Source organism: Methanobrevibacter sp. (assembly GCF_045611865.1).
In the GTDB taxonomy this organism is placed as follows: Archaea; Methanobacteriota; Methanobacteria; order Methanobacteriales; family Methanobacteriaceae; genus Methanocatella.
Genome location: NZ_JAZKXX010000070.1, coordinates 1 through 55,855, shown reverse-complemented (window position 1 = coordinate 55,855; position 55,855 = coordinate 1). Strand labels below are relative to the sequence as shown.

61 protein-coding genes, 1 tRNA gene and 1 pseudogene are annotated in these 55,855 nt (G+C 32.1%); 20 read left to right on the top strand and 43 right to left on the bottom strand.

Annotated features, from left to right (window positions below; genetic code table 11):
* A pseudogene (locus ACKI32_RS08350) lies at nt 1-435 on the bottom strand (FprA family A-type flavoprotein); the annotation flags it as partial.
* An 89-nt stretch (nt 436-524) separates the two neighbouring features.
* Here ACKI32_RS08350 and ACKI32_RS08345 point away from each other — a divergent pair.
* Entirely contained in the window at nt 525-1,190 is a 666-nt protein-coding gene (locus ACKI32_RS08345) for a histidinol phosphate phosphatase domain-containing protein (protein ID WP_407415372.1), read from the top strand.
* A complete protein-coding gene (locus ACKI32_RS08340; protein WP_407415370.1) occupies nt 1,187-1,651 on the top strand; it encodes a DUF2115 family protein in 465 nt (154 codons plus the stop codon). Before ACKI32_RS08345 ends, ACKI32_RS08340 begins: the two co-directional genes overlap by 4 nt.
* Here the strand turns inward: ACKI32_RS08340 and ACKI32_RS08335 are convergent.
* The 5 genes from ACKI32_RS08335 to metG are packed head-to-tail and all read right to left on the bottom strand — an operon-like array spanning nt 1,643 to nt 7,419.
* Nucleotides 1,643-2,311 carry a 2,5-diamino-6-(ribosylamino)-4(3H)-pyrimidinone 5'-phosphate reductase gene (locus ACKI32_RS08335; RefSeq protein WP_407415368.1) on the bottom strand — a complete coding sequence of 223 codons (669 nt, stop codon included), beginning with the start codon at nt 2,309-2,311 and terminating at the stop codon, nt 1,643-1,645. The genes ACKI32_RS08340 and ACKI32_RS08335 overlap by 9 nt on opposite strands.
* A 13-nt stretch (nt 2,312-2,324) precedes the next feature.
* Nucleotides 2,325-3,338, bottom strand: coding sequence for an MraY family glycosyltransferase (locus ACKI32_RS08330; RefSeq protein WP_407415366.1), 1,014 nt, complete (start codon nt 3,336-3,338; stop codon nt 2,325-2,327).
* A 36-nt stretch (nt 3,339-3,374) separates the two neighbouring features.
* Nucleotides 3,375-3,839, bottom strand: coding sequence for a hypothetical protein (locus ACKI32_RS08325; RefSeq protein ID WP_407415364.1), 465 nt, complete (start codon nt 3,837-3,839; stop codon nt 3,375-3,377).
* Nucleotides 3,840-3,846: 7 nt separating this feature from the next.
* The gene (locus ACKI32_RS08320; protein WP_407415362.1) at nt 3,847-5,424 is read right to left on the bottom strand and encodes a DUF530 domain-containing protein; all 1,578 of its coding nucleotides are present in this window, start codon (nt 5,422-5,424) and stop codon (nt 3,847-3,849) included.
* 6 nt (nt 5,425-5,430) lie between these two features.
* A complete protein-coding gene (gene metG, locus ACKI32_RS08315; RefSeq protein ID WP_407415360.1) occupies nt 5,431-7,419 on the bottom strand; it encodes a methionine--tRNA ligase in 1,989 nt (662 codons plus the stop codon).
* Nucleotides 7,420-7,600: 181 nt separating this feature from the next.
* Between metG and priL the strand changes: the two genes are divergently transcribed.
* Nucleotides 7,601-8,929, top strand: a complete 1,329-nt coding sequence (priL, locus tag ACKI32_RS08310; protein ID WP_407415358.1) for a DNA primase large subunit PriL — start codon at nt 7,601-7,603, stop codon at nt 8,927-8,929.
* Here the strand turns inward: priL and ACKI32_RS08305 are convergent.
* Entirely contained in the window at nt 8,919-9,434 is a 516-nt protein-coding gene (locus tag ACKI32_RS08305; RefSeq protein ID WP_407415356.1) for a hypothetical protein, read from the bottom strand. The two genes, priL and ACKI32_RS08305, sit on opposite strands and share 11 nt — an antisense overlap.
* 14 nt (nt 9,435-9,448) lie before the next feature.
* Nucleotides 9,449-9,553, bottom strand: a complete 105-nt coding sequence (locus ACKI32_RS08300) for a zinc-ribbon domain-containing protein (RefSeq protein WP_407415354.1) — start codon at nt 9,551-9,553, stop codon at nt 9,449-9,451.
* Between the two features lie 105 nt (nt 9,554-9,658).
* Between ACKI32_RS08300 and priS the strand changes: the two genes are divergently transcribed.
* Nucleotides 9,659-10,636, top strand: a complete 978-nt coding sequence (gene priS / locus ACKI32_RS08295; RefSeq protein WP_407415352.1) for a DNA primase catalytic subunit PriS — start codon at nt 9,659-9,661, stop codon at nt 10,634-10,636.
* A complete protein-coding gene (locus ACKI32_RS08290; RefSeq protein WP_407415350.1) occupies nt 10,637-10,894 on the top strand; it encodes a hypothetical protein in 258 nt (85 codons plus the stop codon).
* Here the strand turns inward: ACKI32_RS08290 and ACKI32_RS08285 are convergent.
* On the bottom strand, nt 10,889-11,473 hold the full coding sequence (locus tag ACKI32_RS08285; protein ID WP_407415348.1) for a thymidylate kinase: 585 nt from the start codon (nt 11,471-11,473) through the stop codon (nt 10,889-10,891). The genes ACKI32_RS08290 and ACKI32_RS08285 overlap by 6 nt on opposite strands.
* A 4-nt stretch (nt 11,474-11,477) precedes the next feature.
* A complete protein-coding gene (gene cofH, locus ACKI32_RS08280) occupies nt 11,478-12,596 on the bottom strand; it encodes a 5-amino-6-(D-ribitylamino)uracil--L-tyrosine 4-hydroxyphenyl transferase CofH (RefSeq protein WP_407415346.1) in 1,119 nt (372 codons plus the stop codon).
* A gap of 173 nt (nt 12,597-12,769) precedes the next feature.
* Here cofH and comD point away from each other — a divergent pair, with 173 nt between their 5' ends.
* Nucleotides 12,770-13,261, top strand: coding sequence for a sulfopyruvate decarboxylase subunit alpha (gene comD / locus ACKI32_RS08275; RefSeq protein ID WP_407415344.1), 492 nt, complete (start codon nt 12,770-12,772; stop codon nt 13,259-13,261).
* A 4-nt stretch (nt 13,262-13,265) separates the two neighbouring features.
* Nucleotides 13,266-13,805, top strand: a complete 540-nt coding sequence (comE, locus tag ACKI32_RS08270; protein ID WP_407415342.1) for a sulfopyruvate decarboxylase subunit beta — start codon at nt 13,266-13,268, stop codon at nt 13,803-13,805.
* Nucleotides 13,806-13,871: 66 nt separating this feature from the next.
* On the opposite strand, the gene hdrA is transcribed toward comE, so the two are convergent.
* From hdrA to ACKI32_RS08235, 7 genes are all read right to left on the bottom strand, one after another.
* The gene (gene hdrA, locus ACKI32_RS08265; RefSeq protein WP_407415340.1) at nt 13,872-16,181 is read right to left on the bottom strand and encodes a ferredoxin:CoB-CoM heterodisulfide reductase subunit HdrA; all 2,310 of its coding nucleotides are present in this window, start codon (nt 16,179-16,181) and stop codon (nt 13,872-13,874) included.
* Nucleotides 16,178-17,119, bottom strand: coding sequence for a ferredoxin:CoB-CoM heterodisulfide reductase subunit HdrB (gene hdrB, locus ACKI32_RS08260; protein WP_407415338.1), 942 nt, complete (start codon nt 17,117-17,119; stop codon nt 16,178-16,180). Before hdrB ends, hdrA begins: the two co-directional genes overlap by 4 nt.
* Complete coding sequence (gene hdrC / locus ACKI32_RS08255; RefSeq protein WP_407415336.1) at nt 17,116-17,709, bottom strand: ferredoxin:CoB-CoM heterodisulfide reductase subunit HdrC; 594 nt, start codon at nt 17,707-17,709, stop codon at nt 17,116-17,118. The genes hdrB and hdrC overlap by 4 nt, the downstream gene beginning before the upstream one ends.
* Nucleotides 17,710-17,717: 8 nt before the next feature.
* Nucleotides 17,718-18,971 carry a methanogenesis marker 16 metalloprotein gene (locus ACKI32_RS08250; protein WP_407415334.1) on the bottom strand — a complete coding sequence of 418 codons (1,254 nt, stop codon included), beginning with the start codon at nt 18,969-18,971 and terminating at the stop codon, nt 17,718-17,720.
* Between the two features lie 12 nt (nt 18,972-18,983).
* Nucleotides 18,984-19,757, bottom strand: coding sequence for a phosphosulfolactate synthase (gene comA, locus ACKI32_RS08245; RefSeq protein WP_407415332.1), 774 nt, complete (start codon nt 19,755-19,757; stop codon nt 18,984-18,986).
* Nucleotides 19,758-19,916: 159 nt separating this feature from the next.
* Nucleotides 19,917-20,204, bottom strand: coding sequence for a UPF0058 family protein (locus tag ACKI32_RS08240; RefSeq protein ID WP_067042547.1), 288 nt, complete (start codon nt 20,202-20,204; stop codon nt 19,917-19,919).
* Between the two features lie 309 nt (nt 20,205-20,513).
* A complete protein-coding gene (locus ACKI32_RS08235) occupies nt 20,514-21,245 on the bottom strand; it encodes a UPF0280 family protein (RefSeq protein WP_407415330.1) in 732 nt (243 codons plus the stop codon).
* 46 nt (nt 21,246-21,291) lie between these two features.
* Between ACKI32_RS08235 and ACKI32_RS08230 the strand changes: the two genes are divergently transcribed.
* The 4 genes from ACKI32_RS08230 to ACKI32_RS08215 all read left to right on the top strand — a co-directional run bounded on the left by ACKI32_RS08230 (nt 21,292) and on the right by ACKI32_RS08215 (nt 25,006).
* A complete protein-coding gene (locus ACKI32_RS08230) occupies nt 21,292-22,671 on the top strand; it encodes a 2,3-diphosphoglycerate synthetase (RefSeq protein WP_407415328.1) in 1,380 nt (459 codons plus the stop codon).
* A 78-nt stretch (nt 22,672-22,749) separates the two neighbouring features.
* Nucleotides 22,750-23,466, top strand: a complete 717-nt coding sequence (gene mtxX / locus ACKI32_RS08225) for a methanogenesis marker protein Mmp4/MtxX (protein ID WP_407415326.1) — start codon at nt 22,750-22,752, stop codon at nt 23,464-23,466.
* A gap of 10 nt (nt 23,467-23,476) precedes the next feature.
* On the top strand, nt 23,477-24,241 hold the full coding sequence (uppS, locus tag ACKI32_RS08220) for a polyprenyl diphosphate synthase (RefSeq protein ID WP_407415324.1): 765 nt from the start codon (nt 23,477-23,479) through the stop codon (nt 24,239-24,241).
* 3 nt (nt 24,242-24,244) lie between these two features.
* On the top strand, nt 24,245-25,006 hold the full coding sequence (locus tag ACKI32_RS08215) for a TatD family hydrolase (protein ID WP_407415322.1): 762 nt from the start codon (nt 24,245-24,247) through the stop codon (nt 25,004-25,006).
* On the opposite strand, the gene ACKI32_RS08210 is transcribed toward ACKI32_RS08215, so the two are convergent.
* From ACKI32_RS08210 to ACKI32_RS08190, 5 genes are read right to left on the bottom strand one after another with little or no spacing between them, the layout of a single operon-like run.
* The gene (locus tag ACKI32_RS08210) at nt 25,003-25,371 is read right to left on the bottom strand and encodes a hypothetical protein (RefSeq protein WP_407415320.1); all 369 of its coding nucleotides are present in this window, start codon (nt 25,369-25,371) and stop codon (nt 25,003-25,005) included. The genes ACKI32_RS08215 and ACKI32_RS08210 overlap by 4 nt on opposite strands.
* Nucleotides 25,372-25,701: a hypothetical protein gene (locus tag ACKI32_RS08205; protein WP_407415318.1), complete on the bottom strand. Its 330-nt coding sequence runs from the start codon at nt 25,699-25,701 to the stop codon at nt 25,372-25,374.
* Nucleotides 25,688-26,068 carry a carboxymuconolactone decarboxylase family protein gene (locus tag ACKI32_RS08200; protein ID WP_407415316.1) on the bottom strand — a complete coding sequence of 127 codons (381 nt, stop codon included), beginning with the start codon at nt 26,066-26,068 and terminating at the stop codon, nt 25,688-25,690. Before ACKI32_RS08200 ends, ACKI32_RS08205 begins: the two co-directional genes overlap by 14 nt.
* 15 nt (nt 26,069-26,083) lie before the next feature.
* Nucleotides 26,084-26,563 carry a hypothetical protein gene (locus ACKI32_RS08195; RefSeq protein ID WP_407415314.1) on the bottom strand — a complete coding sequence of 160 codons (480 nt, stop codon included), beginning with the start codon at nt 26,561-26,563 and terminating at the stop codon, nt 26,084-26,086.
* Nucleotides 26,564-26,580: 17 nt separating this feature from the next.
* Nucleotides 26,581-26,973, bottom strand: coding sequence for a hypothetical protein (locus tag ACKI32_RS08190; RefSeq protein WP_407415312.1), 393 nt, complete (start codon nt 26,971-26,973; stop codon nt 26,581-26,583).
* Between the two features lie 97 nt (nt 26,974-27,070).
* On the opposite strand from ACKI32_RS08190, the gene cobM reads away from it, so the two are divergent.
* Entirely contained in the window at nt 27,071-27,823 is a 753-nt protein-coding gene (gene cobM, locus ACKI32_RS08185; RefSeq protein ID WP_407415310.1) for a precorrin-4 C(11)-methyltransferase, read from the top strand.
* Between the two features lie 68 nt (nt 27,824-27,891).
* Here the strand turns inward: cobM and ACKI32_RS08180 are convergent, their stop codons facing one another.
* From ACKI32_RS08180 to hypA, 8 genes are all read right to left on the bottom strand, one after another.
* Nucleotides 27,892-28,836, bottom strand: a complete 945-nt coding sequence (locus ACKI32_RS08180) for a methionine synthase (protein ID WP_407415308.1) — start codon at nt 28,834-28,836, stop codon at nt 27,892-27,894.
* A complete protein-coding gene (locus ACKI32_RS08175; protein WP_407415306.1) occupies nt 28,833-29,147 on the bottom strand; it encodes a DUF1894 domain-containing protein in 315 nt (104 codons plus the stop codon). The genes ACKI32_RS08180 and ACKI32_RS08175 overlap by 4 nt, the downstream gene beginning before the upstream one ends.
* Nucleotides 29,148-29,606: a DUF1890 family protein gene (locus ACKI32_RS08170; RefSeq protein WP_407415304.1), complete on the bottom strand. Its 459-nt coding sequence runs from the start codon at nt 29,604-29,606 to the stop codon at nt 29,148-29,150. It abuts the gene before it with no gap.
* Nucleotides 29,607-29,615: 9 nt separating this feature from the next.
* Entirely contained in the window at nt 29,616-30,698 is a 1,083-nt protein-coding gene (locus ACKI32_RS08165) for a hypothetical protein (RefSeq protein ID WP_407415302.1), read from the bottom strand.
* A 40-nt stretch (nt 30,699-30,738) separates the two neighbouring features.
* Nucleotides 30,739-30,811 (bottom strand) — tRNA-Ala (locus tag ACKI32_RS08160).
* 42 nt (nt 30,812-30,853) lie between these two features.
* Entirely contained in the window at nt 30,854-31,885 is a 1,032-nt protein-coding gene (locus ACKI32_RS08155) for a DUF354 domain-containing protein (protein WP_407415300.1), read from the bottom strand.
* A gap of 17 nt (nt 31,886-31,902) precedes the next feature.
* Nucleotides 31,903-32,553 (bottom strand): hydrogenase nickel incorporation protein HypB, encoded by a 651-nt coding sequence (hypB, locus tag ACKI32_RS08150; protein ID WP_407415298.1) that lies wholly within the window; start codon nt 32,551-32,553, stop codon nt 31,903-31,905.
* Between the two features lie 14 nt (nt 32,554-32,567).
* A complete protein-coding gene (hypA, locus tag ACKI32_RS08145; RefSeq protein WP_407415296.1) occupies nt 32,568-32,948 on the bottom strand; it encodes a hydrogenase maturation nickel metallochaperone HypA in 381 nt (126 codons plus the stop codon).
* A 173-nt stretch (nt 32,949-33,121) separates the two neighbouring features.
* Between hypA and ACKI32_RS08140 the strand changes: the two genes are divergently transcribed.
* On the top strand, nt 33,122-34,261 hold the full coding sequence (locus ACKI32_RS08140) for an aldo/keto reductase (protein ID WP_407415294.1): 1,140 nt from the start codon (nt 33,122-33,124) through the stop codon (nt 34,259-34,261).
* 3 nt (nt 34,262-34,264) lie between these two features.
* Here the strand turns inward: ACKI32_RS08140 and ACKI32_RS08135 are convergent, their stop codons facing one another.
* Nucleotides 34,265-37,123, bottom strand: coding sequence for a DEAD/DEAH box helicase (locus ACKI32_RS08135; RefSeq protein WP_407415292.1), 2,859 nt, complete (start codon nt 37,121-37,123; stop codon nt 34,265-34,267).
* Nucleotides 37,124-37,411: 288 nt separating this feature from the next.
* Here ACKI32_RS08135 and ACKI32_RS08130 point away from each other — a divergent pair, with 288 nt between their 5' ends.
* The 3 genes from ACKI32_RS08130 to ACKI32_RS08120 are packed head-to-tail and all read left to right on the top strand — an operon-like array spanning nt 37,412 to nt 41,797.
* Nucleotides 37,412-39,856, top strand: coding sequence for a UvrD-helicase domain-containing protein (locus ACKI32_RS08130; protein WP_407415289.1), 2,445 nt, complete (start codon nt 37,412-37,414; stop codon nt 39,854-39,856).
* Between the two features lie 10 nt (nt 39,857-39,866).
* Nucleotides 39,867-41,096, top strand: coding sequence for a hypothetical protein (locus ACKI32_RS08125; protein ID WP_407415287.1), 1,230 nt, complete (start codon nt 39,867-39,869; stop codon nt 41,094-41,096).
* Nucleotides 41,097-41,122: 26 nt separating this feature from the next.
* Nucleotides 41,123-41,797 carry a DUF169 domain-containing protein gene (locus ACKI32_RS08120; protein ID WP_407415285.1) on the top strand — a complete coding sequence of 225 codons (675 nt, stop codon included), beginning with the start codon at nt 41,123-41,125 and terminating at the stop codon, nt 41,795-41,797.
* Here the strand turns inward: ACKI32_RS08120 and ACKI32_RS08115 are convergent.
* The 3 genes from ACKI32_RS08115 to ACKI32_RS08105 all read right to left on the bottom strand — a co-directional run bounded on the left by ACKI32_RS08115 (nt 41,789) and on the right by ACKI32_RS08105 (nt 45,002).
* On the bottom strand, nt 41,789-42,442 hold the full coding sequence (locus tag ACKI32_RS08115) for an NTP transferase domain-containing protein (protein ID WP_407415283.1): 654 nt from the start codon (nt 42,440-42,442) through the stop codon (nt 41,789-41,791). The two genes, ACKI32_RS08120 and ACKI32_RS08115, sit on opposite strands and share 9 nt — an antisense overlap.
* A gap of 21 nt (nt 42,443-42,463) precedes the next feature.
* A complete protein-coding gene (locus ACKI32_RS08110; protein ID WP_407415281.1) occupies nt 42,464-43,654 on the bottom strand; it encodes a hypothetical protein in 1,191 nt (396 codons plus the stop codon).
* A gap of 67 nt (nt 43,655-43,721) precedes the next feature.
* A complete protein-coding gene (locus tag ACKI32_RS08105; protein WP_407415279.1) occupies nt 43,722-45,002 on the bottom strand; it encodes a Mur ligase family protein in 1,281 nt (426 codons plus the stop codon).
* A gap of 111 nt (nt 45,003-45,113) precedes the next feature.
* Here ACKI32_RS08105 and ACKI32_RS08100 point away from each other — a divergent pair, with 111 nt between their 5' ends.
* The gene (locus ACKI32_RS08100; RefSeq protein WP_407415277.1) at nt 45,114-45,509 is read left to right on the top strand and encodes a nuclease; all 396 of its coding nucleotides are present in this window, start codon (nt 45,114-45,116) and stop codon (nt 45,507-45,509) included.
* A gap of 17 nt (nt 45,510-45,526) precedes the next feature.
* On the opposite strand, the gene ACKI32_RS08095 is transcribed toward ACKI32_RS08100, so the two are convergent.
* From ACKI32_RS08095 to ACKI32_RS08065, 7 genes are all read right to left on the bottom strand, one after another.
* On the bottom strand, nt 45,527-48,274 hold the full coding sequence (locus tag ACKI32_RS08095) for an AAA family ATPase (protein WP_407415275.1): 2,748 nt from the start codon (nt 48,272-48,274) through the stop codon (nt 45,527-45,529).
* Nucleotides 48,271-49,515 carry an exonuclease SbcCD subunit D gene (locus ACKI32_RS08090; protein WP_407415273.1) on the bottom strand — a complete coding sequence of 415 codons (1,245 nt, stop codon included), beginning with the start codon at nt 49,513-49,515 and terminating at the stop codon, nt 48,271-48,273. Before ACKI32_RS08090 ends, ACKI32_RS08095 begins: the two co-directional genes overlap by 4 nt.
* 217 nt (nt 49,516-49,732) lie before the next feature.
* Nucleotides 49,733-50,485 (bottom strand): geranylgeranylglyceryl/heptaprenylglyceryl phosphate synthase, encoded by a 753-nt coding sequence (locus tag ACKI32_RS08085; RefSeq protein WP_407415271.1) that lies wholly within the window; start codon nt 50,483-50,485, stop codon nt 49,733-49,735.
* Between the two features lie 104 nt (nt 50,486-50,589).
* Nucleotides 50,590-50,736, bottom strand: coding sequence for a 50S ribosomal protein L40e (locus ACKI32_RS08080; RefSeq protein WP_407415268.1), 147 nt, complete (start codon nt 50,734-50,736; stop codon nt 50,590-50,592).
* Between the two features lie 309 nt (nt 50,737-51,045).
* Complete coding sequence (locus ACKI32_RS08075) at nt 51,046-52,035, bottom strand: glycosyltransferase family 2 protein (protein ID WP_407415266.1); 990 nt, start codon at nt 52,033-52,035, stop codon at nt 51,046-51,048.
* 114 nt (nt 52,036-52,149) lie between these two features.
* Complete coding sequence (locus tag ACKI32_RS08070; protein ID WP_407415264.1) at nt 52,150-52,665, bottom strand: DUF367 family protein; 516 nt, start codon at nt 52,663-52,665, stop codon at nt 52,150-52,152.
* A gap of 3 nt (nt 52,666-52,668) precedes the next feature.
* On the bottom strand, nt 52,669-53,322 hold the full coding sequence (locus ACKI32_RS08065) for a hypothetical protein (RefSeq protein WP_407415262.1): 654 nt from the start codon (nt 53,320-53,322) through the stop codon (nt 52,669-52,671).
* A gap of 187 nt (nt 53,323-53,509) precedes the next feature.
* On the opposite strand from ACKI32_RS08065, the gene ACKI32_RS08060 reads away from it, so the two are divergent.
* From ACKI32_RS08060 to ACKI32_RS08050, 3 genes are read left to right on the top strand one after another with little or no spacing between them, the layout of a single operon-like run.
* Nucleotides 53,510-54,130, top strand: coding sequence for a hypothetical protein (locus ACKI32_RS08060; protein WP_407415260.1), 621 nt, complete (start codon nt 53,510-53,512; stop codon nt 54,128-54,130).
* 8 nt (nt 54,131-54,138) lie between these two features.
* Entirely contained in the window at nt 54,139-54,672 is a 534-nt protein-coding gene (locus ACKI32_RS08055) for a nicotinamide-nucleotide adenylyltransferase (RefSeq protein WP_407415258.1), read from the top strand.
* A 51-nt stretch (nt 54,673-54,723) separates the two neighbouring features.
* Entirely contained in the window at nt 54,724-55,161 is a 438-nt protein-coding gene (locus tag ACKI32_RS08050; protein WP_407415256.1) for a molybdenum cofactor biosynthesis protein MoaE, read from the top strand.
* Nucleotides 55,162-55,316: 155 nt separating this feature from the next.
* Here ACKI32_RS08050 and ACKI32_RS08045 read toward each other — a convergent pair whose 3' ends face one another.
* Both ACKI32_RS08045 and ACKI32_RS08040 read right to left on the bottom strand, forming a co-directional pair.
* Nucleotides 55,317-55,523, bottom strand: a complete 207-nt coding sequence (locus tag ACKI32_RS08045) for a molybdopterin-binding protein (RefSeq protein WP_407415254.1) — start codon at nt 55,521-55,523, stop codon at nt 55,317-55,319.
* A gap of 23 nt (nt 55,524-55,546) precedes the next feature.
* Nucleotides 55,547-55,753, bottom strand: coding sequence for a molybdopterin-binding protein (locus ACKI32_RS08040; RefSeq protein WP_407415252.1), 207 nt, complete (start codon nt 55,751-55,753; stop codon nt 55,547-55,549).
* Nucleotides 55,754-55,855 lie beyond the last annotated feature (102 nt).

Here is a 55,855-nt window from a genome sequence, read left to right as displayed (position 1 = left end):
TTTTAAAGTTCTCCCACCAATGTCTATTTCATCGCCAGTTGCGACAGCATTAATTTCTAAGTCTGAGAAGTTATGATATTGTGCTTCCAAAAAGTTAATACAGTTTTGTGAAGCATATATCTCGGCATCAGGATTATACTTGTCAATGGTATCTCTCAAGTAAGTTGAATGGTCCATTTCTGAATGGTTTTGCACAAATACATCAATTTTAATCTCTTTTCCTTCTTGTTCAAATGCATCTTCAATTCTTGCATCAAGTTGATCTTGTAATCCAGTGTAAGCATTATCAATCAATACTGTTTTTTCATCCCCAAATACTAAATATGCATTGTAAGTAGTGCCGGGAATGCCATATCCATGGAAAGTTCTGCTATTCCAATGGATAACACCTACCCAATAAACACCATCAGCTATTTTTACTGCTTTTGCTTTCATTTTAATACCTCAAAAAATATTAATCGTTATATAAGTTTATATTAAATGGCATATATAAAATATTATATTTAAGTTTAAGAGGTTATATTTTGAATAGAAGAATCGATTTACATATGCACAGTTTATTTAGTGATGGCGAATTATTGCCTTCTGAACTTGCAAGAAGGGCTTTAAAATTAAATCATGAAGCAATTGCAATCACAGACCATATTGATTGGTCAAATGTAGATACAATTACTTCAATCCAAGATGCTATTGATGACATCAATTCAAAATGGGACATTACAGTCATTTTAGGCGCTGAAGTAACTCATGCACCTTGTGAATCCATTGATGGAATTGCAGCTCGTGCAAAGGAATTAGGTGCTAAAATTGTCGTTGTTCATGGTGAAACATTGAATGAACCAGTTACCCCTGGAACAAATAGTGCTGCAGTTGAATCAGAACATGTTGATATCTTAGGACACCCGGGTTTAATAACCGTAGAAGAAGCAGAAAAGGCAAAAGAAAATGATATTTACCTTGAAATTTCTGCACGTAGCGGACACTGTCTTGGAAACGGACATATTGCAAATATTGCACGTGAAGTTGGAAATAAACTATTAGTTAATACTGATACACACTCCCCGGACAACATTATTACTTTTGAAAAATCCTATCAGATAGCACTAGGAGCAGGTTTAACTCATGATGAAGCCATGAAGGCTATTGTGGATAATCCAAGAGAACTTTTAAAAAGTAAAGGAATATTATGAAAGCATCAAAACTTTTAAAAATAATTAGAAAAAATTTAAAAGATTATCCTATTGATTATTTGAGAAACAAAGCTACTGATGATAGATATCGTGACCCTCTTGTAAAGCAGCTAGCAAAATATAACTCTGAAGTATATGATGAAATATACAGCATTGAACTTGAAGAAGATTTTCAAATAGATGATGATGTGATTAAAAACATTCAAGGTGATATCGGATATTATTTTGATAGATATTCTCCTGGAGATGCGGAAACTCGTGAATTTACAAAAAACATATCCCTATTTTTGGCGTTAATAGTCAAAAAGCCACTCCATCCATTTAGCGAAAATCAAAAAGATGACGTTTACTATTTCAACGGCACCTACTACTGTAAAGGCCGTGTGAAATACATTCTTGACAAAAAGTCTTTATGCAGATATTGTGTATGTAAAAATGTAGGATTCAGCGGATTATTTTAATACTTTATATGTTAAAATTAAATCCATTCCTAAATTAAAGGAATCAACAAGCTCAAGACGAATAGCTTCATCCATTGTGTCAAAACCTTCACCGTCAAAGAAAGTCTTTGCATTCACTCCACCAACAACCATTGGAGCAACACAAATTCTTATCTCATCAATCAAACCCGCCTTTATCATTGAAAAGTTTAGGGTAGCTCCTCCTTCAAGCATTAACTTTTCAATTCCCTCTTCATGGAGATAGCTCATCAATGAAACAAGATCAACACGTTTATCTCCTGAAAAGAAGAATTTGACTCCTCTTTTTTTGAAAGTTTCATACCTGTCAGAAGCCTTAAAATCTTCCTTATACTCATTAGCACAGGCAATTATTGTTTTTGCATCTTTATTTGTGATTCTTGAATCGATTGGTGTTCTGCATTTACTGTCAACCACTACACGTACAGGATTGTCATCTGGATTTGCATCGATTTTGTGAACAGTTAATCTTGGGTCATCAGCCAATACAGTTCCGATTCCAACCATAATCGCATCACAGTCTTTTCTTATTTCATGAACTCTTTTTAAATCCTCTTCACCTGAAATATTAGAGCTTCCTGTTGCAGTTGCAATCTTTCCATCCAATGTCATGGCTGCATTCAATATTACATATGGCCTCATCCATCTCACCTGATTAAATATGATAAAACATTTCTTTAATATGTAAGAAATTCATCAATGTTTGATTTTCAAGCATTCCAGGCATTATTAATGCAACTATAATACCCAATACTCCAAATAATATTCCAATACCCCAAATTACTTTAACTGCATCTTTTTCTGCAATTGGCCTTCTCAAAACTAGTCGGATTAATGATTTAAATCCTTGTTCCGGCCTTACTAATTTTCCTTCATCATTAAGTTGTGTAGGTTTGAATTGTTGACGTTCCATTACTCCAGCTGAGAAGAATTTCAAAGCCGCATCGATAATATTCGGCATTAAAACAATTAATGCAATTAATTTTACACGCCCAATAAATGCAATTGAAACAATAGCTGCACCAATAATCAATGTTCCAGTATCTCCAGGGAAAATCTTTGCAGGATATCTGTTAAAGTATAGAAATGCAACTAGAGCACCCAGCATACTCATGGAAATAATTGTCACATCATATTTTCCAAGTATAATACATGCAATTGTTAGTGAAGCCATGGAAATGACACCAAGACCGGATTCAATACCATTTAAACCTGCCAACATATTGGTCAAGTTAGATCCAATTGACAATGCAATAGGAATTGTTATTAAATATAATAAACCTACATTAGGTGGTGCGGCCCATATTAATGGAAGACCCGCTAAAAACAATAGGAAAAATTTCTCTTTTGAGGATAAAACAAGTAAATCATCCACAATTCCAATAATACCTACAAGCAATATTACAACTAAAACGATTACTAATGGAAATGCTAAGATATCATGCATATATATTCCGGAAAACATACCTATAGTGAATCCAAATAGTATTCCAAATCCACCCATTTCCGCAACAACAGGTTTCCAGGACTTATGAATGTCTTTTCCGACAATATCTGCCGCTTCTAATTTTCTTATAATCCTCGGCATTGTTAATCTTGTTATTAAAAATGATAATAAACCACAGATTATAGCAATAACATAAAGTGGAAGTTGGGGTAAAATCATCATAAATAATTATTTAGCATTCATTATTAAAAAAAGTAATTATTTTTTGTTTAAAATATAATAAACACTTCTAAGTGGAATATCTAATTTATCAGATATTTCTTTAGGTTTTAAACCATCTTTTTTAAGTTGTTTAATTTCATCATGGTCATATTTTCTTTTTCTATTATCAAATCGAGCATTAGCCTTTCTAAGCAGGTAATAAACTCTGTTAAGTGAAATTTCTAGTTTTTGTGAAATTTGTTTGGGAGTGAGACCCTCATCTGACAATTTTAAAACATAAAATTCAATTCCATTGCTTCTAGACTTGGCTCCCCAATTATAGTGCCTTTTAACATTAATGTCAAGTTGTTTTAAGGCATCGATATAAGTGTTGGATGTTCTATTATAGACACTGGGAGAACATGTTATCTCTTCCAGATTAGGATATTCATCTATTAACTCAACAATCATTGATGATGTTAAAGTTTTTGTTATATGAATTGTTGTTGTGTCTTCATCCATCTAATCACTATTTTTTAATTAAATCTAAGAATTTTTTGGATTTGTCGCTTTTTGGATTTTGAATTTGATCTATATTCTTAAGTTCTTTTTTGATTCTGGATTCATTAATATTAAATGCATTGCTAATATCACTTAGCTCTATATTTGAATTTGAGTATATTAGTGCCGCACCCAATGCAACATGGTTGAACTTAATGTTTGAACTTTTGATTTGTTTTTCAAATTTAAATTTTTCATATAATAACAAATCCATTTCGGGAACTGGAATAATCTTAATATCCGTATAATCATTTAAAATCTCAATTACATTGTCATAAGTGGTTTGAAATACTTTTCTTTGTTCTCTATCTAATTCTACCCTGATATATGGGAATGGTCCATTATCGATTTTTCTTGAGTTATTGGAAGTTGTCAAATAATATTTGAACATGTCCCATAAGATTAATGTTGATGCAATGTTTTTTAAAGTATTGTTGTAAATGTTATCTCTTACCTTTAAATCTTTTCTCAAAGACCTTGTCATGTTTCCAAATTTATCGAAATAGCCTAATTTTATAAATGTTTCCTCAATTTGAGTTTCTCTCCATGATTCAATTGCGTCATAATCATATTGATCAATGAAATCAGGAGTTCGGTTTTGATACTCATCAATCACATCATAGTATTTATTCAACCTTTTAAAATCAGTCAGTCTTCTCTTTAGGATATCATCCTTTATGTCATCGATGATTTCATGAGCATATTTCACATAAGCAATTGCAAGAGCTGTTCTTGCGTGCTTATCATCAATGATTGCAGGTTTGGTCCTGTGGAATCTTAAAGCTTCGATTCTTACATCTTTACCATACCTGTTCCTTACCTCCTCCTCATAGTTAGTTACATATTCGGAGTCAAGCGTGATGTTTTTCCTAATTACGCGATTATTTTTATCTTTAAATCGAATCACAAGAGCAATAGTTTTAACAACACCCTTTCTCTCTTGTTTTAAAATGTTCAATACTTGTTTGAGTGCTTCTCTTCCATATCCTGAAAGTTCAGTTCTCAAAACCATATAATTTCCCGAAAGGGGAAGGTGAGGTATTATTCCTATTCTGTGTGTTGATTCTCGCTTAATTTTAAAAGCAAAACCTTCATTTCCACAAACGCATTTCCCATTCATTTGCTTATATTCATCAATTGAATATTTTTTATAGCAGGACCCGCATTTCACATATCCAAATTGTTCCAAGTTTCCGATTGCGATTTTATGTGAATCAATAGCTGATTTAACCCTATCGAGAATATTTTTTTTCGCATTAGCTTTCATTCTAAATATCTGATTATGGCGACTGCTTTCACCAATTTCATCGATGGCCACATCAGCTAATGTTTTGGTACCATATTTGTTCAGGGATGTGAAAGGAGTGGTGTATCCTTGAGCATCCATATCATCTTTAAGGTTTTGCAAATGGTTTAATCTGTCAACTAGTTTAAAGTAAAGACTTTTGAAATTTTCAAATTCTTCAATGCCCTCTAAGCTAATTGAATCATTTGAAATTTCTTTTAAGTAGCTCTCGGCTTTGTTTACCAGGACAGATTCTTGCATTTTAATCTATTGAATTCTTTCGCCAACTTTTCCATTTTCATCTGGGGAGAGTAATGCACCAGTCTCACCAGTAGCTAAAATCATACCTTCGGATAATGTATTGAATAATTTAGCTGGTTGTAAGTTAGCTACAACACAGACTTTTCTGTCAACTAATTCTTCTGGAGAATAGAATTTAGCAAGACCCGCAACGATTTGTCTAGGTTTATCTTCTCCGATATCCACTTGTAGTTTTAATAATTTGTCAGATTTTTCAATTTTTTCTGCTTCTAAAACTTGACCAATTTTAATTACAACTTCATCAAAATCATCTATACTGATTAAATCACTCATATTTTCATCCTCACTTTCTTTTAGGTTTTCTTTTAATTTTGCTTTTTCAGCTTCAATTACTTCATCATCAATTTTTTTGAATAATGGTTTAGCTTTATTGATTTTATGACCAACAGGTAAAAATACGCTTGCATCTTTCCATTGGGATAAATCTTCAATGTTTAATATTTTAGCAATTGCTTCCGCTTTTGTTGGCAGGTATGGTTTTAATGTGAATGCCAATGTTTTTGCTAATTGATTTGATAAGTATAGGCAGTTTGCTGCTTTTTGAATATCCTCTTTTACGGCTTTCCAAGGTTCTTGATCGTTGAAATACTTATTTCCTTTTTTAGCTACCTTAAATATTTCAAGTAAACCTTCCCTAAATTCAAATTGTGATATATATTCGCCTGCCTTTTCAGGTAATCCTTCAATAGCATTTCTAAATTCTTCATCTTCAGCGGAAGGATTTGCATATTCTGGAATTTCATTGTCAAAATACTTACGGGTGAAAGTAAATGTTCTGTGCAGGAAATTACCTATTACATCTGCAAGTTCATCATTATTTCTTCTTTGGAAATCATCCCATGAAAAGTCTGAATCTTTATTTAAAGGAGCATTGATTGTTAAATAATATCTAAGCAAATCAGGTTCATAATTTTTTACAAAATCAGCAATCCAAATAACCCAATTTTTACTTGTTGACATTTTTTCTCCTTCAAGAGATAAAAATTCACCTGCATAAATCATATCAGGTAATTTACAACCATATGCTTTTAATAATCCTGGCCAGAAAATTGAATGGTGGTATATAATATCTTTTCCAATAAAGTGAACTACAAAATCGCTCCAATATTCTTCCCATTTCCTGCCGGATTGGGCTGACCATTGTGATGCTGATGAGATATAACCTAAGAATGCTTCAATCCAAACGTATAATACTTTACCTTCTGCTTCATCTAAAGGTACAGGAATACCCCAATCCATATCTCTTGTTAAAACCCAGTCATTCAAACCATCTTGTAACCAGTTTGAAGCATAATTTTTAACGTTTGCCGGCAAGTTATCATTATTTTCAATGTAGTCTTTTAAGTCATCTTCAAATTCAGATAATTTAAATGCATATTGGAAGGTATCTTTAATAACTGGAGTTGTACCGCAGGTTATACAATGAGGTTCATCGAGTTCAGTCGGATCCAATGCCCTTCCACATTTTTCACAGTGATCACCACGAGCTTCAGACCCACAAACAGGACATAGTCCTTCAACATACCTATCAGGCAAGAATTTATTACAATTTGGACAATATAACTGTTGGATATCCTGTCTGTAGATATATCCATTGTCATATAAATCCTTGAAGAAGTTTTTAGCTATTTCGTAGTGAGCTTCATCAGTAGTTCTTGTAAAATTATCCAAAGATATGTTCATTGACTCTACATCACGAACAATCATATCATGATATCTTTTTGAAATTTCAATCGGTTTTTTATTCTCTTTATCCGCCTTAACTGCAATTGGAGTTCCATGTTCATCGGTAGCACAAACCATCAGCACATCATTTCCAACCATTCTATTATACCTGGCGTAAATATCAGCAGGCAAATAAGTAGAACGGATATGGCCTAAATGACATGGACCATTTGCATAAGGAAGTGCACATGAAATAAAAATTTTAGACATTTATCTTTTCCCCTTATTTATTTTAAACATATAATAATTATGTTATTCATTATATAAGAAAGTAATATTTTTAATGGGTTTTAACTTAAGATTTTCATAATGAAAAAATTAATAATTATCCAACAATATTGCTTTTTAAAATAGGATATCTATTTAAAACATAAAATTAAAACTTAAAAGCATGGCTGAAGTTTCATATATAAACCCATTATCCAATGAAGGAAGACAAATTATTAGAGCTTACGGAGATTTGGACCAAATATTCGAAGAAGACGAAGCTTTAATTGATATTTGTACCCATACAACAAATCAAAGGATATCTGATGATTCATTAATTCCAAAATCATACTATGATTTGGCTTTTAAGCGTATGCAATGGGCAATCGAGAAAAAAAATAATAAAAACTTCACCCAATCTGAATTTGAATATTTGACAAATGAAGATTTATTCACACAGGATGTTGTAACATTCCACATTTTATGTCAAGCCATAGCAATACAATTTAACCTTGGATCACGTGAAACAAGACTTTTTATCGAATCACAAGGAACACTTATTTTAGAAAGGCTTGCAAAAATACCTCCAATGTCAAGAGCTGATATCATTGATGAGGTACTTGATGAAGTAAAAATAGACGGTTCAATTAACTGGAAATCACTTAGCGAAGTTGTTGCAACAAAAAAACTTAAATTAACTGATTTACTGATTGATGAAGGAAACATCATTCTTCAACAGGACGACTTTTTAGAAAGGTTTGCAGATGAATTTACAGACAGAAGTCCCGACAGAATGTATAACATTTTAATTGGAGACAGTGTAAAAGAGCAAATCCTATCAAGATTAATCATGCAAAAGACAGAGAAATACATTGCAAGAATTAAAGAAATGTCAGCAAGAATTGAAATCCATCCCGCCATTATAAAAATTGCTGAAAATTTAAAAGATTTCATTCCAGAAGAAATCAGCAAATATAATCAATATTATGCTGGAAGTGGCGGAATATACGGTAGTGTTCAAGCTGGAAAATTAAATCCGGATGCATTTCCACCATGTATTAAAACAACAGTTGAAGGAGTGTCTTCTGGTGGGCGTAACGATGCAATTGTACTTTTATTAACTTCATTTGCATCATATGCAAGATTATATCCAAGAATATTTGCTTCAGACGAGACAGTTAAAGTTTCTGATATGGATCCTGATTTATCCATTACAGAAAATGAAATATTGCCTTTAATCTTTGATGCTGCAGACAACTGTTCACCACCATTATTTGATGACCAACCACAAGAAAAAATCAATATCATCTCAAAATTAGGTTTTGGAATGCATGAAACAGTAGATATTAACCATGAAGGTGAAACCAAATGGTACACACCAATGAGTTGTGAGAAAATTAAAATACACTTACCTAACCTTTGCCATCCAGATAAGTCCTGTAAAGGTATAAATAATCCATTATCTTGTTATGGGCGTAAAAAATACCAATTAGACCAGGAAGCTAAAGACTAGATGCTGAAAACTGGAAAGGATTATGATTTTCATGAATTGCATCATAATATTTGTTTAAAATCTTGGATTCCCACATATTATAATTATTTTGTTCTTGTTTTTCAAAATTATAAGCTAAGATACCAATTTTGCGTTCATACTCATCAATACCTTTTAATTCACAAAATTCTGTTATAATATCTGGAATATACTCACAAGGATCATCACTACTGAATTCCAAAAACTCCTCATATTCATTTTTAGAAAAAAAGTCCTCTTCACTAACAGGGTCTTCATGAGATTCAATTGTGAATAATTCAATATAAATATTATCAGCTAATGGTAATTGGTTTAATTCAATTCCAAGTCCATAAACTTTACCATTTTCCAAATTTAATACTGTATGGCCTGTTCTTATTCCTGCCATCCAATTGTCAAATGCTGGTTTTACAATCTCTTCCGGAGTTAATCCTGATAAAACCGTTTTAAGGTGTTCAACTCCAATTACTTCAACTATTTCTTCCATAATATCAAATATCTTTAAAAATCATCGTCTTCATCTATGCAATATATATCATATCCGCAGTTAGGACAATATTCTTCACCGTCTTGAACCATTGTACCGCAAACTGGACATTTAATCATATATATCATTATTTTTACAATATCTAATAAATTTTTTCAAAATCATGTTTGCACAAAATCACATCTACAAAAATAATTAATACTTAAAAAAAGTAACTTATAATCATGTTTTCTAAAGCTACATTAAAAGAAAGAAGACAATACTATCGTGAAGAATGGGACCCTAAAGACTTGCCTGACTTCATATCCACTGACATTAAAAAAAGGGAGTTTGGTTTTGACCACAACGGCAGAGGACCAAACGATAGATATAAAGTCTTTAAGGGAACAGAATCCTTAAGGAAATTCTTACGATACAAAGCTCCTTTTGCAGCATATATTTCAGTAGCTTTCTACAACAATCCAAGAAGGCGGGAAGACTGGTTAAAAGCCGAGTATATTTTTGATGTTGACGCAAAGGATATTCCAATTAGGTCATGCCAATGTGATGGAGTTTGTGAGGTTTGTCTTGGAGAAGCTTTAGAAATAGTAAATTCATTAATTGATACATTGCAAGGAGATTTAGGTCTAAAAAATATCCATTTAATCTATTCAGGTCGTGGATACCACATTAGGATTTTAGATAAAGAAATGATGGAGGCTTCAAGTGAACTTAGGTCTGAAGTATTGAAGTATGTTGCTGGAGCAGAGGTTCCTAAATCCCAATTCATCAATTCAGAAGTTTCAAATCAAAGTTTCAACTTTGAACATTTCACAATTCCTATCGGTTATTCAAAAATATTCACCGATAAGGTAAAGTTTAATATCGGGCATTTGGTTGGAAATGAAAAGATTGATGGAATAAACCCAAAACTAATGAAAGACATAATGGCTTCAAGACATCACTTGGAAAATGATAACTGGGGCTACTTTAAAAGAGATATTGGGCCAAGACGTTATAAAAATCTTGTTGAAGCTATGGCTCGTGTAAATCTTGCAACAATAGATGCAAAAGTAACAATTGACCTAAAAAGGATTTTAAGGCTCCCTTCTTCACTTCACTCAAAGGTCAGTATGAAATGCATGGAAGTTAAAAACAGAGAAACTTTTGATCCTTTTGATAAAGCCGTTCCTAAATTCGTTTATGAAAGAAAAGGTGTTTAAATGGACGATGTTTTAAGAGAAATTTTAAGAAACAATGAGTATTTTGAAGAAGTAAATGAAAATAGATTTATTCCCCAATATTTGGGATTAATTGTTAATGGCGTCGTTGTATATAACGTAAACTGGATAGACATTGTTGAAAAAGAAATAATATTCATGAACAAAGACATTCAAGCCCATCCAATAGTTTCACTTACTTTAGAGAACTTAAATTCTTTAATGATAATTACAGACGCTGGAATAAAAGAAGTATTATGAGAGTAGTCTATCAGACTCTAAACATTTAGTTATTATTTTTTCACTGATTACCTCAGCTGCATCATCACCTGGAATTACATTCCAATTATATGTGAATTTTTGTGATTTTAAACGATTTTCCCTTAATGAATCGATATTTTCAAATATTTCTGTTTCTTCGCCACGTGAATCCATTCTCCTTAAAGATTCTTCAGGGCTTACATCCAAAAAGAACATGCAATCGGATGTTGGAAGTACAAAAACAACAATTTTATAAACAATCGTATTTATAACATCCGGAAGATACATTACAGCCAGTATATACCTTGAAAATATTAAAACATCAACTTTATCATCATGAGTGTATTTTACAACAGATCTAATTGCATCAAGGCCAAAATAAACAGTTGCTTTGATTTTATTTACTTTACCAGTTTTTAAAAGGGCTTGTTTTGATTTTCTACCAAATTTATTGTCACAACATGGATGGGACCTTACGGTTACCGACCGGCCCTGTTTTTCATACATCTCAGCAAGCAACCTTACTTGTGTATCCTTACCAGACCCATCTAACCCATCAATAACAATAAACTTCTTCATAAATTCACCCTATTGGATAAAATTCCGTATATTTTGAGTTTCGCTCGATTGGATTTCTTCCAAGGTTTTTAACCATTTTTGCCAATGTCTCGATTGATGCTTCAACTCCATCAGGTGCTCCTGAAGCTTCAGACAGTTCATCTCCACCCAATGTTCCTCCAAGGTCATTTGCACCGGCTGTTAAAGACACCTGAGCGAATCTGAATCCCATTTTTACCCAGGATACTTGAATATTTGGAATCAAATCCCTAAACATTAATCTGGAAACTGCATATAATTTCAAATCCTCTGTTCCGGTAGCTCCAAGGTTTCTTTGACCTTCCAAAAATATTGGAGAATATTCATGCATAAAAGTCATTGGGATAAACTCAGTAAATCCTTGAGTTTCTTCTTGTAACCTTCTAATAATGTCAATATGTTCCACCCTTTCTTCTAAAGTTTCTACATGACCATACATGATTGTTGCTGAGCCGGGAATTCCAACTTCATGAGCTGTTTTGACTATATCAATCCATTCTGCCACACTTACTTTTTCAGGACAAATCAATTCCCTAGAGCGATCAGTCAAAATTTCAGCAGCTGTTCCTGGCAATGTATCCAGACCAGCATCTTTCAATCTTTCACAGCCTTCAGATAAACTAATGCCTGAAAGGTCACAGGCATCCCTAATCATTGTTGGAGAATATCCATGTATCGCAACTTTTGGATAATTGTCCTTTAATAATGAAAGTAAATGTTCATAATAGTCAATGTCTGCATTTGGAAGTACTCCTCCCATCAATGTGAATTCACGAGCACCATTTTCAACAGCCCCATGAGCTTTAGCTAAAATCTGCTCATCATTTAAAATGTAGGCTTCAGGGTCATCTGCATCTTTTCCAAATGCGCAGAATCCACATCTAACAATACATACATTGGTAAAATTTATATTACAGTTGTTAATAAAAGTCACATCGTTTCCAACGATTTTACTCCTTAAAAAATCAGCAGTTGCAAGTAAAGGATATAAATCTGCCCCTTTAACATTCATTAAATGGTTTGCCTCTTCAACAGAAATCTCCTCGTCTAGAGATTTGGTTAAAATCTTTTCTGTTTCAGAAGAAATGGGTAGTTTATCAAACATGATTATATATAACTATTTGGTTAAATAAAAAGGTTACTATTTTTATTTAAAAATTATGAAAATTTAGAATAACTTAAATGAAAATTGACTTAAAATATTCACAATAAAGAAAAAATAATGTTTTAAAATATATTTTTATAATATGAACAATATATTTAAATTGAAGTGATACAATGGACAGTAGTGAAGCTATTTTTGATGCTCTTAAAGATACGGGAATTAACTTTATTGTTAGTGTTCCCTGTGTAAACTTATCAAAATTATTGAATATGATAGATGAAGATGAAGAGATTATCCATGTGCCCGTTACCCGTGAAGAAGAGGGAATTGGAATATGTGCCGGAGCTTATCTTGGAGGAAAAAGACCAGCCATCTTAATGCAGAATTCAGGACTTGGAAACTCAATAAATGCATTAAAATCCCTTACAGAATTATATAAATTTCCACTGCTCATGATAATGAGCCATAGGGGAACTGAAGGTGAAAACATCTGTGGACAAGTTCCAATGGGAGAGTCAACTCCAAGAATACTCGAAGCAATGGATTTCAGATTTTTTAAACCTGCAAATCCTGAAGCAGCATATGAAGATATAAAATTAGCATGGGATTTGTCTGTTGAAGAGGGAAAACCTGTAAGTGTACTTTTAGAAATCAAATATTGGTGATAACATGAAAAGAAGAGATGCAATAAAAGATATTATGAAAAGTATTGAGGACGAAATTGTTGTTTGCAATATTGGATTTCCATCTAGAGAATTGTATGACATTCAAGACAGAGACAAAAATTTCTACATGATTGGATCAATGGGGCTTGCCTCATCAATCGGTCTTGGACTTGCACTTGCAAAACCTAACGAGGATGTTGTTGTAATTGACGGCGACGGATCTCTTTTAATGAATATGGGCTCACTTGCAACAATATTTGCAAATAATCCTAGAAATCTAACATGGATTGTAATAGATAATGGGGCTTATGGCTCAACCGGTAATCAGGACACATACACCCAGGAAATTGATTTAGTTGATGTTGCAAGAGGAGTTGGATTTAAAAATAGTTACTATTTTGAAGATGTTAACTTGAAAGAATTCATTAAAAGTGATGATGCAAGTTTTATTGTATATAATTGCGAACCGGGCAATTCAACTGCACCGATTATTGATTTGAGTCCAATCGCTATTAAAAATAGATTCATGAAATCCATTGAATAGCTTTATTATCATATGAATGCATAGATTTAGGAAAAGAAATCCTTAAAAAAATTATGAAAAATGAAGCTATAATTTCGCTTCATCCAATTCTTCTATTTTTTTATCAAATTCTACGAATTTACGGGCAAGTCCTGAGAAATAAGGAATATATACTTTTGAGAATGTAATTCTTTCAGGGTTTTGACCCAATTCACAAATTCTGTCTTTAACCCTTTGGATTTTACGTTCAACTTCATCATACATTAAGTCTCCAGGGAATTCTCCAATGAATATTCCATCAGCACCATTTTCAAGAGCATATATGATATGTTTTGGCCTTACACGGTTAACGGAAATTACCTTAATAATGTGTATTGATTCCGGATATGAAAGTCTGTTAACTCCAATATTATCAGCTGCTGTATAACCAATGTTATCCAAGAATACCAAAATCATACGTTCACCGTCTTGTTTTTTAGACAATACTCCCTTAATTGTAGACATAATCTTTTCATCAATGTTACCATTGACAGTAATGGCTCTTTGGTTACATCCAACTAAACATTTTCCACAACCTGTACAGCTCATTGGGTCAATGTAGATTTCATCGTTTTGAATACTCATGGACTTGTATTTACAACGGGAAATACAGTCACCACAGACAATACACCTCTCTGGATTGATTTCTGCAATAAACGGTTCGATTTCCACACCACCATAGTTGTATTCCCCAACCTTCGATGCAGCTGCAGTTGCCTGCATGATGGAATCTGTAATGTCTTTTGGTTCATGAGCTGTTCCACATACAAATATTCCCTGTACATCTGTTGCCACAGGCTTGATTTTAGGGTGTGATTCTTTGATAAAGCCATCTTCAGTTGTACCAATATTTAAGATTTCTGCAATTTCACATGTACCTTTTGACGGTTCCATTGCAGTTGAAAGCACTACCATATCAGCTTCTATTTCTACAAATTCGCCTTTTAGCGTATCTTCAGTTCTAACTATAAAGTTGTCTCCTTTTTTAACAACTTCTCCAGGACGACCACGTAAGAACCTAACCTCATTTTCCTGAGTGTGCTTGTAGTATTTTTCAAACATTCCAGGAGTCCTAATATCAGTATAACAAATCAAAACATCAGTTTCAGGATATTTGTGTTTGATGATATTTGCATTTTTAAGTGCTACAGTACAACATATTTTAGAACAATATTTGTGTCCATCCGGCTTTTCATCACGTGATCCTACACATTGTATCATTACAATACGTTTTGGAACTTCACCATTTGCCTTTAGGAGTTTACCTTTTGTAGGGCCGTTTACTCCAGTGATACGACCCAATTCTGATTGAGTTATTACATCCTCATACCTATCATAACCATATTCAGGACGTTTTTCCATGTCAAATAGCTTATGGCCTGTTGCAACAACAATAGATCCTACTTGAAGCAGTGACTTTTCCGGTTTTCCCCTAAGCTTTATGGCCCTCATATTACATGCCTTAACACAGTTACTGCATTTTGTACAATTTTCAATGTCAATAACATATGCTTCAGGATATGATTGTCCGAATGGCCTGTAAATAGCTTTTCTCATTGATAGATTATCGTTCCAGTCATTTGGAACTTCCACTTCACATGCTTCGGCACATTTACCACATGCAATACATTTTTCCGTATCTACATATCTCGGAGATTTCTCCAATATCAAGTTATAGGTTCCAGCTCTCCTTTCAGCTTCAATAACTTTGGTGTTTGTTAAAACCTCAATGTTTTCATTCCAAACAAGTTCATTTAAAATCGGGTTCAAAAGACACATTCCACACTCTTCAGCGATTTTAACAGGTGAGAAAACCTTACCTATTTTAGCCATGTGCCCTCCGATTGATGGAGATTGTTCAATAAGAGTTACTTTGGTTCCTTGTTTAGCTAATGATAATGCAGCATTCATTCCAGCTATTCCCCCACCAATCACTGCCACTTCATCCGGTGTTTGGCAATAAATTGGATCCACTGCATCTGACTGTTTAACCTTTTCAATTGATGCATTAATAAGTGTAATAGCCTTATGGGTTGCTTTCTCTTTATCTGAATGTACCCATGAACATTGCTCTCTTATATTGGCCATATCCATCAAATAAGGATTTAGAGGTTTTACATAGTCTTGGAATGTTTTTTCATGGCTTATTGGTGAACATGCTGCTACTACAACACGGTCCAAATCATGTTCAAAAATTGCATCTCTAATAATTTTACGTCCATTTAAAGAACATAAATTTTCAAATTGTCCTATAAATTCAACATCTAAAGAAGCTCTTACTTCATCCAAATCAACAATATCTGAAATATTTCCTCCACATTCACATAAAAACACGCCAACTTTTAAATCATCCCTCATTTTTTAACCTCCTTTAATTCCTTAATAATAGAATCAACAGGAACAGTATGTGCTTTCACTCCAATAACTTTATCAAAATCCCCGCCCATTGCAAGGGCTATGAATTGTGCAATATTTAAATGAATTGCTTTGAAGTCTCTTCCTTCACGTTTTCCGATTAAATGTTGATATCTATCGAATTGAATATGGCAATTTGGACATAAATGAACCAAAATATCAACATCTTCATCATCAATTGCATTCATTTTATCAGCAGTAGCTGTAAAAGATAAATCCGGATTGGAATATCTTTGTCTAAAACCTGTCCCACAAGTAGCTCTTTTGTGGTCATACCATCCGATTGTTTTACAACCACATTCCTCTATTAGCTCATCCATGATATTTGGGTCACGCACTCCACCAATAGTATCTTCATAGTGTACTTTACAATAATGGCATCCGTGATGAGTTGCAATTGTATAATCACTTAAATCATACTTAATATTGTCTTTAATTTCATCTTTTTTACCATATAAAATATCCACTACATGAAATATGTTTTCTGTTGGTTTTAAATCATCTTTTTCATATTTTAAGTGTGATAATCCATTGTCATCAAATAATTGATTAATATGATTTCTCAAATCATCTTTTTTATTGAGTAATTTAACTGATTTTTTATTAATTGCATAACATGTTGCACACATCATAACAAGATTAGGTCTTCCCATATCTTTTGCTATTCTAAAATTCCTTGCACCAATAGCTGATGTATCAATTTGGTTAAATACATCTGAATAGTGACCTAAACCAGTGCAACAGGTTTGCTTTTCTGAAATTGCATAGTCAATTCCAAGTTTGTCAAAGACAAATTTTGTTGATGATTCAACCCCCGGATATTCTACGCTTACAAGACAACTCCTAAATAAAAGAATATCCTTATCAGGAACGTTTTTCATTTTTCAACCTCCTGAGATGATCTTATTTTATCAATTTTATCTTTAAAACCAGTAATTGTTAAAATTGTACTTACCTCATCAATAACTTCATTTGATGGCATTAATGGAGGGTCCAATTCCAATTCATTTCTTATTTCATCCAAGTGTTGTCTAAAATCCCACCAACCAGGTACATCATGGTCAATGTCTGTGAAAAATATTTCCGGAATTGCACCAATAGCTGCTGTGAAGTATGAGTCTGCAAAGCCCAAGTATTCATATAATTTATCATATCCCATCTCATTTTCTATTGCAATCTGTTTTAGTATTTGATTTACCTCACATACACTGTTCCCCACAGGACAAACACTATGGCAAGTATAGCAATAAAAACAATTCCATATATTATCATCTTTTAAGATTGATTTATCACCGTCTAAGACCCTTTCAATTATATCTCTTGGATTGTAGTCACTATGTCGTGCTGCAGGACATGTTGATGTGCACATTCCACATTGTACACATTTTAAAACTCCTTCTTCTTTTGAGTTTTTCACGTCATTTATTATTTGTTCTGCAAAGTCTATTGGTGAATCAGTAATTTTTTGCATATCCTCACCTATAATTTAAACTCTTTATTTTGAATCATTTTCTTTAATTTTAATGATAATTTATTTGCCCTTAGTCTATCTGATTGTCTACAAATAATAGGAATATTTACATCACAACCATTAATCTTTAAATCAACACTACCTGTATTCATGTCAAATGCATTGTTGCGACAGAAATTAGCACACATTCCACATCCAAAACAATATGCCAGGTTTAAACTGCCTTTTTTAAATGCATTAGTAGGACATATCTCTTCAACTGTACATGAGCTGCAATTTTCACATTTATTCCCATTATACCTTGGTCTTAAATCATTTTCTGCCCACATTTTTTGATAATTTGTATTATCTAATGGCAAGTGACGTCCTTTGATGTCTGCCACCGGCAAATCAATCATATCATCAGTGATAAGTAAATTATTATAGATTTCCTCATTCAATACAGGTATTGGAATGGCCACTGTATCATAAACCTCCCCACCCTGGCCGGTCTTAAATCCTCCAATATAATATGAATCCATTTTTGTTAAATCGGCTGATAGCATTAAATTCGGCTTTTCAGGACTTGACCTTGTTCCATCCCCCAAGACATATCCTTGAGCACCATTTATAAGAACTTTACACCCTTCTTTTATGACATTATGTGGAATATCGTTTTGAAGTGGGTTTAAATCACCACAGCCTGAAAATGTTAGGCCTCTGAGATTGCCTTCAAGTGGTGTTGCTGCAAATATTGATGATACTGCTTCATTGTTTGGATTTGTAAATGCAGTGTAGTTTTTAAATGCCATACGTGATCCTATAATTTGTGCTCTTGTAATATCTTCAATTGTTATTGTATTTTCTATTGTTTTATTGTCGGCACTTTCCACTCTTACGTCAATTTCCTTGCCTTCAAGTATTTCCTTAAGCAAGAATCCTCCACCATAACTTTCATCATAAATCGAATGGCTTGTACCATGAAGAATCACATCAACTGAACCTAACCATTCATTTGGACAAGGCCCTGCGTAGGCCGGAACTCCGTTTAGGTAAACTTCACGAGCCCTTATGAATCGTCCAGGTTCAGAAATTATAAAGTTTAAAATGGCCGCTGTTCCACTCATTACCCCACAGGTACCACATGTCACAACATCCACTTCATCAAAACTTGGAGCATCCCCCTTTTTAATGATTTTTTTGAACTCTTCAGCAGTGTAAATATTAGCTTCACCATTATCAATTTTTTCATTAATCTGGTCGATTGTACGATTATTAGTCAATTTGAATACCTTCTATTTAATTTTGCCAACGGTATCTCCTCTTAAACCTTGTCTTAAGGTTTCAAGGGATGTGATATCATCGCTTGATACATTACCTAAGTTAACTGCGTTTCCTAATTTTAGTATGAAAAAGACTTGTTGGTCTTTGTTTGGAGCTTCCCAAAGGATTTTATCCCCATCGATTTTATCTAAAATAGCATCAATTTCATCTTCTTTTGCATTACCGGACTTATCAAATATTCCAATATTTTTCCCACCTTCTCTAGCTTCAACAATAACTAGTGATGAACCTGCATCCAGCTCTTCCTGCATGTTTTTGATTCTCTCATCCAATGTGAGTTCCCTATCAAGATTTGGGTCTTTTTTACCGACTTCAGATAGTACTTCAAAGCCTTCTTCTTTAGCACGTTTGATGCAGTTTAATTTATCGTTATGATGAATGTTTACTGAACCGTCAGATATCTCTATTGCTGGAAAACCCAATTCGCGAGCTTCTTCAAAGAATTCTGTCAATTTATGTGCATTGTAAGCTAGTTCAAATAATGTACCTCCAGTATAAGGAGTTATATCATGATTTTTATACATTTCGACTTTTGCTTTGATAATATCCCTATCATGGACAATTGAGGTTCCCCAACCGAATTTTAAATAATCAACATAATCTCCAGAGATGTTCATCAGACTTTCTGCAGTCTCAAGGCCTAAACCTTTATCCAAGACCATTGTTATTCCACAGTTTCTTGGCTTTTCTTCTCTTTTTTTAGATAAAAATTCAAATGATTTCAAAATATCACGCGTGTTAATTTTTTTATTTTATAGATAATAACTTATTGTATTTAAATATTATTAACAGTTTGCTTTAAATTAAAAAAAATGCCGTTATAAAAGACCTTAAAAAAAATAACAGATATAATATTAAAAAAAATAGTAAAAAAATAAAAGAAATTAGTCAGCTTTCATTTCATTTTCAGATCTTGTAACAAGGTCTGAAAGTGAATTGCGGACATTTTCAGGGATTGAATTATCTTCTTTATCAGCAATTACCTGAGAAATAATTTTACATAAAACAAAAATAGCATGTTTGTGTTCCGCTTTTGTCTTATGAATGTGATGAGGGCTTATTTTAAGTGTTATATATTCACTGCAGTCGTTTGTGATTTGATCGTCTTCAGCCAAGTATTTTAAAACATATACCAAAAATTGATGTAATTGTATCATTTCGTCTTTATACATATATATCTAACCCATAAATTAACTAATTTAAGTTAGTTAAAAATTAACTCCCCAATTCTATAAAGTAATATTAATAACTAATCATATTTAAATATTGCATTCAAAAAAAATTACATTCGTAACTTATCAAATTAACACCTAAACTTTTTAGAGGTTTATCCAGAAATTTTAAATCTTTTTTGATTAAACATACAATCTTTTTCCTATATATTTAGTTAAAGCATTTTGATAATTATCTTGCAAACTATAAAAATTATGAAAAAACCTATAATTAAATCTGTAGTTATGAACACCATCATTATTTTAAAGCTATCTTCTGTTAATATTTATGGTGCTTTTAGAAAACTCATTTGTCTCGACAATTTTAGGTAACCTACCAACAGTCCCAACACTATCACCTGAAATTATCAAAACCCCATCAAAAAATTCGCGATAATTTTCACAACACTCAAGGCCATTAGTAACTTTATCTTCACTTGTAGGACCTATAACCTCATTAGCAATTCTAGTTGCAAGGCCGTCTGCAATTGATGATGATTTTGATATTATTGTAACGCTATCCGCATCACCAAAACTAATTGAGTGGCCAATTTTACCCGAAGATGTGCAAATTCCAAATTGTTTTTTTCTAGGCTTTATCTCAAAAGCAATTTCATTTCCCAAAACTTGATTATTAGAATAAATCCCACATAAAACCTTTTCATCATTAATTAAAGCAATATCCCCGCCATTTTCAATAATGGAAAATTTAGAATCCCTATCAATTAGGTATTCTAGAGATAATTGTGAAATTGTTCCTGCAACACATGCCATCGGCCCAACATCAGCAATATTAGATGATGCAATCATCTTCTCGACAATTAATGGTAAATCCCCATCAACTTTTATTGGCTCAATTGATAGTAAAAAATCTTGATTTTTTAAAATATAATTTTTTAAATCCCTTCTAATTGAATAAATATACCTTTTTAGGTCATGATTTGCCAAATCACTAGTAAGCCTAATATGCGTCTCATCCAAATCAATTTCTTGGAAATTCATAATTTAAAATATTATTATAAATATTATTAAAACTATACCTTTTAACATGAAAGCTCTAAACAAAATGCTCTGTTTAGTTGATGGTGAACACTACCTGCCAGTCACTCAAGAAGCAATAGATACATTAAACAATTTAGAACACATTGATATCACCTGTGCTGTTTTTATTGGAGGAACAGAAAAACTTAGAGATGATTCCGAAGAATCATATTCCAAAAAACTAGGAGTTCCCGTTAAATTTGCAAAAGATAAAGACATCCCATACGATATTATTGTGGACATGATTAGACAACATGACATCGACACAGTTATGGATTTAAGTGATGAACCTATCCTCGATTATCCAAAAAGGTTTAAAATTGCATGCAAAGTGTTAAATGAAGGAATAAGTTATGAAGGACCTGATTTTAAATTTGAACCCACCTCACAATATGACATAATGAAAAAACCTTCAATTACAATCCTTGGAACAGGAAAACGTATTGGTAAAACTGCCGTTTCAGGTTTTGTTTCAAGACTAATTGATAAAAATGGCTACGAACCATGTGTAATTGCAATGGGAAGAGGAGGACCTGAAGAACCTGAAATTGTACATGGTGAAGAACTAGAAATCAATGCCGAATTTTTACTTAAACAATCTGAAAAAGGAGTTCATGCTGCAAGCGACCATTGGGAAGATGCACTAATGAGCAGAATCCTTACCATAGGTTGCAGACGCTGTGGTGGAGGAATGGCAGGTGAAGTATTCCTAACCAATATGAAAAAAGGAGCAAAACTTGCAAACGAAGTTGATGCCAAATTTGCAATATTTGAAGGAAGCGGAGCAGCAATACCTCCAATTAAAACAAATAAGAAGATAGCACTCATTGGAGCAAACCAACCGCTTGAAAACCTTACAACATACTTCGGACCATACAGAGTTGGACTTGGAGACCTTGTAATTTTAACAATGTGTGAAGAGCCAATGTGTTCTGAAGATAAAAGAGTTGCAATTGAAGAATTTGTAGGTGAAGTCAACCCTGATGCAACAGTCATATCAACAGTGTTTAGACCAAAACCGTTAGGCGATTTAACCGGCAAAAAGGTTTTATTTGCTACTACTGCTCCTGAAGAAGTTAAAGACAAACTTGTAGAATACTTAGAAAGTAAATTTAACTGCGAAGTTATTGGAACAACTGCCCACTTGTCAAATAGACCACTTCTTCGAGAAGACATGGAAAAATATATGGATAAGGCAGATGTAATGTTAACAGAACTCAAAGCAGCAGCAGTAGATGTTGCAACAAAAGATGCATTAGCTGCAGGTTTAGAGGTAATCTACTGTGACAACATTCCAGTTGCCATAAATGATTCATATCCTGATTTATCAGAATCAATAATTAGATTAGTTGACTCAGCAATTGATGATTTTAACAAATCATCATAACTTTTTCTTTTTAATTTTAATCAATCACACCAATTTTAGAAAACTTTAATTTATATTAAATTACAAATAATAAAATTAATGAAAACAATAGCTATTGGTGTTGGAGAAAACGAAAATATTATACAGGCATGTCATATTTTTAAAGAAAAACACCCAAAAACAAATTTAAAACTAATATATAGTGATGAAGACTTAGTTAAGGCAGTTCTTGATGATAAAATAGACAGTGTAGTCAGAGGTTCCCTTCCAGCCTCCAATATCATGAAAGAACTAAAGGAAATATACCCTGATATTTCCAGAGCAACTTATGTTAATGGAGATGACCGCGAGTTTTTATTATCACCTGTTGGAATTGACGAAGGCACAAACGTTGAAGACAGATTTAAAATCGTTCAAAACTGTATTGATTTTCTAAAAAGTCTTGGAAAAACACCAAAAATCGCAGTTCTTGCAGAAGGAAGAGAAGATGATTTTGGAAGAGGTAATGAAGTATCCAAATCAATTACTGAAAGTAAAAAATTAACCAAACTCATACAAGAAAACACTTCCGAAGATGTTAAAAACTACTTTATACTAATCGAAAAAGCAATCAACGACGGATGTAATGTAATCATCGCTCCAAATGGAAGGGTTGGAAATATTGTCTTTAGATCACTTGTTTTACTTAATTCCTGGCCAAGTTATGGTGCTGTAACCTTTGGTATGGATAAAATATACATCGACACCAGTAGAGATCAAAGTATAGATGGATATGTTCGCAGTTTAATCCTAGCTAATGACTTAAAAAAAGATTAAAGTGGTTAAAATGGGGGAAAATATACTTTATAGACTATATGAATGGTATATCTCTCGTGATTTAGTTCCTGAGAAAATGCCAAAACATGTTGCTATAATTATGGATGGAAATAGGAGATATTCCAAAATCCAAGGAAATATAGATGTTGTAAAAGGACATGAAGTAGGTGTGGACACACTAGAAAAAGTACTAGACTGGAGTATTGAGCTTGGAATTGAAATTATTACTGTTTACGCATTTTCTACCGAAAACTTTAACAGACCAGAACATGAAGTAGAAGGATTAATGAACTTGTTTACCAAAAACTTCAAAAGACTCGTAACACATGAAAAAATCCATAAAAATGAAGTAAAAGTTCAAGTAGTAGGTAGAACAGAACTGCTCCCCAATAGTGTAAGGGAAGCTATTAGAGAAGCAGAAGAATCCACTGCCCATTATAATAAAAGATTTTTCAACTTAGCTATTGGATATGATGGGCGTTTAGAAATTATTGATTCATTTAAAAAGATTATCGAAGACGTTCAAGCAGGAAAAATTACAATTGACGATGTAAACGAAGAACTTGTTAGTGAAAATCTATATACTGCAGGACTTGACGATCCAAACTTAATTATAAGAACTAGTGGTGAAGAACGTCTTAGTGGATTTTTACTTTGGCAATCATCCTATTCCGAACTCTATTTCTGTGAAACATTATGGCCCGAACTTAGAAAAGTTGATTTTATAAGGGCAATTAGGTCATATCAGGCAAGAGACAGAAGATTTGGAGTTTAAATAATGATTGACACCCATTGCCACATTGATTTTAAAGATTATGATAATGACCGTGAAGATGTAATCAGAAAAGCGCAAGAGAAACTTGATTATGTTATAGCATCTGGTTTTAATCAAGAGAGTAATCAGAATGTATTAAATCTTTCAAAGGAATATGAAGGTTTTATCTATCCCACTTTTGGTTTTCATCCTGTCAGTTCACAAAATTCAACTGAAGATGAACTTAAAGAAGCACAGAATCATCTAATCGACAACTTATCTGACATCGTTGCTATTGGTGAAGTCGGAATGGATTATTTTTATGTGACTGATAAAGCGCTTCGTGAAAGACAACAAGCAATTTTCACTAGTTTTTTAGAGCTTGCAAATGAATATAAAGTTCCTATTGTAATGCATGTAAGAGACTGTGAGAAAAAAGCAGTTAACATCATAGAACCTTACGAAGACATCCCTTATTTTGTTTTCCATTGCTATGGAGGTAGTTTAAAAACTGCAAAAAGAATAATGAATAATGGCAACTGTTTTATGAGCTTTTCTACAATGCTTTGCTACTCCCAACACCATCAAAATTTAATTGAAAAAATTGACTTGGATTATGTATTAACAGAAACTGACAGTCCATATTTAGCAATGACAAAAGAAGAGAGAAATGAACCTGTTAATGTAGTAAATGCAGTTAAAAAAATAGCTGAAATAAAAAATATTGATATCAGCACTGTTGATGAAATTACCACCAACAATGCTCGTAAAATTTTTAAAATCTAGAAATGGTATGTGAAGTTCAAATTAATTAAAACATCACTATTTTCTCTAACAGCTTCAATTTCAAATTCAAAGTCTGTAAAATCATCCATAACCAATTTTATTAAATTCCATTCAAGAATTGAATCATTTAAAAATATTGTAAATTGGTTTCTATCGATTTTTACTTCATTTCTACAGAATAACTTGAAGGCATAGAAGTATAATTCTAATCTAAAGATTAAATCCTGTTTATCTCCTTCACCATTTTCAAAATACTTTTTTAAGTCATCCTGCAAGATTTTTCCTTCATCACCAACATCGGCTTTGAAAGTCTCCATCTCGGCCAAGTCATTCATCAATTGTTGCTTTTCTTCTTCATTATACATTTAATCACTGAGTAAAAATTTCAATTTGATTATATTATATTCGTTTGGCATGAATGAAAGTTTGAATTTATCAAAAACATCGTCTAATTTTCTAAGTATGCCAAATTCCAAATCATCAGGAATTATATATAACATGAATGAATCATCATCAATTTCAATACCAAAATCCTCAAGAAGAGGAATTTTCAATTCACTTATAAACACATATTTATATACAATTAGCTCATAATCGTTAACTTCTTTGTTGTTTTTGATAATATCAACTAATTCATCCTGTAGTTTCAAAGCTATCGCTTCAAAAGTTTCGTTTGAAATATCAATCACTCTCAAGTAAGTCCCTTTCAACAAATACTTCCTTTGCAGCAACTATACCATTAATAGATTTTGGAAAACCTGCATAAGCACTCATTTGCATTATTATTTCAACAACTTCAGTTGGTGAATTTCCAACATTTAATGCTGCATTAATGTGGTCCTTTAATTGTGGAATTGTTCCCAAAACTGTTAGAGCAGCAACAGTACACAATTCACGAGTTTTAAGGTCAACTTCCTTGCGAGTATAGATTTCTGAATATGGAAATTCAACCACAAAGCGAGACATGTCCGGCGCCACATCGTCAATAGTTTCAAATATTTCTTCAAGAGACCTTTCCTGAATTCCTTCTATTACTTCTTTACCTTTTTCATATCTTGTCATAATTATACTATCTTCCTAAAGCCACTTAACATTAGCGGTAGTGAAAACATAATGTGGTGAAAAAACTGGATTATATAGATTATTTGTTGAATCAGTTGTGTTGAAACTAATTGCGATTGATTTTCTTAAATAATAATTAATTCTATCACCAATTGAAACTAGTTCCTCACTGTCAAATCTGTCTGAGGTTTTTGCATAGACCTGAAACTGTATTTGCTTTTTATCATAACCATTATCAAATCCAAATTCCTCATAAGAAATATTTACAATATCAACAGAATAGGGCGTTAACAGACCTTCTTTTCTATCTGAATATTCAGCATATGCATCATTTTCCGGATAAACTGCACTTGAAGAGGTTGTAACCCCTTCAATTACTCCATTTCTTGCAGCTTCCATGGCTGTATTTAATTCATTTTCCCCTGAAATAAAAACTATTGAAATCATTATTATGATAATTAAAACACCAAACAAAAACAGGAATTCAGCCGACATTTGACCCCCATTTTCAATCATGATATCACAATCCGTCCATCAGCTTTTGTAATATAATACTCTCCACCACTGACCAATTTATAGTTTTCATCAATATTTATTATTGGTAGTGGCGATTCGGCTTTTTTATTGTCATATTCCAAAATCAACTTGTCCTTTTTTACCATGATTTCAAAATATCCCCTTTCAGATGGCAGTTCAATATATTTTGAATAACCTTCGCCATTTGAATTTACCTGACTAATTTTACCTGCCACATCATCCAAAATCAACCTGTGTGTTACACTATCTTCAATATTCAAACTTGAATTTATTGCAGATGATGAGAAAAATAACACACTAGATGCAATAATGATTACAATAAATAATGAAAATAAATATTCTATTGAAATAAGACCTTTTGAATCCATAATTCCTAATTATTTTAGAAATTAATAAAGTTTTCTCAAATTAAAAGTCAATTTTGATACAAAATAATTAAATAATACTTGAAATAAAAAGTTAATTATGAAAGGAAAAGTAATTTTCGTCGGTGCAGGACCTGGAGATCCTGATTTAATCACCGTTAAAGGAAAAAATGTAATTGAAAACGCTGATGTAATCATTTACGCAGGTTCACTTGTAAACAAAGATGTATTATGTCCTGCAAAGGATGATTGTGTTATCCACAATAGTGCTTACTTAAATTTAGAAGAAACTGATGCAATAATCACCGAAGCAGTTAATGAAGGCAAGCTCGTAGCACGTGTCCACACAGGAGACCCTTCAATTTACGGAGCCATTGCAGAACAAATCCGTGAGCTTAAAAAGCATGACATTGAATATGAAATAATTCCAGGTGTAAGCTCTCTATTCGGAACAGCTAGTGTCCTTGAAGCCGAATTAACTCTACCTGAAATTTCACAAAGTGTCATCATTACTCGTCCTGAAGGAAGAACCCCCAAACCTGCTGGTGAAAGTATAGCTAGCTTTTCAAAACATCACGCAACCATGTGTATCTTTTTAGGAATCGGAATGATTGACAAGGTAGTTGATGAATTGCTAGAGGGTTATGAAGAAACTACTCCTATTGCAGTTGTCAAAAAGGCAACTTGGCCAGACCAACAAATAATTAGAGGAACACTTGCAGATATTGCAGATAAAGTCAAAGATGCCAATATTACAAAGACTGCAATGATTGTAGTGGGAGATGTCTTAGACCCGGGAGACTTTAATGCATCTAAGCTATATGACAAGAACTTTAAACATGAATATAGATAAAAAAGAATTTATAAAATCCTTTAGGATTTTAAAAATTCACTATTTTTTGTCCTTTGAATTAAAAAAAATTAACTATATTTATCTTTAATTTCATTCATTAATCTTAATTTTTCAAATGCAACATCTTTTGGTGCTCTTCTAAGACCACAATCCGGATCCAAAAGCAAATTATCTTTTCCAACTATTTCAATAGCTTTTTTAACTAACTCATCAACATCTTTAATATCGTCAACAGTATTTACTGATGAGTCAACACACCCAAAACCAACTTTTTTATTTGATAGTAATGAAGCATTTTTCTCTAAAACACCTAAATTTACATTATTTCCAGCAAATTCCATGTCCAATATGTCAACATTAAATTTAGCAAGGTCTTTAAATGCATTATCTAAAATTCCACAAACATGCATTCCCAATGGTATTTCTAAACCGTCATGGAGAATATCAATAGCTTCACGAGCAGTTTTCATCTCAACCATGCCTGTTGATAAAAATGGCTCATCAACTTGAATATAAACCGGTTCTACTTTTTTTGCTATTGCATCTACTTCATGTTTCAATGAGTGTGCCAAGTCAATAATTGCATCTTCTTTATTCTTATAAAAACCTTGAATTCTTGATGAATGAACTATGGTATTTGGACCTGTAATGATTCCTTTTACCCCACAACCTTCTGGGATATTCCCATTATAATATTCGCTCATTACTTTTTTAGCATATTTTAAATCATCAATAGAAATTTCTTTAGTTGGATTTCTTATTTTAGAAACAATAAAAGTATTTCCTTCTTCTATCTTCATTCCCGGAATATACTTTGTAAAAATAGAAACCATGTCTCCCCTTACCTGACCATCTGAGATTATATCTACACCTGCTTCAAGCTGGGCAAGAACACTTTCTTTAATAGCCTGTTTAAATGGATCAAAAGAACCAAAACTATTTAGTAATTTATCTTTAAAATTAGACGGAGAGCTTTCACTAGCTGGAAAACTACCTACAACAGTTGATTTCATTTTTTATTACCTATATCCAATTTTCTGATTTTTTCAACTTCTTCTTCATCAATTGGCAATTCCACAACAGAAGTTCCATGGCAAGGTTTTGTGTATGGTAAAAAAACAGTACCCTTTTCATGGTCAAATCCAATTGGTATAGGAGGTATTCCAATAACACGAACACCCAAAACTTGATCTCCTGGTTTTATATAAACAATATCTTCAGCTTTAAATCTAATAATCATTGCACAATCCTTAAAACCAGCTTTTGAAGCATGTATCTCATAATTATCAGATTGTTGAAGGTAAGTATCTAAACAGAATGACATTTATTCAAACTCCTTGATTGCTTTGTCGAATTTAACTTTGATTGGTGAAGGATTATGGAAAGCCCTAATAGGAACTATTTTAGCATTGCTTCCACTTTCTTCAATCATATTAACAAATTCTTCTACTTCATCAATATCTCTTGAAAATACCAATGCAAGAGATTTGGTTTGCAAGATTTGGTCAAAGGTTACGAAAAATGATGCTGCCGCATCTTTGTGGACAAAACCAACTAATAAATCATAGTCCCCTTCATTAATTTCACCTAAAGACCTTTCTAAATCTACTAAATTAAGATTATAAAATCCTTCAGGATCAGATATTTTTACTAACTTTGAAGCTGCAGGATTTGCAGCGATTGTAACATCATACCCCATTTTTGTTAATTTATTAAAAACATAAACTGCCATCGGAGTTTGAGATGGAGTTTCAGGACAACCCAATAATACTAAAGCTTTCATAAAATCACCTTATGATCTTGATTTTAATGTAACTACATTAGCCAATATTAATGCACCTACAAATAAGAATGTAAATAATGCCATACCATTAATTGTTCTGTTAAATACAAATAATCCAATTAATGCCTGTGAACAGAAAGCTGCAAGAGCTCCTGTTAATAATACTTCTCTTCCCAAGTATTTTTTATTATTCTTTTCTCTTTTTTCTCTATACATTGCCAATATTTTAAATCCTATGACAATTGTTCCAAGTACAAATGCCATCAATAAAGCCAGACCTAATATACCAAAGTCAAAACCATATCCAAAGATACCCGGAAGCATATAATCTATTGTATCCTTTTGGTTAACAAGAACCCCGAAAAACATTGGGAATGGAAGACCAAAGAATAAAACTAATTGCATCGGCAAGGTAATATAACCTTCAGCAAAAGCCGTACCTTCTGCTCCCCAATATGAAGCCTTAGCATTGTGTCCAATTAATTGAATATTATTTAATACAGTTTTAATACTTGATAAGGAATATTGCTCAATCCTACCTAATCTTAAAAGCGGTGAAAAGATTGTCATTCCAGTAATACGAGCAACCAGTTCTAAAAGGATAAAACCTACACCTGCTGCTCCTAAAAATATCAATATTCTTCTCATTGTAAATATGGATTTTTCTCTGAAAGATTTAGATATAATTAAATAACCAAAGAAAAGACCAATAATCCATAAGATTAAGAAAGACCTATGCATTAATCCTCCAAATACTGTAATACCTACTAAGAACAATATTACAAATCTCCTAAGCGGCCTGATATCTACACCCGATTCCTTCATTACTTTCAGTGAAGCAAGAGCTGTTACGGCACCCAATAATGCTATTGGACCAAATGGGTGAGTGAATTCCGCCTGACTCGAAGATATAAAAAGAAGCACGATATCTGCTCCAAAAAGAAGGGTAAAACCACCCATTAAGAATAATGATAAAAATGTTACAACACTTAATGATAAAGGAATTAAGTTTAAAGCAAATACCATTGTAACAAATAACATTAATCCCATTTCTACAATTAATTGAAAATGATTTTGAGCAATTAACAACATATTTTAATCACAATTAGATTTTTATTTTAAAAATTATAAGTGGACTGACCGGGATTTGAACCCGGGGCCTCCGCCATGCCAAGGCGACGATCTACCATCTGAGCTACCAGCCCATACATATCATATTAAATATTAGATATTTTTAATATAAATAACTATTTACCATTTTTAGCCAAATCATATAGATTATCTATAATAATTTGGAATAAATCATCAGTCTTTACATCAATTTTTTTGTGAGGATGGACAATAAATTCCAATGCCTTGTGAATTACCTCATCAGTGTCATTTGACCTATACATCAAGCCATGATTAACATAATATTGATCAACAGATAAAGTTTCGCCAGGATAACATGAAATAACTGGAGTTTGCAATATTGCCGCTTCCCTATTCATTGTTCCTCCAGCCCCTATGACCAAATCACATTTTTTAATTATGCTTGAAGTGTCTACAGGAGGCTTCAAGATTGAAACATTATCGATACCTTCAAATATTTCTGCCTGTTCTTTAAATCTTGGAAGAATTAGAATGTTAGCCACATTTTTTAATTCATCCACAATAGGAGATAAGACAGATTTTCTACAATCAACATCCAAATAGGATGCGAGAGACGGTTCAGGTCTCATCAAAATAGTTTTTTTATGTTTTAAATCAAGATTTAAATCATTGAAAATATTATCGTTATATTTGAAACTCTTGAAATGCATTAATTCGGAGGTTCCATCATATGGAATAATAGTGTTTGGGTCTGCCCCAAATTTCATTAACTGCCAAAAATCAATACTGTTAGGTGCAATAATCCTATCACATAATGGAAGAGTTAACTTATTAGCTGCTAAAGCTTTTTCATTATCTAAAACATATAAACTAGGAATTCCCAGACCAAAACTGATTCTTGGAAGTTCTATAGAATGCTTGCTAAGGGCAACATCCACCTTTTCATCATGTATAACATCTACAAGATTATATACTCTTGAAGTTGACTCCCTTAATTTATCATAAAGACTTACACCATGCTTTCCAACTGATATAAAGTCAATTTCATACATTTCCAATAATTTATGGATATCTCCAAATTGCCTTGCAGTGACAATAACATCCTCACCTTCAGCTTCAAGGTACTTAATTACATCTTTAAAAAACCTTACATGAGGCGCATTTGAAATATCTATCCATACTTTCATGAAACCACCCAATACAACTAGTTCATTGCATCTTCAATAGCTTTTATAATTTCATCTAAACCTGTGCCTTCTTTTAAGCTAGATTTAATAACATTAACTTTTGGATTTAATTTTTGTGCATCTGCCACCATTTTATCTGCATCAGCACCAACAGCATCAGCCAAATCAACCTTGTTGATTACAACTACATCTGATGTTTGGAAAATGATTGGGTGTTTTTCTACAGTATCATCACCTTCAGTGACACTTACAACAACAATTCTTAAATGGGAACCTAATTCAAAGTCAACAGGACAGATTAAATTACCGACGTTTTCAATAATTACCATATCCAAGTCATCTAACGGCAAATCGTGAAGACCATGACCTACTAAATGCGCATCTAAGTGGCATTCTTTACCAGTGTTAAGGCCCACTACTGGAACATTGTGTTTTTCAATACGTCCTGCATCGAATTTGGAGATTACGTCTCCTGCAAGAACACCTATTTTATAATCAGTATTATCAATAATTTCTTCTATCAAAGTTGTTTTACCAGAGCCTATTGCTCCTACAAAATCAACACAGAATATTTCTTTTTCATCTAAGTTTTTTAAATTCTTATCAGCTAATCTTTTGTTAGCATCCATAATATTTTTTGCTACTTCTACATCTGCAACTTGGTGCATAGTCAATCCTCCATTTATTTATAATCATCAGGTTTTTCAATAACAATATTTTTAACAACAATATCTTTTCCATTTAATATTTCCACACTTAAACTGTCACATTTAGGGCATTTAACTAGTGGAGCATAATGATCACTATCATCCAGTATTGCTTCACCATTGAAATCACAATCCAAACAATCAATTTCTGCAGGAATTTCTTCAAATTTAATTTCTGCATCTTCAATTATAGTGTTTTCAATCAAAACACCTAAAATAAACTGTAATTGCTCTGGATTAATCATTGCAAGTCTACCTACTTCAATAGTGACTTCATTAACTTCAGTTGCATTATTTGCCTCTGCAGTTTCTAAAACTGCATTAATAATGCCTTGAGCCATTGATAATTCATGCATCTTATTTCTCCTCTTAAAAAAATATTAATATTATAAATATAGATTTGTTTATTAATAAACCTATTTAATATTTTGAACAGCTCCCCGTAATATCATTAAGTTGATTATTAACAACACTTAAATATTTACCAAATTAAAAATAATCACAATTATCATTTTTAGGAGAGAACACGATGAATTTTAAATCTAAATTTGGTTTTGGCTGCATGAGACTTCCAAAAATGGATGAAAACGACCCAAGTAAAATAAATCAGGACTTATTTAACCAAATGGTAGATATCTACATGAAAAAAGGATTTAACTACTTCGATACATCCTATGCCTATCACAATGGAGCAAGTGAAATAGCAATTAGAAAAGCAGTAGTTGAGAGATATCCTCGCGAATCTTACTTAATTTGCGATAAAATGCCAACATGGGCATTAACATCCCCTGAAGACAATGATAAATTCGTTAATGAAATGCTTAAAAGACTTGGAATTGATTATTTTGATGTATTCTTTGTTCACAACATCAACATCCCCTGGTTAAAATTAGCAAGGAAATGTAATACTTTTGAGTATGTTAAGAAAATGAAAGATGATGGAATTGCAAAAAAAATTGGGTTTAGTTTTCATGAAAAGGCAGATTTACTAAAAGAGGTTCTTGACGAATATGGAGATATTTTAGATATAGTCCAACTAGAACTTAATTACCTCGATTGGGAAGATCCTTTAATTGAAGCTCACAAATGCTATGATTTATGTGTCGAACATGGCCTTGATGTATATGTAATGGAGCCTTTAAAAGGCGGAGTTATCGTAAACCCATCAGATGAGATTAAAAATGAGTTTAAACAGTTCAATCCCAATAAATCCATAGCAAGTTTTGCAATAAGGTTCTGTGCATCACTTGAACATGTTAAAATAGTGTTAAGCGGCATGAGTAACATGGAAGATTTGATTGATAACTGCAATACGTACGAAAACTTTGAAGTTTTAAGTGATGAAGAACATGAATTTTTAGAAAAGATGGCTAAAAAACTTAAAGATAACGTTGCAGTAGCTTGTAGTGAATGCGGATACTGTATTGATGCATGTCCTGAGATGATTCCAATACCAGAATATTTCCATTTATACAATACCAGTAAAAATCAACCTGAATCAAACATTTATAGACTGTATTTCGATAAACTAGCTGATGAAAAAGTTCCCGCAGATGAATGCACATATTGTGGTACATGCATTGATTATTGTACTCAAAAAATAGATATTCCGGACATGTTAGAAGAGGTATGTGAACATTTCCAAAATGGATTCAGCCCTTATGGCTGAATACTAAGCAACCCTCATTTTTAACTCCCGAACCATTTCACCATTTTTATTTATCTTTGATGCTTTTCTATAATATTCAACGGCCTTTGGAAATATTCCTGAGTGATAATATATTAACCCCATTAAAGCCAATGCATCTGAATGTCTGTCGTCAAAATCAAGTAGTTTTGTTAATATTTCTGAAGCAGTATCCAAATCACCTTGCTCATACAAATCATAGGCTTCTTCATACAATGTTTCAACATCATCAAGTGAATCCAATTCGCTTAAAGAATTATTTTTAGGCTTATCTGAAAGTAAAACCTCCAATTCATTAGCCATTTCATTTGACCTATCGATGGCCAATGCCTTTTTAGTGAATAACAATGCAATATCCTTTTGATCTTGATTATATAATATTTGAGCCATTAAGGCCAATGCCTTTACATGGCGTTTATCATCCAACAATATACTATTTAAAACATCCTTTGAAGCAGAATAATCCCCTTTTTGATATAAATCTAAAGCTTCATCAAATTCATCAAGCTCTTTAACTTCTACAATAATTTCCTCTTTTTCACCTTTACTGTCAGATGAAATTAATTTTTTCATATATTCTAAAATATAAATTGTAGCGCCTTTATGAAGTGGTTTGTTATCATTTCCACATTTTGGTGAGTATATACAGGACGGACAACCACTTTTACAATTACAATTATTAAGCAAATCAATTGTAGAGTCAAGTAAATCAACAAATACATCAACTGCCTTTTCAGTAATCCCAATTCCACCTTCATAACCATCATAAATAAAAATAGTTGCTTCTTGTGTATCCTCATGGAAATTTGTTGAAAGGCCACCAATATCAAACCTGTCACACATTGTATGAAGAGGGAACAATCCAATTAAAGCATGTTCTGCCCCATGAAGACCCCCTGCAAATACTTCCTCTTCATTTGGATACATATCCTCCAATGTGTTTTTAACACTTTTTGGTATTGTAAACCACAATCCTTTCGTATTGAATTTCAAAGGAGGTAAATCTAAAAGATAGGTTCCAATTGGCTTTGAAAAGTGCATCTTTTTATACTTAAAGTAATCCTCACTTACTGTAAGCTCTCCGAAGTGTATTGTCAAATCACCATACTTTGTCTTTGACAATTTCTTTTTGATTTTTGTTTCCGTCTTGTTTAAAACCATTGTATGATATTCAACATTCTCCTTAGAGACATTTACATATCCTTTTTTAAGATTGATACTATTAACTACATAGGTGTCTCCCTTATTGATTAAAATTGCTCCCTCATGAGCTTCACGGTAAACTTGTGATCTCTCCATTGTCTCTAAAAGCATGCCGTTATTCATTACTTTAAACTCTTCTGATGAAATTTGGTCTAGTGAATGGTCCATTGCAGGATTGTCATCATATGGATAGATGAAATCTCCCCTATGATTTTCTTGCAAGTCTTTTTTAGAAACTAACTTATCCACCACATTTTGAGAAACATTAAAGTATTTTTCAGTTTCACCCCTTTTAAGAGGCAATTCTTTTGCAGCACATAAAATGTGAGCTTCTTGCAAAATAGGATTTGTTAAATCAATGATTGCATTTTCGTGAGGCTTATCAAAGAAAAATTTCGGGTTGTTCATAAAATATTGGTCCAATTGGTTTTCAAAAGCTATTAAAACAGCAATTGACTTCTGATTGCTCCTACCCGCACGACCTGCTTGCTGCCAAGTGGAAATCATTGTTCCAGGATACCCTGAAATGATAACCGCATCAAGAGACCCTATATTAATACCCAACTCTAAGGCATTTGTACATGTAACACCAAGATATTTTCCACTTTTAAGACCTTCCTCTATTTCACGCCTTTCTTTTGGTCTGTAACCTGCCCTATAAGCAGCAATTCTGTGAGCCAATTTTCCTTTAACTTGTGTCATGTCCTTTTTAGCCCACATTGCTATCAATTCCGTGGTCTTTCTTGAAACAGTAAAACACAATGTCTGAATATTTTTAAGCATCATATACATGAAAATATTTTCCGTTTCCATGTGAACAGAAGGTGCATTTTGAGTATAAACTTTATTTCTTAAATAATTTTTAAACGGATTATATAAAATGAAGTCTTTCTCACCGCTTGGTGATGTATCATCATCTACTAAAACAAATTCCTCACCAGTCAACCTATTCGCCAACTCTAAAGGATTAGCAAGAGTCGCAGATGATAAAATAAACTGGGGATATGACCCATAAAAGTTTGCAATTCTTTTTAATCTTTTAATTAGAAATGCAACATTAGATCCAAATACGCCTTTATAGTAATGTGATTCATCAATTACAATATATCTTAGGTTTTTATAAAATCTTGACCATTGATGGTGCCATGATAAAATTAAATGTAATTGGTAAGGGTTTGTTAAAACAATTCTTGATTTTTCACGAATTCCCTTCTTATCTTCCCGTAGAGTGTCCCCATCATATGTTCTTGGACTAATTTTGATTCCAAGAGACTCCTCAAGGTTTTCTAATACATGTAATTGGTCATTTGAAAGAGCTTTAGCAGGATAAATATAAAGTGCCGTTGCTTCACTATCTTCAATCATTGTCTCCATGATAGGTAAATTGAATGCTAAAGTTTTCCCAGAAGCTGTCGGCGTTGTAATTATTACATTTTCACCATTTTTAATAGATTCATATGTCTCTGCTTGATGTTTGTAAAGTTTAACATCTTTTGAATCTAAGTACTCAACAATTTTTTCATCCAAATTTTCGACTTTTTTAAAACTAGCTTTTTTAGCAGGTATTGTTTCAATATGAGCAATATTTTCTCTATACCTAACATCATTTTTAAACATATCAATATTGTTGAGCTCAGACATAATAACCGCTAAAATTAAAACTTAATAATATTAATTGAGTTAAAATAATATTTAAAACTTTCTTAAAACTAAAAACAGTAAGTTAGAAACAAAAAATGTTCCTAACTTAATATGCATATTATAGAAGGAAATAAATACCCTCCATAAAAATGTTATAATTTTTATAATAAATAAATCTTTTTTATATCTTATCTAACAAAAATTCATTAAATCTTGAATACTTTACAAATGCTCTCTCCATGAGTTTATAAATAACATAACGACATAAATTATATTTAGAGGAAAAAAATGATATCATATGAAGAATTTGAAGACATTGTAGTAAATATCCTAAAAAGAGATATCTCTTCAAATAAAAACCAGAAAAATGCAATATCATCACCAGCCAATAAATCCCTTTTTATCGTAGCAGGACCCGGTTCTGGAAAAACCACAGTAATGGTGTTGAAAATATTAAAATATATTTTTGTTGATGATATCGAACCAGGGGAGGTATTAGCTACAACATTTACAAGAAAAGCAGCAGATGAGCTATATTCAAGAATTCTAGGATGGGGAGATGAAATAAAAAATTATCTCATTGACAATATCAGTGATGAGAACTTCAATAACATCTTAAAAATTGATAGAATTGATTTTAACCAAATTAAAATAGGTACCACAGATAGTATTGCTGAAGAACTTCTAAGAGATTACAGAAAACCTGGTGAAAATCAGGCCACAGTTATAGAAGAATTTGTAGCGAATTCTGCAATGATGAAAATCATTATTGAAGATGAAAAATACTTAAATAAAGATTTAGTCGAATACTTGAAGGAACTTAGTGGAAGGCAAAAACTTGAAGAGCCTTCCAAAATAAGTGAAATACTTATGGAAATTAAAAATAGACTCTTTTACGATCAAGTTAATTTTGATGAACTATATACTGAAATTGAAAATGAAAAAGGAAAGAAATTGGCTCTTGATTGTATTAAAGAATATGAAACAACACTCCAAAACAGAAACACTATCGATTTTGCGATGCTTGAGTCAATGTTTCTTGATAAATTAAAAAATAATGACCTGAAAACTTTTTTAGATGAAATTAGAATTGTTTTAATCGATGAATATCAGGATACCAACCTCATCCAGGAAGATATTTACTTTACAATTGCCAAATCCGCACTTGAAAATGACGGAAGCATTACTGTTGTGGGAGATGATGACCAGTCATTATACAGATTTAGAGGAGCAACAGTAGATCTATTTACCAATTATCAGGCCCGTATCAAAGAGAGATTAGGAATTGATGTTGATGAGATTAACTTAACAACCAACTATCGGTCAACCGAAAATATCATCCAACATTGCAATCAATTTGCAGAGCTCGATAAAGAATATCAAAAAGCAAGAGTTGAAAATAAACCTAAAATTATAGCACCTGACTTTGAAAAAGATAAAATGCCGATTTTAGGAATGTTTAGAAACAATCCAGAGATGCTTGCAAGAGACCTGTCAATATTAATCAATAAGCTTATAAATAAAGGAGAATGTGAACTTCCAGTTTTACAAGTTTTAAATAAAGATTACTATGAAAAGATGAATAAAAAACTTGATATTGCAAAGTTACAGCAAATCAGAAGTGAAAACCTTAAAGCTGGAAAAGAAATAGAAAAAATAACACTTAAATTAGATGAGGAATATGGATCTGCATCTGATATTGCAATCTTGTCATATTCTCCAAAGGAACTGCAATTTGGAAACCGTTCATTTTTATTCTTTTTAAGAAAACAACTTAAACGATTGAAAAATCCCATTGAAATGTTTAATCCAAGAGGGATTGACCTGCAAGACATTGACATTGTAGGTATTTTTTGCGGTTTAATGCTTGAATGTATTGACCCTGAAGCAAGTATTCAAAAGTCCGATAAGACCATACCAAATCTTGCAAAAAGAAACATGAATAAATGGAGAATTAAAGCTAAAGATTACATTAAATTAAACCCCGAACCAACCGAACCTATTTCCCTATCACAATTTGTTACACATTGGCAACTTAGACGTCCAAGACAACGTGAAGAATGGCCAACAACAGCAAGCCTAATGGAACTTGCATACAAAATAACAACCTGGATTGAAGATTTACAAGATGATGTGGAAGGAATTGTATATCTTGAAGCTATAACCAAATCAATTACACAAACTGGATTTTTCAATGATTATCATTCAAATATTTCATTTAAAAGCCCACAACAAGAGCGTGAATCCGTCCTTGAGGCAATATGGAATATATTTATCCCACTTTCAACTGGGGGAGTCAGTATTGATGAATCACTACTTGAAACATTGCCTGACGATAGAATCAACGTATTATCAATCCACCAGTCAAAAGGATTGGAGTTTCCACTAGTCATCGTTGATGTTGGCTCCAGATTTAAAACAAATGACATTAGAACTCAAAGACTAAGATTTCCAAAATCCCTAAAAAACAACACTACAATTGAGGATAGTGTTAGACGACACAGTTCTCTAGGTCAAAGCCCAAGAAGTGAGAAAGACCGTTCGTTTGATGATTTGACAAGACTTTACTTTGTTGCATTTTCAAGAGCTGAAAGTGTTCTATTATTAATAGGTCTAAATTCAGCTATTGAAGGATACACTAAGAAAAATGATCACTTCAACATTCCAAATGTTGCTTTAGGATGGAGCAGAGATGAAAACTATGTTGGCTTTAATGAGATATATCTAATTTAGGAGTGAAAAAATGAAATTACCAACAAGATCAAAATCATATATGATACCGGAATATAGCTTAACCGGAGATTTGCTTTCATTTTTAACTTGTAATTTACAATACAGATACCAAAATAAAGGAACATTACCTCCTTCAAAACCAGTTCAACGATGGTTCGGAGAGTTTATTCATGGTGTTTTGGAAGAAGCTTTTATTGAATGGAAAGAAAATAACACCGAATTTCCTTGGGATTGGAAAGAAGATATAAGACCTATTGAAGATTTAATTGATTTAAGGCTTCAAGTAAGAGGTCTTTATCCACATGATGAAGATTTATTTTACAGTATCTTAAATCAGCCAGACAATGATTTGACAATTGATGATTTAAATGAACATGACCATAAAAAATTAGCCAGTGCAAGAGCTGAAAAAGCAATTAATATTTGGGGAAAACACCTATTCCCATTAATTGACTCATCCGAACTGTTAATTAAAGGAATAAGACAAATGCCCAATTATGATAAAAATAAAAGCAGATCCAATTATTATGGAATCAACGGCGTTGTGGATGTTTTAACATCAATGAAAATCAACGATTTGGAACAAACTACCCTCGATACCTTTGACAATGAGATTATAAGATTTCTTAAAAAAGACCCCGATTTCCAAAAAAGAGTTTCGGAGTTTGGAGAAGAGGATTATGAAATAATTATCGATTATAAAGGAATGAAAAGACCCCCCGTTAAAGTTACTAATGAAAAAATTGAAGATAAATGGGAAACTCACAAACAACAAATTTTAACCTACTCATGGCTTAGATCTAAACAAGAAGAGGCAAAACCAATTATTGCCGGAATTATCTTTTATTTAAATGAGCTTGTTCCTTCAAAAGAGGATTTGGTTTTAATTAAAGATGAACTCAACAATGATTTAACCGATGTTGGATTAGAATTTGAAAGTGACGTTGATTTAATTAATAACTGGGAAGAAGAGGATAAAGCCCCAGAGTTAAGTGATGAATTTAAAATTGCAAGATCAATTAGAGTAATCAATGTTAATGATGAAGAAACAAACACTGCACTTTTAAAGTTTGATAGTGTTGTATCCAATATTGAAGAGTCTTTAATTAAAGAGATGAAAGGATGTAAAATTCAAGAGGCTTGGAAAGCAGATTCAGATGAAAGAACCTGCAGTGCTTGTGATTTTAAGACATTTTGTAAAAATAACAGTGTTAAAACAAAAGACTTTAAAATTCCATAATCCAAATAGAATATTAGGCGATTTTTATGACAAACTTGGAGAAAAACAAAAAATATTGTGAAATAATCGAAAGCAAAATCAAACTTGATGCTAAACCAGTGGCTATGAAATTAATCAAAACAGAAGATGATTTACCAGAAGGTTACGATTTGATTGATGAAAAAATAAGACACTGTGAAATGGTTAGAAAAGCTTCTTTAGGTGCTAAATTCTACTCAAACATTGACCAACAAATGTGTTTAGGTGGAGCAGGTGCTATTGGACTTAGAGACATGCCTGAAAAATTAGCAAATGGTGAAAAATACTTCTCACTTGGAAGATTTAAAGATTTAGAAACAGCTAAAAAGTTAACTGATAAACTTTCAATCATTAAAGACATCAGCTGGGGAATTGTTTATGCACCATTAGATGAAGCTGATTTTGAAGCTGACATTATTCAAGTTATAACCGAACCTGTTGGCGGAATGTTACTTGCTCAAAGTATTGTTTATGAAACTGGAGAAAAGATTAATCCATCATTTGCAGGTATTCAATCATTATGTGGCGATGCATTTGCAAATCCTTACCTTTCAGATGGAGTAAACTTTACTTTAGGTTGTGACGGTTCAAGAAAAGCAGCAGACATTAAAGATAACGAAATGACTGTCGGTATTAGTAAAGCTAAAATCGAAGAAGTTATCGAAGGCTTAAAATCAATCTAATAATGTTAAATAATCATCATAATGATTGATATTTAACAACTCTTTTTTATTTTTTTCTTTTACCCCATAAAATGTATACCCGTCATCAAATATTTTTCTAAGTATTGGATTTAAATTATCATCCTCATTTTCAAGATATTTCATTAAATTCAAGCGTGGTGCTACAAAAGGCATTCCTAATCCTTCAGCAGTATCCAAAAATCCAGTTTTACGCCTTCTTAAAACGGATATTGTATTAAACGGATTTTCACATTCTTGAATTGTAGAAATCAATTTGTTAAGAGTTTCTGTTGAAACTGTAGGCTGGTCAGCTGTAACACATAATGCAAAATCAGAATCAATATTTGACAAACCATTGAATAAAGAAGTTGATAAACCTACATCAACAGGATTGTTTTTGATAAATTTTACATGGTCTTTATAATTATCATAGATAACTTCTTTTATTTCACTAGAATAATGGCCAAGTACAACAATACATTCATCTATATTTGCAGATAATGCATTGTCAATAGTTGTCTCTATAACAGTTTTATTTTCAAATGGTAAAATAAGTTTATTTTTAACTTCAAGATTTCGAGAAACTTGGTCTCTTCTCATTCTAGAATTTTTTCCGGCTGCTGTAATAATAGTTGAGATTGACATAAAAAGAAAAAGTTGATATATTCAATCATTTGGAATATATCTTGTTATTTTTGCATAAATACCCATTCCAGTTCCTGATCCTTCAGTCCACATATTAATTTTTACAGGATAGTCATGATTATTTGTAACAGTTATATCACTTGCAGGGTTATATCCAAACAGTACTGCATTTTCAGAACCATCCATACCAACAGGCAATCCGAATCCTTCTGCAAGTACAGCAGCTCTTAATGCTCTTGCAGATGGGCAAACACCATGTGCTGCACTTCCACCAGGTGCTTCGGAATCAGATGCAGATGCAAAGTAAACATAATCCTTACCACTACTAGTTGAATTAGGCGGGATGATAGTTCCATTCCATGCTTCAACAAATTGTTTAGCATTTATTTCACGTGTAGCATCACCATATTCCGGGTGTGAACCTAAAGAAGTACCATAAGTTTCACCATCTTCCTCTGTGTATTGTCCAGCATATAACAATATTGGGGAACCTGTTGGATACTCAGCTGCATAATCAACAACATCCTGTCCGAAAATTAACGGAACTTGAGATGCAGCAACATCATTTCTTCCATCATCAAAATTAGTCATTCCTTTTTCTAGAATGAATGTTGAACCAACTGCAGAATCATAATTATACCAATTAACTATAGTTTCATTATTATAATAATCATTACTATAATTTAAGTATTTGATTTGATCAACAGGAACTGATTTGACAACAGTACCATTTTCAACTATATTTACTCCTTCTTCAGTCCTTTCTAACCATGTATACGCAGTACTGTAACCCCATATATAATGGTCAGGTGATTTTACAATTAATTTGTCATTTTCCATAGTTAAAAATCCGGGACCATCAACATCAACAACATTTCCATAAGTATCTATACCACCACTAGAAACAGTTCCAAAATCAAAAGGAACTACACCAGTAGATAATGTCATTAAAATTCCCTGTAAGTCAAATGCAAGAATCTGATGAGAAATAAACCCAAAATTAGATAAAAGAGGAACTTCAACCGGATTACTTTGACCTACTATCGAATCATTTTCAAACATTGATTGGCCAAGTGGAAGATTAAATTCGTCGGATACTTGTTGAGCAGTTAGTGGTGTACTATTAACGGAATTAATGACAATTAAAGCTGCACATAATAATATTAAAGCTATAAAAATCGCAACTGATATTTTTCTCCAACTACTACTCATTTAATACACCAATAATAACAATAATAATTTAATATTTATTTACATAATATATATAGATTACTCATACTCATAATTTCTCAGAGATAAGCTTAATCCTTTCTTGAATATCAATGATTGTATCTTGACCATTTCCACCAATTAAAATTGCTTCTTCATGAGAATACTCAGCAACCAACTCGATGATTTGGTCTAAAGAATTAACAGTAATAATATTTCCCATATAACCTAATGAATTTAACCTATAAATAGCAATATCTAAAGTATCATCAAGGCCAGGGAATAGTACAATAACTTCAGGATTATATTTTACCGCAACATCTAAAATATCTAAGCGATGCTCTTCATTGTGGCGCGGAGTTCCAATAAATATTGCATAAAAATTTTTTTCTGAAAGAATAGATGCCAAAGCATCAGAATTATCAGTTTTTCCAACATAAACATCTGCATCATTAATTTTATAAACGTCCATCCTACCTTCAACGGCTTTAAATTCAGCCAAAGTGGACCTAACAATATCCTTAGGAACTTTCAATTCCCTTGTTATTGCAGTAGCTAATCCTGCATTAAGTAAATTAAATTTACCAAATAACTGTAATTCATCTTGATATACAAAATAAGGAATAGTTTTACTAGCTGACTCCTTAAAATCAGAATTAAAATCTTGATTAAATGCTGTAAATATTGTAGTATTTGAGAAAAATCTAACTAAAGAGTTTTTATAGTTTGCAATTGTCTTGTGAACATCCATATGATCGTTTCCAATGTTAGTAAGGCCAATCATGTCAAAATCAAAACAATATTTCGCAAAATCCAAAGTCATGTCACAAACTTCAACTAGCAATATGTCATAATCTCCTTCATTAGCATCTAAAATTAAATCATAGTAACCTGAAAATCCTCCACCACCGTTTCCACCAACTAAAACTTTTTTACCTGCATTTTCTAAAATTTCCTTAATCATGTGAACAGTAGTGGTCTTACCATTTGTACCTGTTATCCCAATAGTAAAAATATCCTTATGTTTTGATATAACATCACTTAACAATTCCCCGCTTTCCAATAATCTTGTTGCAAAAGCCCCACCAAACATGCTGGGACTTATAGCTATTGCATCACACTCTTCAATAGCATATGAATTTGTAAAACCTAAATCCACTGTTATATTTTCACCAACAATGGATATTGTTTGCTTTTCATCAATCATATTCATTGACAACATTGGCAAATCCAAACCATTCAAATCAACATTAATATTCAAATCAGTGGCGTAAACTTCCCACCCATGCCTTAAAAGAGAATTTACTGCCTTTTTTCCTTCAACACCTAATCCGATTACAGCTGCTTTCATATAATAATTCCTTAATAATTCTAATATAATCTTACATTTTAAAATTAATAAATATTTTGTAAAACAAATTATTTTATACTATAATGCCAATATTAAAAGCAAGGTGTTTAAATGTTTGAAGATGAAAGGGACGATAAAATATATAATTTAATCATTACTAATGGTGTTGATTTAAGAAACGAATATGGTCAATTTACAGAAAAGTTATTCTCAAAAGTTGATTTCCTATGGAAAGAATCCATATCCGGATCATATGCAAATGCGGGAGATGAATTTTACCAAAAAGTAGATAGAATTATTCTACTTGCAGGCCTTTACAATGATAATAAAGAAGTTTTTGAAGAATTAGTAAATGCCGGTGAAAAGTACAATATCCCTATGGTTTTAGTAAGGCCACTAGGCCTTGAAGAAGTTCCGGAATTCCTAGAAGAGAAAGCAGCAACTATTGTTGGTTGGAATGCAAATTGTATAATCGACTCTATTAAAGATGCACCAGAAACAATGTGAAAAAAGTAATAATGTAATTACATTACTACTTTTGAAATTCCATTTTCTTTTTCAACTTTAATTATGTTATCTGCAGCGTTTTCAAGCTGTGATTCATGAGTCACAATAATCATTTGAGGAAGCAATGTCATGTCCTTTAATAAATTAACCAATTCATGCCTTCTTGATGCATCCAAATGAATTGTAGGCTCATCCAATAAAATTGTATTCAATTCTCCATTAGCCATTGCCTGAGTAATACCAAGTCTTAAGGCTAAGGCAATAGCTATCTTTTCACCACCACTGACCATACTCATTGATGATTCACCTTCAGGACCATATACAGTCACATTATACTCCTCATCAAAAGTTAAATCAGAATAGTTAAAGTTAAACTCAGCAAAGAATTCTTTAGTGTATCTTTGGATTAAAGGTCTTGAAATGTTCCTTAAATCTTTTTGAATTCCATTTCCACTATATAAGTTTCTAATATGATTTAACAAGTTAATATAATCTGAAACATTATTATATTCCTGTTGGAACTTTTCAGCAGTCTCAATTTTTGCATTTAATTCTTTAAGATTTGCAATCGATTCACGTGCCCTTCCTTTAATTTCAGAAAGTTCACTGTTGAAAGCATCATATCTTCTTTCGTAACGTTCATTTTTGAAAATAATTTGTTCATATTTATTTTCATCATAAACAGAAGCGTCAATTTTATTTTTAAGTATGTCTATCTGATTAATAGACATTCCAATATCCTCTTTGATAGAGTCCAATTGAGTCATGTAACTATTTTTATTTTGAATATAACCTTTAAGTTGGTGGAATTCATCATTTTTCTGTTTTAAATCATCAATACGATTTTTAAGCTCAGATGCAGTGATGTCACCACTTAAATGTGGATCTTGATCAATTGCCAATTTAATATTGGTTACATGATTGTCTATTTCATTCTTGATTTGTTTTAACTTATACTGAGCATCTGTTTTATTTCCTAAAACATCTAAAGCACCTTTAGCCTGGTTGTATACATCATAAGATTCCTGGTAAGATTCCTTATCTATTTTCTTATTAGAAATTAATAAAATAATCTCACCCAATTTATTTGTGATGTATTCTTTAGATTCAAGTTCTTCATCAATTGTATTTAATTTAACCAATTCGCTTTGAAGTTGATTGAATTTTTGCTTGTATTCAATGATATTTTTAGACAACTCCAAAATTCTTTCATGCTTATCTTCAAAACTTTCTTTATTTTTTGTTAAAAGACTAACAGCTTCTTTGTTTTCAGAAATTGCATTTTCATTTTCAGAAATAAGTGATTTATAATACTTTACCAATTCTTTTTTCTTATAAGAACTAATGTCAGATTGACAAACCGGACATTTACTATCAACATCTTCAAGCTCTTCCAAAGGCTTTTCATTAGCTTTGATATTCTGTTTAAAAACAACAATTTCTTCATTCTTGGAAATTATAGTTTTACCCATTTCTTTTATTTTTAGAGATATTTCGTCCAAAAAGTCATTAGTTGCTTCTTCAATATGATTAAAATCATCAATTTTAGCCAAAACGTCTTTGTTTATGCCTTCCTCATCCAATTGATTTCTTGATTTTGAGAAAAAGTTTTGTATACCATTTCTTTCATTTTCAATATCTCTTAAAAGAGATTTTTTATCTTTTTCAAGCTTGGCCATTGCTGCCAATTCTTTTTCCATATTAATTTTTTTATCAGTTAATTCATTGATTTCTTCATCGGAAGCTAAAAATTTATCATAGCCCTCCTTATTATCGTCCATGATACTTTTTTGCTCATTAATTGAATCCAATTTATCTTCAACTTCTTTTTCAGATTCTTTTAGACTTTGTATGCTAGTTACTGATTTTTCAAAGTCAAGATAAACATCCAATTTAGAAACATATTTTTCAAGCCTTTCTATTTCACCTTCAGCTTCACGAATCTTATCCAAATTGTCCTGAATTACTCTTTTATCCTCTTCAAGTTTTGCCAATGTTTTTTCTTCCGCATCTAATTTATTTACATGGTCATCATGAATTTCTTTTTCACGTTCCATGTTCCTTTTGCTTTCAGATATTTCACTTAAAAACTCATTAACTTCCTCTATTTGCTCTTCAAGTTCATGACCTCTATCCTTAAGGACATTCAATTCTTCTTTTTTCTTATCTCTTTCTTCAACCAAATCAGTGGAATTGAATAATTTACCGTTAATTTCTGAAAGCTGATTTTCATAATCGTTGATTAATGGCTGCAAGTTTTGCCATGATTTTTCAAGTGAATTTACACCCAATAATTTATCTATCAATTGCTTTTTCTCATCTGAAGTTTTATCAATGAGCTCTGCAATCTCTCCTTGTCTTATATAAATTGCATTTAAAAACATGTCAGAATCAATGTCTAAAATTTTGTTGATTTCACGAGAAACTTCCATGTCCCCACTGCAAATATGAACATAACCGCTATCCTGTGAGGTTTTCTTATAAATTGACGATTTTAAAGAATCCTTTTTCTCACGGATAACCTTATACTGCCTGCCGTCGGAGTTGAATTCCAACTCAACCAACATTGAAGGAGCATTATTCCTTACCAAATCATCAAGATTTTTAGTTGCATGCTGTTTAAATAAAGCAAAACTAATACCTTCCAAAATTGTTGATTTCCCAGCACCATTTTCTCCCACAATAACGCTTATTCCTTTATCAAAATTAATGATAGTGCTTTCATGGGACTTGAAGTTATTTAGTCTTAATCTTGTGAAAATCATTTTAAAACCTCATTAAATGTAACTTGAACATCCTTAGATCCGTTTTTTTGAGAATCTTCTTTTTTCACTTCTTCAATTTTAAATTCAACGTTATCATTTACATTTTTATAATGGTCTTCAAAATATTGGTCAACTAACTCTTTGGCCTCATCAGTTCTATCTTTTGAGAGATAGTCAAATAATTCAATAGCCAAGGCGTTAACATCACCATTTCCATAACCTTTAAGCTGCTCAGTCAAAAGCTCTTTTGGACCCAGTGCCTCATTTTGATTTACTATCTCATCAATGCTTTCTTCTCCAACAACATTGAATGTAGGCCTAATCATTAAGGATAAGTCCTCAAGTTCCTGTTTAATGACATCATAAACTATACCAGTGTCAGAATCAACATTATTGATTGTTAAATCTAAAATCGGTTTTTTGTCAAAGTCTTTAATTGTTTCCCTAATTCCCGCAATACCACTTTCTAAGTTATTATAATCAAGAGATCTTTTAATAAATTCACGAGGAATGTCAACTTTTACTCTTTTAGTAAGTGGCTTTGGGCCATCAAAGTCAACTAAAACAAAACCTTTACCATTCTCCAGGCAATCTTCCCATTCATCAGTTTTCCAGATTTCACCTGAACCCGGATAAACCAATTTCCCCGCTCCAAAGTTATCATTAACATATTTATGAATGTGACCCATTGCATAATAATTAAAGTTATCTGGAACTTCTCCCATTTCCAATTCATATTGATAACCATAGTATTTATCAATTCCTTGATGTAGAACTAGGATGGATTTTTCATGTTTAGCTGCTTTTTTAGATAATTCTGAAAGTTTTGATTTTAAAACCTTACCTTGAGATGATGGATAATAAGGTAGCCCTGCGATAAATATGTCTCCATGCATGTAATTTGTATTAATCGGACTAATTACTTTTAGGCCCAATTTCTTAAAAATTACTTGTGGAGGAATGGATCCTTTACGCATTGCAACATCATGGTCTCCAGCTATTGCATACATGGGAATGCCTGAACCTTTTAGTTTAAGTAAACCCTTTTGAAAAGCTAAAAGTGCATTCGGAGAGGGAACTGCTTCTTCAAACAAATCTCCACTATGTATTACAAAATCAACTTTTTCTTCAATAATTTTGTCTATTACCTTTTCAAATACTTCATAAAAGTCTTTTTCACGCTCAATTAAACCAAATTGGCGATAACCTAAATGAGTATCTGCTAAATGTGCAAATTTCATTATATTACCTTTTTTAATTTTTGTATATAACCAATTTAAACACTTGATAAGTATTTAACTTAATAATAATTTATACAACTGCATATTTAATTGTTTGCAAAGAAAACGATTGTAAACAAAACAATATTGCTTTTAAAATATTACATCAAAAATTTGAAAAAAATAAGAAAATTATTAAATTATTAAAATAAAAAAAGTTAAATTGAGTAGAGATAATCTACTCTAGTGAAGCTTTTTTAATAGCTCCAGTTAATTCTTGGATTTTAGCTTTTACATCGTCAACTTCTTCTACAACAGTACCGGTAACAACAATGTCTGCACCAGCTTTTGCTGCAATGTAAGCTGCTTTAGCATCACGGATTCCTCCGCCAACAACCAATATAATTTCTGGAGCCGCTTTTCTTGTATAACCAATCATTTCTGGAGGGATTGGTTCGTCTGCACCGGAACCTGCTTCAATATAGAAAAATTTAAATCCAAACATTTCATAAGACATAGCATAAATCGCAGGTATCTTTGGTTTGTTTCTTGGTACTAAATTAGCATCTCCAACCCAACCAACAGTTCCACCAGGTTCTGCAACCATATAAGCCATAGGTAAAATTTCAATACCTGATGCTTTGACAGATGGTGCTGCAATAGCCTGTGCACCGTTAATCCAGTGAGGATTTCTTGAATTAATGTAGCTCATGTAAAATATTCCATCAGCATGTTTGCTTACACTACTAGTATTTCCAGGGAAAATAATAATAGGAACAGCAATATTCTCAGACAATATTTTACAGGTGTTATCTAAATCTTCACCATTGATAGTTGATCCACCAATCATAATACCATCAGTACCACCTTCAATAGCCAAAGTAGCTATTTCTAAAGCTTTTTCTGGAGTTTGTTCATCAGGGTCAATTAAAGTAAAATGAATAGATCTTGTTTTTAAAATATCCCGAATATAATTTTCAACGTCTTTCATAAAATAAGATTTATTTAAAATAATATATTAAATTATTGTTAAATTGAAAAAAAGTAGTGTTGACTAAAATAAAAAATAGATAAAAAAAAGTTAAGAGAATTAATCTATCCTCTTGCTTCTTTAGCTTTGAATCTTAAACCTTTGTAACCGCATTTTCTACAAGTAGTAGCACCAGCAGGGTTACGAGCATTACATTTTAAGCAGATTTTTACATTGAACATCCTGTTTTCTGCTTCTTCAAATCTTGCCATTAATAACTCCTCCTATAATCGTGAAAATATAATTTTAATTAAAATAACTGTTATGAAATAAAAAAGTGATTTTCAGTGTTCATAACTATTAATTAATTATTTTATCTTAATAGTATTTAAAGGTTTAGTAAAAATGAGTTAAAACAGAGGTTTTCCATGAAAAAAATCGAAAAAAATATTAATTGCACTTGGAATTATATTTCTGAATTTATACCTTTTTCAGAAAGTATCTCATTTTGAATCTCTTAATCGATTAAAAGTGATATCCCCATTTGTTTTGATTTCATTGACATCAGTACTTGTAAGCCTCTATGCAGGTGATGATTTTGTCTGGTTCAGGGTCATGAATTCCTCATAATCCCCTGCATTTAAAACGTCCAGCATGAATTTCCTTTTCACCGGCCCGAGATTTTCCATATAATCATCATAATATTTGCCTGACTTTATCTCTTCATAGTCATCCTTTATTAAGGTGAAAAGTTCTTCTTTGTATTTATCCTCAATTCCCATAAGGGCATATCTCGGGCCGTTTACCTTGAATGCCAAAAGATCGAACATATACATGTCATACCATCCGTTTTTGGTAAATATTTCCATAAGAATTTGACCTGCAGGAACGGTATCGAGGAATTTGGCGTCAACGGATTCAGTGATAGAGCCATCATGCTTCTGTCTGACATAGAGATACCTTTTTATGATTGAAACCCTTTCAGCTTTGAGGAAGGTGTAGAAAAAAAACGGCATGTCCTCGAAATACATCCCTTCGGGAAACCTTGCTTTAATTTTAACTAAAAACTCCCTTCTGAATATCTTCTGGGCGGCGCTGACAGAAATGTTAAAGAGAAAATCCCCGCACTCATGGGGATTGAACACCCTGTCTTCGAATTTTTCTGAGAAATTGTTCAAATTAAACCAGCTGTTCTTGCTATACTCACCGTCGTTATATTTGATGATTTGGAAAATAGAAATGTCTGTATCTTTGGATGTGATTTCACCGTAAGCGGTTTTCAAGGCGTCGGGACAGTACCAGTCATCCCCGTCAAGAAACATCACATAATCACCTTTGGCCATTTCAAGAGCATTGTTTCTGGATGCTCCGGGGCCCTGATTTTTCTGGTTAATTATCTTTATTCTTGAATCGTCAAAACCGTTAATTATTGATAACGTATCATCGGTTGAGCCGTCATTTACTATTATGAGTTCAAAATCATCAAGGGACTGTGACAGTACGCTTTCAATAGCTTTTTTGATGAATTTCTCTTCGTTGAAAACCGGCAGGATAACTGATATTCTAGTCATTGTTTAAAATTAAGATGTTCATTTGATTTAAATATTAAAGAAAAAAGAAAAAAGGAAAAAAGGTCCAAAAAAGTAATAAAAATTTATTAAAAAGTATTAAAAAATGAGTGGTATTTATCTGCACTCAGATAAGAATTCATTTTGAACTTTAACAACCTCTGCACTAGTATCAACTTCACTGTAAGCCTCAAGTAAATCATGGTTAAGTTCCAAAAATGTATGTCCCCATTTAAAACCATCCATTAACTTACGTGCTTCATCTTTAAAACGAGTAATGTATAATGTTGCAGATATTGCTTCAACGGTTGATAAAATACAAGGTTTTCCATAATTAACAGGATTTGTAGCTATTAAAAATGGAAGTGATCTGTGATATTTTGATAAAGAAAAGAATTTTTTAGAACTTGTAACCTCATTCCAAGAACAGTCAAGCCCTACAATTCCTCTTCTTTGTACATATCTATAGTCTTCATAGGATACAGCTTTTTCAGCATAGGGGTTTAAAACAATAGCTCCTGAAGGAATCTTGTTTATATTATAAACTAACCTACATTTGCCTTGTTTTTCCATTTTTATGGATGTGCATTTTTTTCTATCACACTCATCTGCATGAAAAACTGTAATCTTCATTATCTAACCTTCTAATGCAGAAGTATTTCCTGCTTTATATTGGTGAACAAGTTCCATTTGTTGAGCAAATTCTTCTTCGCTAAGACCAAATTCTTCATTAATAGCCGGAACATGTTTACTTTCTTTTAAAGTGACACTTTTAAGTAAAGGCTCTAGATAATCTGTGTAAGACTGACCAAAGGTACTTAATGTAGAATTAACGTCTGAAGCTGCATCGACAATCATGTAAATTAAATATCCTTGTTTTTCACCTTGAGATTCACACATTATAATTGTCATTGCATCAGTATCATTCTTCGCATCATCTGGAACTGCTTGAGTAAAGTAGATATTCCAGTCATTTCCATTCAATGTCCTCTCTTCAGGAGCTGATAAACCTTGAACTTCATAAATTTCCATCAATGCTGAAGAATTATCTACAGTTGAAATATTATAAGTAATTTTATGTTCTTTATCTTCATAAGAATGCATAAATTTTTCATCATCATTTACTAAAGTAACGTTTCCAACGAAACTTCCTTCCATAAATTCTGTTTTAAATGGAGTGGTTACACCATTATCTTGTTGATTTAATATTCCACTAGTGAAAACAAAACCAACAACCGCAATTATTGCTATTACTGCCACAAGTATAATAATTATATTCTTATTTTCCATTATGAAAACTCCATAATTTAATTATTATAATTTTAGTAAAAAGTCTTTAATATAAGTTTAGTTAGATATTTATGTATAATTAATTTAATAAGGTCAACTTATGAATAAAAAAATGAAATATAAATTATTGCTATTAGTTTTAATAGTTATAGTAATTTTTAATTTAGCTATTATCCTAACAAATACGATGAATCATGATAATGATTATACTGTAACTACTGTAGGAAAAAATGCTAACGGTGCTGTTTATAAGATTGAAGCGGGCGATTTATCTTCAAATGAGACTGTTGGGCTCATTTTAGGTGTTCATCCAAGAGAACATGAAATTCATGAAGCCATCAATAGCACTATTTATAATCTAACCCATGAAGAGGGGCCTCAGAATTTAACTAAAAAATATGTTATTTACTATATTGTAACTAAAGATGATTTAACTTCTCGAGATGATACAAGACCCGCTGGTGAAGAACTGGCCAACGAATTCGTAGTTCCAAATATTGTTAAAGATAATCCATTCATTGTAATCGATGTTCATGAAATTAATCCTGATTATGAATATTCAAATTTCATTTTCAGCCTTTCAAATAGGACCGATAAAATAAATAGTTATATTGGAGAAATTTCAAGAGATGTTAATCTAGTAGATTACCAATTTAGTGAAGGAACAAGTCCTGAAAAGGTAACAAAACCTATTGCTAAGAAAGGAATTAACACTTTCCTTATGGAAACATCAATTACAGATGCCTTATATCAAAAACAACAGACTGCTGAGAATTTAATTAATTGTTTAGAGAAATTACATCCTTAAGTGATATTATGCAGAAAGTTAGAGCAATATTAATTGGTAGAATGCAACCAATCCATAATGGACATATGCAGATTATCAATGAGATATTAAATGAAGTTGATGAAATTATTATTGGTATTGGAAGCGCACAGTTAAGCCATGAAATTAAAGATCCATTTACTGCCGGTGAAAGGATTGTTATGATTAATCAAGCTTTAGCTGATGAAGGTGTTGACCCTTCCAGATATTACATAATTCCAATGCAGGATATCAATTTCAACGCTATTTGGGTTTCACATGTTAAGATGTTAACTCCACCATTTACTATTGTTTATTCAGGAAATTCCCTTGTTAAACAGTTATTTGCCGAAGAAGGTTTTGAAGTAAGACAACCTCCACTTTATGACCGCATGCATTTGTCTGGAACTGAAGTTAGGCGTAGGATTTTAGAAGATGACAATTGGCAAGAATTGGTCCCAAAAGCAACTGTTAATGTGTTAAATGAAATTAACGGTGTTGAGAGAATTAAAAATTTATCAATTAAAGAAATTAGTGACATATAACAATAGTTATTTATACTAATTTAATCATATTTACCAACTGGAGATAATAATATGGTTGTAAGAGTTATTGAAGCAAAAGAAGACAAAGTAACAACAGCAGACTTAATTGCTGATTTAAAGAAAAGTACTAAAATTGATTATTCAGGAGCTATTTTTACTTTTGAAGGAATAGTACGTGGAAAAGAAGAAAATATGAACTTGGAAAAGTTAATTTTAACCACACCTGATAAAGAAAAAACTCAAAGTGAAATTGAAAAAATAGTTGAAAATACAAAAATAAAATATAATGTTCATGAAATTTCCGTCATTCACTACATCGGTGAGTTCTATACCGGAGACATGTTATTTCTAGTTGCAGTTTTAGGAGCGCATAGGGGAGAAACTCTTGACGCTTTAAAAGAAGTTATTGAAACTGTAAAATATGAAGTTGAGTTTAAAAAAGAAGAAATTTCAAAAGAAGGTACAAAAACTATCCTAGCAGGAGGATAAAAATTGGAAATTCTTTTTATAATTAAATTAATATTGTTGTTTATTATCGTCTATGCGATAATAAAAAACTTAAAAACTATTTTGAAAGTAGCAGTAGTTATTTTTGCTATTTTATTGTTATTAGGAATTTGGGGATTGTAATCCCAATCCTAAACTTATTTTCCGATAATTACTTCAGTAGATTTGATAATAGCTGTTACATCATCACCTTCAGCCAAACCTAATTTTTCTGCAGATTCTTTAGTGATTACAGCAGTAATAACATTAGGCTCAGAAATTTCGATTTTAATGTTAGCCATTACAGCACCTAATTCAACACCAGTAATTTTACCATTTAATTGATTTCTTGCACTAAGTTTCATGAAAAATTCCTCCATCAATATATCTATTTACCGATTATAACTTCAGTAGATTTAATAATTGCTGTTACGTCATCACCTTTAGATAGACCTAATTTTTCAGCGGATTCTTTAGTAATCACAGCAGTAATAACATCAGGTTCGGAAATTTCGATTTTAATGTTAGCCATTACAGCACCTAATTCAACACCAGTAATTTTACCATTTAATTGATTTCTTGCACTAAGTTTCATTTTTTATCACCATTACGTTTTGATAATATACTGTTATATCGAATTGTATATAAATGTTTTGGTTTTTTATAAATAAAGAGTTTTTTAATCGATTACTTTTTT

Coding starts and splice junctions, on each gene's coding strand:
- ACKI32_RS08340 (WP_407415370.1), top strand. CDS start 1,187: ATGAAAGCATCAAAACTTTTAAAAATAATTAGAAAAAATTTAAAAGAT.
- ACKI32_RS08335 (WP_407415368.1), bottom strand. CDS start 2,311: ATGAGGCCATATGTAATATTGAATGCAGCCATGACATTGGATGGAAAG.
- ACKI32_RS08330 (WP_407415366.1), bottom strand. CDS start 3,338: ATGATGATTTTACCCCAACTTCCACTTTATGTTATTGCTATAATCTGT.
- ACKI32_RS08325 (WP_407415364.1), bottom strand. CDS start 3,839: ATGGATGAAGACACAACAACAATTCATATAACAAAAACTTTAACATCA.
- ACKI32_RS08320 (WP_407415362.1), bottom strand. CDS start 5,424: ATGCAAGAATCTGTCCTGGTAAACAAAGCCGAGAGCTACTTAAAAGAA.
- metG (WP_407415360.1), bottom strand. CDS start 7,419: ATGTCTAAAATTTTTATTTCATGTGCACTTCCTTATGCAAATGGTCCA.
- priL (WP_407415358.1), top strand. CDS start 7,601: ATGGCTGAAGTTTCATATATAAACCCATTATCCAATGAAGGAAGACAA.
- ACKI32_RS08305 (WP_407415356.1), bottom strand. CDS start 9,434: ATGGAAGAAATAGTTGAAGTAATTGGAGTTGAACACCTTAAAACGGTT.
- ACKI32_RS08300 (WP_407415354.1), bottom strand. CDS start 9,553: ATGATTAAATGTCCAGTTTGCGGTACAATGGTTCAAGACGGTGAAGAA.
- priS (WP_407415352.1), top strand. CDS start 9,659: ATGTTTTCTAAAGCTACATTAAAAGAAAGAAGACAATACTATCGTGAA.
- ACKI32_RS08290 (WP_407415350.1), top strand. CDS start 10,637: ATGGACGATGTTTTAAGAGAAATTTTAAGAAACAATGAGTATTTTGAA.
- ACKI32_RS08285 (WP_407415348.1), bottom strand. CDS start 11,473: ATGAAGAAGTTTATTGTTATTGATGGGTTAGATGGGTCTGGTAAGGAT.
- cofH (WP_407415346.1), bottom strand. CDS start 12,596: ATGTTTGATAAACTACCCATTTCTTCTGAAACAGAAAAGATTTTAACC.
- comD (WP_407415344.1), top strand. CDS start 12,770: ATGGACAGTAGTGAAGCTATTTTTGATGCTCTTAAAGATACGGGAATT.
- comE (WP_407415342.1), top strand. CDS start 13,266: ATGAAAAGAAGAGATGCAATAAAAGATATTATGAAAAGTATTGAGGAC.
- hdrA (WP_407415340.1), bottom strand. CDS start 16,181: ATGAGGGATGATTTAAAAGTTGGCGTGTTTTTATGTGAATGTGGAGGA.
- hdrB (WP_407415338.1), bottom strand. CDS start 17,119: ATGAAAAACGTTCCTGATAAGGATATTCTTTTATTTAGGAGTTGTCTT.
- hdrC (WP_407415336.1), bottom strand. CDS start 17,709: ATGCAAAAAATTACTGATTCACCAATAGACTTTGCAGAACAAATAATA.
- ACKI32_RS08240 (WP_067042547.1), bottom strand. CDS start 20,204: ATGTATAAAGACGAAATGATACAATTACATCAATTTTTGGTATATGTT.
- ACKI32_RS08235 (WP_407415330.1), bottom strand. CDS start 21,245: ATGAATTTCCAAGAAATTGATTTGGATGAGACGCATATTAGGCTTACT.
- ACKI32_RS08230 (WP_407415328.1), top strand. CDS start 21,292: ATGAAAGCTCTAAACAAAATGCTCTGTTTAGTTGATGGTGAACACTAC.
- mtxX (WP_407415326.1), top strand. CDS start 22,750: ATGAAAACAATAGCTATTGGTGTTGGAGAAAACGAAAATATTATACAG.
- uppS (WP_407415324.1), top strand. CDS start 23,477: ATGGGGGAAAATATACTTTATAGACTATATGAATGGTATATCTCTCGT.
- ACKI32_RS08215 (WP_407415322.1), top strand. CDS start 24,245: ATGATTGACACCCATTGCCACATTGATTTTAAAGATTATGATAATGAC.
- ACKI32_RS08210 (WP_407415320.1), bottom strand. CDS start 25,371: ATGTATAATGAAGAAGAAAAGCAACAATTGATGAATGACTTGGCCGAG.
- ACKI32_RS08200 (WP_407415316.1), bottom strand. CDS start 26,068: ATGACAAGATATGAAAAAGGTAAAGAAGTAATAGAAGGAATTCAGGAA.
- ACKI32_RS08195 (WP_407415314.1), bottom strand. CDS start 26,563: ATGTCGGCTGAATTCCTGTTTTTGTTTGGTGTTTTAATTATCATAATA.
- ACKI32_RS08190 (WP_407415312.1), bottom strand. CDS start 26,973: ATGGATTCAAAAGGTCTTATTTCAATAGAATATTTATTTTCATTATTT.
- cobM (WP_407415310.1), top strand. CDS start 27,071: ATGAAAGGAAAAGTAATTTTCGTCGGTGCAGGACCTGGAGATCCTGAT.
- ACKI32_RS08180 (WP_407415308.1), bottom strand. CDS start 28,836: ATGAAATCAACTGTTGTAGGTAGTTTTCCAGCTAGTGAAAGCTCTCCG.
- ACKI32_RS08175 (WP_407415306.1), bottom strand. CDS start 29,147: ATGTCATTCTGTTTAGATACTTACCTTCAACAATCTGATAATTATGAG.
- ACKI32_RS08170 (WP_407415304.1), bottom strand. CDS start 29,606: ATGAAAGCTTTAGTATTATTGGGTTGTCCTGAAACTCCATCTCAAACT.
- ACKI32_RS08165 (WP_407415302.1), bottom strand. CDS start 30,698: ATGTTGTTAATTGCTCAAAATCATTTTCAATTAATTGTAGAAATGGGA.
- ACKI32_RS08155 (WP_407415300.1), bottom strand. CDS start 31,885: ATGAAAGTATGGATAGATATTTCAAATGCGCCTCATGTAAGGTTTTTT.
- hypB (WP_407415298.1), bottom strand. CDS start 32,553: ATGCACCAAGTTGCAGATGTAGAAGTAGCAAAAAATATTATGGATGCT.
- hypA (WP_407415296.1), bottom strand. CDS start 32,948: ATGCATGAATTATCAATGGCTCAAGGCATTATTAATGCAGTTTTAGAA.
- ACKI32_RS08140 (WP_407415294.1), top strand. CDS start 33,122: ATGAATTTTAAATCTAAATTTGGTTTTGGCTGCATGAGACTTCCAAAA.
- ACKI32_RS08135 (WP_407415292.1), bottom strand. CDS start 37,123: ATGTCTGAGCTCAACAATATTGATATGTTTAAAAATGATGTTAGGTAT.
- ACKI32_RS08130 (WP_407415289.1), top strand. CDS start 37,412: ATGATATCATATGAAGAATTTGAAGACATTGTAGTAAATATCCTAAAA.
- ACKI32_RS08125 (WP_407415287.1), top strand. CDS start 39,867: ATGAAATTACCAACAAGATCAAAATCATATATGATACCGGAATATAGC.
- ACKI32_RS08120 (WP_407415285.1), top strand. CDS start 41,123: ATGACAAACTTGGAGAAAAACAAAAAATATTGTGAAATAATCGAAAGC.
- ACKI32_RS08115 (WP_407415283.1), bottom strand. CDS start 42,442: ATGTCAATCTCAACTATTATTACAGCAGCCGGAAAAAATTCTAGAATG.
- ACKI32_RS08110 (WP_407415281.1), bottom strand. CDS start 43,654: ATGAGTAGTAGTTGGAGAAAAATATCAGTTGCGATTTTTATAGCTTTA.
- ACKI32_RS08105 (WP_407415279.1), bottom strand. CDS start 45,002: ATGAAAGCAGCTGTAATCGGATTAGGTGTTGAAGGAAAAAAGGCAGTA.
- ACKI32_RS08100 (WP_407415277.1), top strand. CDS start 45,114: ATGTTTGAAGATGAAAGGGACGATAAAATATATAATTTAATCATTACT.
- ACKI32_RS08095 (WP_407415275.1), bottom strand. CDS start 48,274: ATGATTTTCACAAGATTAAGACTAAATAACTTCAAGTCCCATGAAAGC.
- ACKI32_RS08090 (WP_407415273.1), bottom strand. CDS start 49,515: ATGAAATTTGCACATTTAGCAGATACTCATTTAGGTTATCGCCAATTT.
- ACKI32_RS08085 (WP_407415271.1), bottom strand. CDS start 50,485: ATGAAAGACGTTGAAAATTATATTCGGGATATTTTAAAAACAAGATCT.
- ACKI32_RS08080 (WP_407415268.1), bottom strand. CDS start 50,736: ATGGCAAGATTTGAAGAAGCAGAAAACAGGATGTTCAATGTAAAAATC.
- ACKI32_RS08075 (WP_407415266.1), bottom strand. CDS start 52,035: ATGACTAGAATATCAGTTATCCTGCCGGTTTTCAACGAAGAGAAATTC.
- ACKI32_RS08070 (WP_407415264.1), bottom strand. CDS start 52,665: ATGAAGATTACAGTTTTTCATGCAGATGAGTGTGATAGAAAAAAATGC.
- ACKI32_RS08065 (WP_407415262.1), bottom strand. CDS start 53,322: ATGGAAAATAAGAATATAATTATTATACTTGTGGCAGTAATAGCAATA.
- ACKI32_RS08060 (WP_407415260.1), top strand. CDS start 53,510: ATGAATCATGATAATGATTATACTGTAACTACTGTAGGAAAAAATGCT.
- ACKI32_RS08055 (WP_407415258.1), top strand. CDS start 54,139: ATGCAGAAAGTTAGAGCAATATTAATTGGTAGAATGCAACCAATCCAT.
- ACKI32_RS08050 (WP_407415256.1), top strand. CDS start 54,724: ATGGTTGTAAGAGTTATTGAAGCAAAAGAAGACAAAGTAACAACAGCA.
- ACKI32_RS08045 (WP_407415254.1), bottom strand. CDS start 55,523: ATGAAACTTAGTGCAAGAAATCAATTAAATGGTAAAATTACTGGTGTT.
- ACKI32_RS08040 (WP_407415252.1), bottom strand. CDS start 55,753: ATGAAACTTAGTGCAAGAAATCAATTAAATGGTAAAATTACTGGTGTT.